Genomic DNA, 57,671 nt, shown 5'->3' with positions numbered 1-57,671 from the left:
AGAAACAGGTTGAAATGACGGGCCTGAATTTCGGCTGATTTGATGGAATCAAAGCTAAGAATCGCTTCGGGTTAATTCCAGATTTTCGGGAAGAAAAGATACTTGGATGACCTGAGCGAAAGCCGTTTCTTTGCGACTGGTTTTTCAATATTCGCCTGAAAACCGAGATGAAATGAAAAACGTCAGAATCTTTACATCGACTAAACACTAACGTTAGATACTATGGCTTACGGCTTACTGAAAGGGAAACGGGGAATCATTTCCGGAGCCTTGGATGAAAATTCCATCGCCTGGAAAACGGCTTTAAAAGCGTACGAAGAAGGAGCCCGTTTTGTACTGACCAATGCTCCCATTGCGATGCGAATGGGAGCCATCAACCAGCTCGCCGAGCAGTGCGAGGCCCAGATCATTCCGGCGGATGCCACCGACGTTGCAGATTTGGAAAAACTCTTTACGCAGTCGCAGGAAATATTGGGCGGTAAAATCGATTTCGTTCTGCATTCCATCGGCATGAGTACCAATATTCGGAAAGGTCGGGAGTACGGCGATCTGAACTACGAATGGTTCCTGAAATCACTGGACGTATCGGCTTTATCCCTGCATAAAATGCTGCAAACGGCCGAGAAGCTGGATGCTATGGCCGAATATGGTTCCGTAGTTGCCCTCAGCTACATTGCGGCCCAGCGTTCCTTTCCCGACTATACGGACATGGCCCAGGCCAAGGCCATGCTCGAAAGCATTGCCCGTAGTTACGGATATCGCTACGGACGCCTGAAAAAAGTGCGGGTGAATACGATTTCGCAATCCCCCACGAAAACGACGGCGGGGACGGGAATCGGCGGTTTCGACGCCTTTTTTGATTACGCCAACAAAATGTCTCCGCTCGGTAACGCCTCCGCCGAAGCCTGTGCGGAATATGCCGTAACGCTGTTTTCAGACCTGACGCGTTCGGTTACCATGCAGAATCTGTACCACGACGGCGGCTTTTCGGCGGTGGGCATTTCTCACGAAATCGTAGATCTGATGACCCCGAAGGAGTAAGGAGAAAAACAGGCTACATACGCAGCTCACCCCGATTGATTTGTAACCGTCATGGAATGATTGGGTTGGTGTGGTTTCGCGTCGCAGACGCTAGACCACACCAACCCGATTATAAATCGGGGTGAGCGTGTTAAACGCAGTTTTGCACAAGCAAGCAGACTAAACGCCAAGTGCCAATGATAACCCCGAAGGGGGTTTAATGTGAATAGCCCCGTCTGTAATATGAGGGACACTCTCAAAACACTAAACTCAAAACCCACAACTCAAAACTCCTCAAATCACTCCCATCTTTTGCATCAGAAACGTCGCACTGCGGTTCTGGCAAATGCCGTCAAGTAACTGGTAGGGGAAGACCAGTTCATCATTGACAATTTCTACTTCAAAGCGTTTGTTGATCAGTTTTTGCGGATACTGTTCGGTAATCTCGCAAACCTCCAGGTCGTGCGTAGCAATCACCCCCCAGGCATTGTACTGGATAATTTTCTTGATCACTTCAATCGTGCCGTTTCGTTTGTCGTCGGAGTTGGTACCCCGGAATAACTCATCCAGCAAAATGAAACAGGGCTTGGTTTGCAGCGTCTGCAAAATGGATTGAAGTCGCTTTACTTCCGCAAAAAAGTATGATTCACTATCGGCCAGCGAGTCGTTCAATCGCATCGATACCAGAATGTCCAGCGGCTGAACCCGGGCTTCGGTGGCACACACGCAGGAACCCACGTTGGTCAGTAACATATTGATGCCCAGTGTCCGCAGAAAAGTACTCTTTCCGGACATATTCGAACCCGTCAGAATCATGAATCGGGGCGAAAAACGTACGTCATTAGTAACGCGTTTGGTACGGTTGAGCAGCGGGTGCCCCAGGCTTTTAAACGCAATTTCGCCCGAATCCGACAACGACGGAAATACAAAATCCGGGTTGTTGTACGAAAGATTAGCAAAGCTGTTAATCGATTCGAACGTACCAATCGTTTCAAGCCAGCTACGTAGCGATGCCGCATACTGAGCTTTCCATTGCAACAACCGGTGCAGGGTATGCACGTGCGAAACGTACAGTCCGTTGGTGAGCACGGCGGCCAGGGCATGGTTGATCCCGTTCATAGCCGCCAGTAAGGACGAAAGTTGGCGTACCTGCGTGCTGGCCAGGGAGCCGTTCGTCCGTAGGCGTTGTTGCAAATCCTGTAATTCTTCCGATTGAAAGGTTTGCGATTCAATGGCGGCGATGAGTGTACTGTACTTTTTAATAATCAGTCCAATGCGTTCCGAATCCACCGTTTCGGCTTTCACCTGCTTCAGATTTCGGGAAAGAATAAACAGGTTAATGAGTCCCATGAAACCAGCGAGGGTGAGAAAATCATCGTCCCAGGTCAAAACAAAACCACCCACACAAAGGGCCAGTAATGCTGGAAAAATAATGGCTAGCGTACGGGTCAAACCCGAAACGGGCGGGCTTTTCCGTTCGCTCCATTCAACCAGAGCGGCGTATTCCTCTGCCGTATCCTGACCCATTGTACCCAGGGCCAGAAATTCCTGCCGCCACTCGGGACGAGTCGCCAATTCCTGAACGGCTCGCTGGCGTGGCGTGATGGCCGCATCTGGCAAACGGTGGAGGAGTTGTTGGGCCAGGGCCGCCTGCCCGATGCTGGTAGCCGTACGGTTCAGGTGCTGATACAGGGATTTTTCACCGAAAATATCGAGGTCATACGAATACGAATGAGCCGTTTGCAGATGTTCCGTACCCGCCTGAAACGGAATGCGACTGCCGTTGAGGTAATCCAGCTCATCCTGGTTGATTTGAATGAGTTGGCGGGTGAGAGTAATCCGGTCGGACAGTCGTTCATGACGATACATCAGGTACCGAAAAAAGCCTGCTGGCAAGAGCAGTAGTAACCAGTACCCGCTTTCGTTGGATCGCTGAGCCAGATAAATCAGTGCTCCGGCCAGGACCACGGTTAGAAAACGTAGGGTACCAATCCAGTTATAGCGACGGCTCAGTTGCTCGGATTCGCCCTGAAACTGAGCCAGACGTTCGGCGTAAAAAGGCATAACTTGAAAAGCAGATAAATACAAACAAAACCTTGGTTGTCAAGGCATTTAGGCTCAGGTATTGGAACCTTCCAAAGGTTTTCTTCTGGAGCGTCCCAATACGTCTTCGTACAGAGTCTGGTAACGTCGGGCGATGACGGGTTCCGCGTATTGCGTCAGTACCTTTTGCCGGGCATTTCGGCGTAAGGATTCATAATCCGACTGATACAGCGTTTGATACAGGGCCCGCATGAGGTCTTCGGAAGAACGGTATTCGGCCAGTGCCCCGTTTACCCCATCGTCAATAAGCTCGGGAATGCCGCCAATGTTGAAACCCACCGAAGGCGTACCGCAGGCCATGGCTTCCATGATGGTATACGGCAGGTTTTCTTCCAGCGAAGGAATCACAAAGACCGAAGCCGCTGAATACGCCAGGGCAATTCGCTCCGGATTTGACAAACGACCCAGATGATGAGCGGGATAGGGAAGTTTGGGTAGCCCTTCGGTTTGTCCGAAAATGACGAGTTCAATCTGCTCTTTCGTTTCGGGATGAGCCGTAGCCAGCCGTTCCAGAGCTTCCTTAAAATACGAAAATCCCTTCATGGGAGCATCCACCCGCATGGCGGCAAACAAAATCAGGTGTTTATGCTGGGGCAGATTGAGCTTCCAGCGGGCTGCTTTTTTTTCGGTCGGCTTGAAAACGTCCGTATCCAGTGGATTGGGAATGCTGACAATCGTATGTTTTTTCAGTAAACTACTTTTCCGGGCCCGATTGGCCAGCCAGTCACTGCACGCTACGGTGGTGAGGTTAGCCGGATCCATGACTTTCTGCTTCCGTTCCCAGATCTGGTTTGACAAATCCACCTCCGAAGGATACCGCAAAAACTTACAGTGGCCACATTTATTGATAAAGTGATCGCATTCGCCGCTGTGGTGGCAGCCCCCCGTAAAAGGCCACATGTCGTGCATGGTCCAGACCAGCGGCTTATCCGTTTCTACCAGTTTCTGAAAGGATTGGGTGGAAAGAAATCCGTGATTGATCCAGTGTAAATGCAGGATCTGGGCTTTTTGTACAAAGGGGTGCTCAGTCACGTCCACGCCCAGTACCGCAGGGTCGAAAGCCCAGTGTTGCTTTTTGGAGGCCTCGTAGGCTTTCAGGTACAGACGTTCACCGGCAAAACGAAACAGTGCTTTCTTTTTACCCAGCCAGGAGTCGTCTAAAGCGGCAATGGCTGGGTTTTGGGTATTTTTTTCCTGTACTAAAATCTGGGAATACAGGGGCGAGTAACGACTCAGAGCCTGCTGCAACCGCACGGCTCCAATGGATGCCCCGCCCATATTATCGGAAGTACTCAGTAGCGTAACGGAAGTTGGCATGGGATTCAAATAGTACTGCGTGCGTTTACACCCCGTACCGAACAAAGTTAATAATCTTCCGTATCCAGCTGAGACGGAAGTGTTTGCGTAATCGCTGGTGAATAACCTCGTCGGGAGAAACGGCCTTGGTCAGTCGACTGAACCGTTCCACCCGCTGGACATCGTAGCGGTGCGTACCCCGACCAAAATTCGTGCCCGAGCCATCCATGCCCGTGCTTTCCAGCTTGGAGGCCCGGGGGTGCAAATTGTACGCCTGATGCTTGTAATGAGCATAGGTCCAACGAATGGCCCAGGAGTTGAGTACACCCACCTGCTGTTTTTTCAGCATCGGTAACAGGTCTTCACCGCCCCGCATGAATTCCCGCCGGGCCGCTTTATTTTTCATAAACTCCGGAAAATCGCGTACCTCCCAGTCAACTTTCGCCCAGCGGTCGGGCCAGGTGCCCCAGCCGTACGAACAGCCCCGGGCCAGTAAGAGGACATCGTGCGGATAGTCCAGCGGAATCTCAATGGGGTAGAGGTAGCCCGAAATAGAAAAAACGCGAATGTCTTTTCGGTAGTATTCCAGGGCCTCATTCATGAAGCGTAAATAATCGCGGGTACAAAGCAAGTCGTCTTCCATCACCACAATTTTATCGTGTTGCTGGAGCACCTGCGTAACCCCCCGAATGATGGAAGCCGCCAGCCCACGGTTTTCTTCGCTGAAATCCAGGTGAATGCTCTCGAACCCGCGAATGGACTGGGCGTATTCACGAACGATGGCTACGTTGGCCTCATCAGCGGCTGTTTTGGGTCCATCGGAAAAAATATATACGGTACTAAACGCAGCTTCTGGACAGCGAAGCAAGCTCTTGACGGTCTTTCGAAAATGTTCCGGGCGGTTATAACAAAATAGAGCAATGGGTGCGTACATGAAAAACGTTGGTTGGAAGGCAGAGTCGGGTGGAGGTTTGAAGTTTGAGCTGGTTTGAGGTTTAAATTAGTTTGAGGAGGTTTAAGGTTGGAGTGGGTTTGGGAGTGATTGTTTCGAGCTAGTATATGGGTAATTCTTACCAAAACCAGTCAGTAGTAAAATGCACTTTAATGCATTACTAATGCTAAGCTCTTCACTTCCTAACTTTCAAACGCACTCAAACCTTAAACTTTTCAAACCTTTTCAAACGAACTTAAACCCTCTCAAACGTCCTCCAACCCCTTCTACCTAAAACTGCTTAATCAAAATACCCTGACCCGTAGGAGAGGTGAAAATGGTGTGTCCGACCTTTTTGGCGAAAGCGTCGTGCCCGTGCTTCTGGGCTTCGCAGGTAGGGAAGCCGTAATCATCGAAAATGACAACGGCCCCGCGTACCAGTTTGGGCCAGAAGTACTCCAGGGCGGCTACTTCGGGTACCACCGCGTTCATATCAATCGACAGAAAACAAATCTGCTCGGTATCGGCCTGGGGAAGGGTATCGGGAATGGCTCCTTTGATAATCCGAACGTTGAAATCTTTGAACGTTTCCTGTACCTGTTCGTACAGATTCCGACTCTGTTCGTAACCCATCGTATGGTTCCGCTGGATTTCGTAATCCGAGCTATACCGCGGGTCCAGCCCCTGAAAGGTGTCCATGAGGTAGTATCGCTTGTCGGTTTTGGCAAAATCAATGTACTGCATGATGGCCCGGTCGCAGAACCCCGAGAAAACGCCACAGGCCACAAAATCACCCGGTAGGTGCCTGACCTGATCGGCTGCCCAGCAGAGCATATAAATCCGCCATTCCATGCCGTTTTTGGGCACCAGCGTACCGCCCAGCTTCGTCACCCAGGCATACGCGGCGGCAAAGCGGGGGTCCTGTTTGAATTCCGTATTGACTTCGGTATAGAGTTTATCCGTCGCGTAATGAAATTTATCTTTTTGCAGCAGGTGAAAATTCCAGGGAGCCCGGATGAATTTCAGGTACGGAATCCAGGGTTCAGGGACAATCTTCGATAAAAATGTAAGAGCCATGCGATGTGTTCAGTCTTCAAATCCAGGTTTCAGGAAAAAGAGACGACGAATCCTTCTTTTTTGATGGAATCAGCCCACGCGTCGGGTACTTTCCTCTTGCATTAAAGACTATCTCTGACAATCAGTGATTTATGAGCGAATCGACGCGTACGATTACGGCTTTTTCCTGAAAACTTCTGTAAAGTAACAGCCAATTTTTCAAATACTTTGGAATGGAGTAGGGTTTGACGTGCGTACCTTCGCCGGCAAAAAGGCTTTTCTATGCCGAAACTTTCGGTTTGTATTCCTGCGTATAAGGAGCCAGCTTTACTCGAAAAAGCCCTTCAGGCACTGGAAACGCAGACTTTTCGCGATTACGAATTGATTCTAACGGACGATACGCCCGATGATTCCGTCCGGCAGCTCGCCGAACAATGGCAGTCCCGTTTGCCCCTGCGATACCAAGCCAATCGGCCCGCGTTAGGTACGCCTGAAAACTGGAATTCGGGCATTCGTCTGGCTCAGGGAGCGTACATCTTAATTCACCATCACGACGACTGGCTGCTACGTCCGGATAGTCTGGCTTTGTTTGTACAGGCTTTGGATGAACAGCCCGACGCGGTTTTCGCCTTTGCCAATACCGATATTCGTCGGCTGAGTACGGACGAACGCATTCGCCTGAATCGTCCTTCGGAAACGCAACTGACTCAGCTCCGAACGGAACCCGAAGTGCTCATTACGGCTGATTTTGTGGGGGTGCCGAGTACGGTCATGTTCCGGAAATCCGCCGGACTTTTCTTCGATTCCCAGCTCAAGTGGCTCGTTGATGTGGACTTTTACGTACGGGCCTTGCGGCAACAGCCCCAGGCGGCGTACATCCCTCAAGCCTTGGTAGGCGTGGCCATTCACGAAAAACAGGTGACGGCTTCGGTAACGAAAAACAAAAATTTACTGCTGTTTGAGTACTTCACGGTGGCCAAGAAATTCAATCTCGATCTCCGGCAGGAACCCTACGCCGGAGCGTACGGCTACTGGTTCTGGCGGCTCAACGTACAGTCAGTGGATGAAATTCGGGCGGCGGGTTTTCGCGGGCCTATTCCCGCGGGTACGGAAGCGTTAATCCGAAACCGTCGTAAATTCGGTATCCGGCACTGGTACATCAAAACGGTCATGTTTGTTAAATATCGCCTCCTGGGCCTCAAACGCAAGGATCTGCATGAATGAGTTGCCGCTTTCGGTGGTCATCTGTACCTACAACCGGGCCGATCTGATTGGGCTGGCTCTGGCGGATTTAACCCGACAAACGCTGGATACCCGTCAGTTTGAAATCATCGTCATTGATAATAATTCCCGCGATACCACACCGGAGGTCGTGCGACCTTTTACGGAACAATATCCGCACATTCGGTACTTTTTCGAAGGAAAGCCAGGACGTAGTATTGCCCGAAATCGGGGTTGGCAGGAAGCACGAGGCGAGTTTGTGGCGTACCTTGACGACGATATTCGCGTCGATCCGCAGTGGGCGACGGCCATGCTCAGGGCTTTGCAGCAAACGCCCCGACCGCTGGCCGTGGGTGGACTGGTAGAACCCTGGTACGCCGAAACACCACCGGCCTGGTTTGTTCGCGACTTTGAACTTCGCAGCTGGGGCGATCAGCCCGGTTACATTCCGGCCCAGCGGGCTCCGTTTGGATTTGCCGGAGGCAATATGGGTATCGCGAAAAAGGTATTGCAGCAGTACGGCGGTTTTCAGGAAGAACTCGGCGGTGGCGGCGAGCATATGCCACGCATGGGTGAAGAAACCGATCTGTTTTTCCGTATTTACAAAGACCATCAGGCGGAAGCAGACCGTATTTTCTGGTTCGAACCAGCGGCCCGGATTCAGCACTGGACGCCCGCCCGCAACTGGCAGATTCCGTACCGCTTGCAACGTAGTCACGCCAGCGGAGCCGCCCGGGCCTGGATGATGCAGGTAAAGCCGTATTCCTGGCAATACTGGCGGGTGTTAGCTTTTGGGGTAAAGTCCACGTTTCGTTTGCTCAAATCGCTGGCAACCACGAAACATCCGATGAAAACCGAGTGGGTGAAGTACCGGCAGACACTGGCCTACCTCAAAGGTTTTTCGGACGAAAGCCGAACGTTGAAGTAAGAAATAAGGGCCTTGAGCCACCCCCATACAGAAAATAAACCATTACAAACCCTTGGGAATTGTCATTCGTCAAAGCCTGAAAGCTAGTGCCGTTACGTATGCCGGTGTGGCCGTTGGAACGGTCAATCAGCTTTTTGTCGCTACGCATTTTCTGAGCGAAAGTCAGCTGGGCCTTACGCGTTCGCTGCTTACGTTCAGTCTGTTGTTTTACGCCATTTTTACCTTCGGTGGTCCTTCCATTGCGGACCGCTATTTCAGTCGATTTCGTAACGATGAAGAGAAACACCACGGGTTCCTGACCTTTTTGCTCGGGTATGCCGCGGTGTATTTCCTGCTCTTTGTAGTCGTATACCTGGGCGGTCACCGCTGGTTTATCCATTTTTTTCAGGAAAAGTCGCCGGAGCTGGTTCGCTATTATCAGCTACTGATCTGGTTGACGGGCTTTAATCTATTGCAGGGCATCCTGGAAGCGTACTGCCGCAATTTGCAACGGATTGCGGTTCCGGCTTTGTTCCGGGAAGTAGGACTGAAGCTGGCCAATATGGTGGTGATCCTGCTGTACGGTTTTAAAGTGATTGATTTTGAGGTCTTTATTCGTTTGTACGTCTGGTCGTACGGACTGATTAGTCTGGGACTACTGGTGTACCTGCGGCTGATGGGCAAACTTTATCTCCACCGTATCTCCTGGGATCTGGTACGCCCCGTACTGAGTGAAATGATGCGGTTTGGCTCGATTGCGGCCCTGGGAGCCATCGGAACGACGATTTGTAATTACATCGATCAGGCTATGATCAGCCATTACCTGGGGCAGGACTACGCCGGGGTATTTGCCATTGCCGTACTAATCGCCTCGCTCATCGAGATTCCCAAAAAAGCCCTTACGCAAATTGCCATCCCATTGGTGGCCCAGTCCATTCGGCAGCAGGATTACGTAACCACCGAAAACATGCACCAGAAAGTGGCTCTGCACCAGCTACTGGCGGGGATGTTTCTGTTCGTGGGCATCTGGACGAACCTAGATGATCTGTTCGGAATCATGCCCAAGGGAGCCGTTTTCGCTCAGGGGACAAACGTCGTTTTTCTGTTTCTGATGACCCGACTGCTGGATATGGCGGGTGGCATGAGTGGTGAAATCATGGGATATTCGCAGTACTACCGCGTATCAACGGCCTTTGTACTGGTGCTGGGCGTACTGACGATTCTCACCAACCAATGGCTGGTGCCGAAGTACGGAATCGACGGATCAGCGATGGCGACTACGATCACGATTTTGTTTTACAGTGCCTTACGGGCCGGATTTGTATACTGGAAATTTAAGATTCTGCCCTTTACGCAGCAAACCCTCGGAGCCATCGGAATTGGACTTGTGGCGTACTTAATCACCCTGGCCATTCCTGATTTTGGAACTACAGTTGGCACCCGGATTGTGAATATGGTGCTGCGGGGCATTGTAACAACGGTTGTTTTTACTTCGATGGTGGTGGGTTTACGCATTTCACCCGAAATCAACGGCCTGATCGATTCACTGGTCAAGCAGGGGAAAGGCTTCATTAAAAAATGACAATAAAATTAATGGCTGTCCTTGTTTTTAATTAATCTAAATAGCTATAGATTTGTGGCGAGTTTTTTCTCCCAAACAAATCATATCTGTGAGATCGCTATACACGTTCTTTTTTCTTCTTCTTGGTTTTTACGGATTTGCCCAGACGGGTCGGATTACGGGTCAGGTGCTGACTGCCGATGGCAAACCCGTTGAAAACGTTGCTATTAAACTGAAAGGCCGCCAGGTTGGAGCCGTAACGGACGAAAATGGTCAGTATACGCTTCAAAAAGTAAAAGTGGGTACGTATACCTTAGTAGCCAGTTTTATTGGACTTCAAACACAGGAAGCCGAGGTACAGGTTTCTGAAAATCAAACGACCACGGCTTCGTTTACGTTACGCGAAACGCTGAATCAGCTAAAGGAAGTAGTGGTTTCAGGTAACGCCAACCGATTTGCGAAACGCGAAAGCGACTTTGTAGCTAAGTTACCGTTGAGCAAAATGGAAAACCCGCAGGTGTATTCCACGATTTCCAAGGAATTGCTGGCTGAACAATTGGTGTTTTCAGTCGATGATGCCACCAGAAATGCTCCGGGTTTACAGAAAATGTGGGATGCTACGGGCCGCGGAGGGGATGGCGGATCGTATTACAACCTGCGTGGATTTGTGGTACAAAGCCAACTGCGAAACGGCGTAGCCGGAAATATCACTTCTCGCATTGATGCTGCCAACCTGGAGAGCATTGAAGTAATCAAAGGTCCTTCTGCTACGCTTTTTGGGAGTACGCTCACTTCGTACGGCGGATTGATCAATCGGGTTACTAAAAAACCGTATGACAAGTTTGGCGGTGAGATTACGTATTCCACGGGTAGTTATCGCTTCAACCGGATCAGTGCGGACGTTAATACGCCACTCGATGCGGACAAGAAAGTACTTTTCCGTCTCAATACCGCTTATAATTACGAGGGATCGTTTCAGGATAATGGTTTTTCCCGCAACATCGTCGTAGCTCCGAGTCTGTCGTATCAGGTGAATGATCGACTATCATTTACGTTCGACGCCGAGATTTCCAGCGGCGAGGGTACGTCGAAGCCCTTCATCTTCTTCTATTTCCCCGTATCTCAGTTAGGTGCTTCGCGGGCTGATCAGTTAGGAATTGATTACAATCGGTCTTACTCCAGCAACGATTTGACGCAAACGTCCCGAAACAGTAATTTCTTCGCTCAGATGAATTACAAACTTTCGGATCAATGGACTTCTCAGACGTTCTTCACCAGTACGCGTAGTTTCTCTAACGGGCATAACCCTTATTACTACGTGCTGCCAAATGCCGTAGCCTTGAATAATCCTACGCTTCAGGGTGCCGATTATCTGGTTCGGGCGGATCAGTCAACGGCCAATAGCGTCGCACAGGTAGCGGAAATTCAGCAGAATTTCATTGGCGATTTCAGAATCGGTAACGTCAGAAACCGCTTTGTGGGTGGTCTGGATTATTTCACCCAGAACTCCAACCAGCTCTTCTATTATACCGAGTTTGATACAACGCGTAAAAACGGTACGATTCCCCAGTACAGCCAGTTCAATAAAACCAGGCTGGAGGCTTTGTATGCCCGCAAGAATTATTCAGAATTCCCGTATCGATACATCACGCAGACCTATAGTGCCTATGCTTCTGACGTTGTGAATATTACGGATCGACTGATGGTGATGCTGGCTCTGCGGGTTGATCACTTTAACAACAAAGGAGATTTTGATCAATCGACGGGAACGTACAACGGTGCCTACGAACAAACGGCCCTGTCGCCCAAGTTTGGCTTGGTCTATCAGCCTTTCAAGGATCGCTTCTCCGTTTTTGCGAACTATCAAAGTGGATTCGCGAACAAAACGGGTACCGATTTTGAAGGAAAATCATTTAAACCTGAATACGCCAGTCAGGCCGAAGGAGGAATTAAACTCGATGCGTTTGGCGGTCGACTGAACGGTACCCTGAGTTACTACTACATTACGGTTGAAAACCTGGTGCGGCCTAACCCCACTACGCCTAATTTCTCTATCCAGGATGGTACACAACGCAGTCAGGGACTGGAAGCGGAACTGATTGCGAATCCTTTCCAGGGATTGAACGTAGTCGCTGGTTTTGCTTACAATGATTCAAAGTATACGAAATCAGCCAGCGATGTGGAAGGTCGTCGTCCGGCCACGGCCATGTCACCTTACTCGGCTAACCTCTGGTTGAGCTATAAAATTTCCAAAGGAGCCGCTCAGGGTCTTGGATTTGGTTTCGGTGGCAATTACGCCAGTGATAATAAAATCGTAAACAGTGTGGCGATGGGTGAATTCATCCTGCCTGCTTATACGGTACTGAACGCCACGGCTTTCTACGAGTACTCTAAATTCCGCTTAGGTTTCAAAGTGGATAACCTGACTAATCAGCAATACTGGACGGGATATACCACCATGAATCCCCAGCGTCCGAGAAGCGTTACGGGTAGTATCTCATTTAAGTTTTAGTGAACAAGTTTCGGAAAACGGCCTGATCCCTGATCAGGCCGTTTTTGTTTGGCGAAATTGCTCATTTCCATTTCAAGCCTGTATCTCAACCCCGGAGGGGTTCAATATCCATAGCCTCGTATGCAATGCGGGGAATACCAGCCGCCTCTTTTACCGTAGATTCCAACTCCGGAGGGATTCATTAAGAATAGCTCTGCATGAAATGCGGGGTGCGAATGAGGTTTCAACACCAAACCCAAAACTCAAAACCCCCAACGGTAAACTGAAAACTCTTCCGTACATTAGACCAGATTTTCACATTAAATCATTCCTTCATCATGTTTCTCACGAGTAAAAAATCTGGTTTGCTGGCGGCGGCCTTCCTGACCTCTTTTGCTGCTTTGAGCCAGGAAGTGCAGAACCTGCCCGTACCCCTGGAAATTCAGAAAGCCTACGAAAACGGCACGCGGAGCACGGATGGCAAGCCGGGTGCGAAATACTGGCAAAATCATTCAGACTATAAAATTCAGGTAGACCTGAATCCGGCGACGCGTCGACTGAGCGGTACGGAACAGGTTGTTTATACCAACAACAGTACGACCCGTCTGCAAAATCTCGTGGTTCGGCTGTATCCGGACATTTTTAAGAAAGACGCCAACCGCGATGAACGTGAAATCGACCCTTCGGATATTAATGAAAGCGGCGTTGATGTAGAAAGCATCAGCATCAATGGTACGGAAGCCAAAATTCAGCGGAACGGTACCAATATGTTCGTGAGCGTTCGGGGAGGTCTGGCTCCTGGTGAAAAACTTACTCTGGATGTGAAGTGGAATTATCTGATTCCCGCCAAAACGCACATCCGCGAAGGAATCTATTTCAATACTTCGTACATGGTGGCCTACTGGTATCCGCAGATCGCCGTTTACGACGACATCGATGGCTGGGATCGCCAGGATTATACGGGTCAGAAGGAATTCTACAACGACTTTAATACCTATGATGTCAACATCACGGTTCCGGCCAGTCACCTGGTTTGGGCAACGGGGGAGTGGCAAAATCCGGATAAGATTCTTGCTACGGAATATCTGAATCGGTACAAAAACTCGCGTACATCCAGCGAAGTCGTGAAAATCGTTTCGTCCACGGATCGCGAAAAAGGTGGAATTACCCTGGCCAAAACGGGCACGCACACCTACCACTTCAAGGCCGAGCACGTACCTGACTTCGTATTCGCCGCTTCGGATACCTATCTCTGGGATGCAGCCAGTGCCGTAGCCGATCCAAAAACGGGCCGTCGGACGGGCGTTGCCGCGGTATATCACCCTTCCAGCAAAGATTTTTACGACGTATGCCGGTATGCCAAGCAGTGCGTGGAGTACTTCTCGACCTACCTGCCTGGCGTACCCTTCCCTTATCCCAATGAAACCGTATTCAACGGGTCGGGTGGGATGGAATTCCCGATGTTCGTAAACGATGGTTCGTATCCTCCGGCTTTTGCGGCCGAAGTGACGGCCCACGAAATCGCTCACACGTACTTCCCCTTTTACATGGGAATCAACGAACGTAAGTACGCCTGGATGGACGAAGGCTGGGCTCAAACCCTGCCGAACTGGCTGGAATTCGACATCGCGGGCATGCCCAAGAAGTTCATGCCGCAGCAAACCAACGCCGCTTACTTTGACCAGTTTGCTGGAAAAGAGCAGGAGCAACCCATGATGGTACCGACCAACCTGCTCAACGGATCGGCGTATACGTTCGCTACCTATATGAGGCCTTCGCAGGCGTATACCTTCCTGCGGGATATGCTGGGTCATGATAAATTTAAAGCGACCCTGCAGGAGTACATGGCTCGCTGGAATGGAAAGCACCCCATGCCGTACGACTTCTTCTTCTCATTTAATGATTACCTGAAAGAAGATTTGTCGTGGTACTGGAAGCCCTGGTTCTTTGAAAAAGGCTATCCCGATCTGGCTCTGACCGATGTCAGTGACAAGAAAGGAAAGACAAAGATTGTCGTAACCCGTAAAGGTTCATTGCCCGTACCGATTCGGCTGATCGTATTGTTCAACGATGATTCGACCGAGGAGATCAACGAAACGGCCCGGTACTGGAAAGATGGAGCGAAGACTTTTGAAGTAGATAAGAAATTCGGTAAACCCATCAAGAAAATTACCCTTAGCGGTCTAATGATTCCGGACGTAAACCGTAAGGATAACGTCTGGGAACCCGCAGCGAAACAATAGATTTTCCAACGGATACAAAAAATGGTCGGCTATCGGGCCGACCATTTTTTGTATCCAAACTTTAATAATTAAAAGATTAGTTATAAAACTGTAAATTCAGTTGTATAATTGAAAAATAAGTTAAACCTTTGACTGAGTTAAAAAAATAAAAGCCCATGGAAGAACTTACCCGCACTGAAGAACGTGTCATGCAGGCCATCTGGGAGTTGGATACGCCTTTCTTCATCAAAGACTTGGTAGAGCGGATGCCGGGCAAACCACCTTATAATACCATCTTATCCGTCGTGCGAATACTGGAATCGAAAGGTTTTCTGGGGTACAAGGCCTACGGTCGTACGTACGAATACTTCGCCAAAATTCCCAAGGAAGATTACCGGAAAAGTGGGTTTCGCAAATTGCTCAGCGATTACTTCGATGGTTCTACCACGAGCTTACTTTCTTTCATGGCCAGGGAAGAACAGATCACGTCGGAGCAATTGGATGAATTACGTAAATTCATTGACGAGCAATGATGTATCTGCTGCATTCATCGCTGATACTGGCAGTTTTTTACGTTGTCTATCGTTTGGTTCTTCAGAAACTGACCTTTCATACGCTCAATCGGGCGTATTTGCTGGCGAGCCTTGTGTTGAGCATTCTGATTCCCCTCGTACCGCTCCAACCCGCTGACTGGACCAAACAGCAACGCGAGCCTACGGAAGTTTTAGCGAAGTCAGTTACGGCTCATCGTTCAAGCACATCAGTTTCCGGGAAAAATGACCCGTTGAATTTTGTTGCTCTTACGCAGTGGGTATATGGGTCAGTTGTGGTCGTACTGCTCGGGCGATTGTTAAGGAAGCTGATCCTGCTAGGGCTACAAATCCGTCGATCCAGGGTTGAACGCTGGCGGGGCTTGCACCTCATTTCTACGGAACACGCCACGGCTTCCTTCTTCCACTGGGTTTTTCTGAACGATAAAGCATTGAATCCGAAGGAAAGGCAGATGGTACGGGCTCATGAGTACAGCCATTTTCGTCGGGGACATTCCATAGATGTGATGGTAGTCGAGATCTTCCGCTGCATCTGGTGGTTTCATCCGGTTAGCTATTGGTTACAAAAATCGCTGACTCAGCTCCATGAATACGAGGTGGATGCCGAAGTCGTTCAGCAGTACAGTACCAAAGCGTACGCTCAGTTAATTCTGAAACTGGCTGTACCGCAATCGGTCGGTATCACGACTCCCTTTGCCCGGCAATCCATCAAAAATCGCATCCATTTCCTCTTTACCCCATCCTCGATTTCTATGAAAAAACTACTTTTTGGGGTACTCATACCCCTGATGGCTGGAGCAGTAATCCTGTTTGCTCCGCCTCGCACGTTCCCACCTGCAACGATGGTTCAGACAAGCCAGGGGTCGATTCATCGGGTCACCTACGTAGACTACGAGGCCTTCCTGTCGGACATGCGTCGTAACCCTTCACTTTCCAGGCAAAAATTCGCAACGCTATTTCCGAATGATTGGCGTGAAGCGTATCAGAAAAACCGCCGTTCCAAAGACCAGGGCGTTACGGGCGTAAGCTGGGATCAGGCCATGCAGTACTGTACGTGGAAGACAAACGTTTCAAAAAATCATTATCTGCCCATCACGTATCGCCTGCCAACTGAGCAGGAGTTTCAAGACCTGTTCGCCAGGGGAGAGGCAGGGAAACCGACGGGTTTCTATTGCCTGGCCATCTGTCCATAAAGTCCGGTGTTCTCCGGCAGGCCAGGGATGGCTACGATTCTACTCCACTGAAGTATTAACCCACCTACGTTGATTCCTCAAGATGACTTACCTCCTGCATGCTTCGCTCATTTTATCCAGCTTCTACGCCGTCTACTGGTTCGGTCTTCGCAAGCTGACCTTTCACACGCTCAAGCGGTTTTACCTGTTGGGAACGCTGGTGTGTAGTTTGCTCATTCCCGTGCTGCCGATCTTGCCGGCTGAAGTAGTACGGGAAGAATCCATCTGGGAAACGACACCCGTCGTCAGCCCATCAGAGCCAGGAGCCCAACCGATAGCCGAGTCTAAGCCGAACACGGAGACATCGGCCATCGACTGGAACTTCATCGGCTTTAGCGTATATGCGGGCGTGGCTGGTACGCTCAGTTTACTGTTAATCGCCCGAGTATTCGTCATTATTCATCAGATTCAGCGAAAGCCCCGGACCACCTGGCATTGCTTACGGATTATACCTACGGAGCAAACCACGGCTTCTTTTTTCCGGTGGGTATTCCTGAATGAAGCGGACCTTACGGATTCGGAACGCGAAATGGTTCTAATTCACGAGTACGTGCATTATCGGCGGCTGCATTCACTGGATCTTTTACTCGTTGAATTACTTGGGTGCGTCTGGTGGTTTAATCCCGCCCTGTACTGGCTGAAAAAATCTCTGGTACAAACGCACGAGTACGAGGTAGACGCCGAACTCGCCACGCGTTACGGTGCAAAACCTTACGCTCAGCTTTTATTGAAATTAGCCATACCTGGCGTAAAGAGCCTCAGGCACACGTTTGCCCGACAACCCATTAAAAGTCGAATCAAAATGTTGTTCACTCCCTCTTCTGCTGCGATGAAAAAAATCCTCTTTGTACTCGTGCTGCCACTCATGGCTGTTTCTGTTGTTCTATTTGCTCAACGCATACCTGCTCAGGAAGTAAGACCAGACCCGGTTGGATCTGAACGGACGAGCCTTCCGGTTGCCTCTGCTCAGGCCACGGGTTCCGTGAAGTTGGCTCCGGTTGCCCCGGGAAAACCGCTTTCCCGGCAACGAAAGATTAAAAAGGAACGGCCTATACAGTTGCCGCCTCGGACCCTTACTGACGGGTATCAGCTGGGAAAAAATCCGATTGTCTTTATCAATGGAAAACGGTATGATGCCTCCATACTCGAGCGGATTGATCCGGAAAAACTGCGGACGGCGGCATTGACGCCCAAAGGTAAAACCATCAAATTTGAAGGAAAAGAAGTAAAAGACGGCAAAATTGAACTGACGGTACACGATGATTTTGAGCTGACCGATACCCGGAAAATCAGGATCGCTGCTACAAATGCCAGGGATACGTACAGAGCCTTAACAAACGCCTCGCCGAATCGATCCATTGTGCGGGTTCGGCAAACGAGCTATGAGGAAAATCCTTATGAAGTCGTGTATTACCTAAGTCCGCGTGGGGCAAGTGCAGCGGTTTCCCTGAAACCGGGAGAACGGGTGGAGTTTTATCTGGATGGCGTAAAACGCACGGAAGAGCAGATGAATGCCGCCGGAAGACAAGGTACATCCCGAACCGCAATAGAGCCCCAAAATGGCGTTGCAAGGATTGAAATAAATAATAAAAACTAGATCTGGAGCTAAAGCAGTATAGATCTGATTGCTACTCAATGAACTCTTGTGAAAAGGCGTATCGTTTAAATAAAAAAGGCCCGTTCTCTTCAAAACGGGCCTTTTTATTATTGGTAAGCTATCAACTATACACCTGCTACCGTCCGTTTGATGAACTCCGTCAGGCTTGGGCCACTCAATAACCCTTGTGACAACAGGGCCAGATCAATGAGTTGCTTGGCCAGATTCGAATCCGCGGCATCTTTTACACGTAAAATGGCCGGGTGGTTCGCGTTGATGATCAGATTGTACGTCATGGGCATCGAACCAAAGAAGGCCGGCTGACCGCCCATTTTAGACATATCATTCATCCGACGCATGAACTCATTCTGGGTTAATACTACCGGAAGCTCGTCCGAACTTAGCGGTTGTACATCTACTGAATACCCCGCTCCGGCTACGCCTTCAAACAGGGATTTCAGGGACGTTTTCTCGTCTTCACTCAGTACGCTTTCAACCGTAACGCCTTTGTCGATTAGGCGATCCAGACTGTCGGCATCCACGCGTTTAAAGGACGTTTTCTCCAGTTTCTGCTCCATCTTGCCGATGAAGTGCGGGTCAATCGCACCTTCCAGTTTCAGGACATCATAGCCCCGGGTCAGAGCCGTTTGAATATACGCATCCTGTTTACCAGCATCGGTGGTGTAAAGCCATACCAGCGAATCGTCTTTATCTTTCTGCGTCGCTTCGGTTTTGGCTTTGTACTCTTCCAGCGTATAGTACTTCTCATCCGCACTTTGCAGCAGGACGAAATCCTTGGCTTTGTCGTAAAACTTATCGTCCGACACCATCCCGTACTTGATGAAGAGGCCGATATCGCTGAACTTTTCTTCGTAACCCGGACGGTCATTCTTGAACAGTTCGTTCAGCTTATCCGCTACTTTACGGGTGATGTACCCGTTAATTTTCTTCACGTTCGCATCGGCCTGCAGGAAGCTACGACTTACGTTCAGCGGAATATCCGGTGAGTCGATCACCCCGTGCAGCAGCATCAGGAAATCGGGGACGACGTCTTTCACTTCATCCGTAATGAAGACCTGACGGCTGTACAACTGAATCTTCTCACGGCTCAGTTGCAGTTCGTTCTTGATTTTGGGGAAGTAGAGAATACCCGTCAGGTTGAAGGGATAATCTACATTGAGGTGAATCCAGAACAGCGGCTTTTCCGAGAACGGGTACAAAGTTTCGTAGAACTTCAGGTAGTCCTCATCCGTCAGGTCGTTCGGATTTTTCGTCCAGATAGGTTCGGTTTCGTTGATCACCTTACCGTCGAATTCGACGGGGATGGGTAGGAATTTGCCGTATTTCTCCAGAATCGTATTCAGACGATACTGTTCCAGAAATTCTTCTGAATCCGGAGCTACGTGCAGAATGATGTCCGTACCACGTTCGGTTTTGTCAGCCGCCGAAATCTCAAATTCCGTGGAACCGTCGCAAATCCAGCGGGCTGCCGGAGCATCCTGATACGACTTGGTAACGATTTCTACCTGCGAGGCCACCATAAAAGCCGAGTAGAAGCCCAGTCCAAACTGACCAATAATCGCTCCCCGCTCTACACCCTGATCTTTGTATTTTTCTACGAATTCCAGAGCACCGGAAAAAGCAATCTGATTGATATACTTTTTGATTTCGTCGGCAGTCATGCCCAAACCTTTATCGCTAATGGTAATGGTCCTGGCCTCTTTATCGACGGAAACTTTAATCGTCAAATCCCCTAACTCTCCGCCATATTCGCCCAAAGACGCTAATCGCTTGATTTTCTGCGTGGCATCAACGGCGTTGGATACTAGTTCGCGAAGAAAAATCTCATGGTCGGAATACAGAAATTTCTTAATGATGGGGAAAATATTCTCCGTGTGAATCGAAATATTCCCCTTTTCATGAAAAGTGGTTGTATCCATTGGTTTGTAATAAGTTGGAATGATGGTGAATCAGTTAGCAACGTAGCAAAGTTCATTCCCAATCGAATAAAATGTCATATTGACAGGCAAAGGCAATATCGTATCAATTGTAGTGAAAAAAAGGCAAGATGACTAGTATAAAAATAAGTTAAAATTGCATATTAATTGCTTATCCTGCTTTACCTCGAACAAGTCGCATCAATAAACCTATTTACAGACGGCCTATATGTGCCGTCTGTTTTGTTTTTTTCCAGGCTTTGGGAACGATCCTTTCTGAAAATTTTTCCGGTACGCTTCACTACCCATTCAGCTAATTGCGTAAAGCTTTACTTAAGCACACCCGCAAAAGCCTACTGTTTACCAAGGTATTGAAAATATTTTTTTGTTAATAAATGGAGAAGTCTTGAAAAGCGTAAGCTCCATTGCAAAGAAATAAGTAAGTATTTTTAACTAGTAAAGTTACCTTGTATGAGTATTTTTGCCGGTATAACGCCTTGAAAACGGAATAGGATAACAAGAAGCTGAAAACACTTTAGCGAAAAATTACGTTAGTATCGGTACCTACAGAGCGGCGGGCGACTTTGAAATGTAAATTTTTAAATTGTACTTTTGCAATAGTAATCCTTGAGTGACCTAAAGCTCTTCAGCCTTAAAATAACGATACCCAATTATGAAATCACCTGTTTCCTCCAAATCCATTAGTCCAACGGACTATCTCATTGCAGCAGTTCTTTTTTTAGGTTTATTGTTGACCGTCTTTTCGTTCAGTCAGATTCACTAAGAATCGTTGACTGTGTGGTAGCAAACTAGAATTTTAAGCGTATTCGTATACTCCCCTCTGGCAGAACCGTGCATAAACGATTCTGCCAGAGGTTTTTTTTGCTGGTACTCGATTAAGTGCTGGTAAATTTGCCGACACGGGCAAAAGCCCTTTTATTCGCCTCTGCTTAACTAAACATTTCAAGTAGTGAATCATCTTTGGGGTATAGATTTGGGAGGCACTAAAATTGAGTGTGCCGTATTGAACGCCGATAACATCAAAGAGGTCCGGGTTCGCCGCCGGATTCCCACCGAAGCCGATCAGGGGTACGAACATATTCTTAACCAGATAGAAAAACTGGTTACTCAGGTTATTGAAGAGTTGGGAGAGCGGCCGGAGAAAATCGGATTTGCTACCCCCGGTACGCTCGATCCGGTTACGCAAACGATGCGGGGTTGTAATACCGTAGTAATGAATGATCAGCCCATGCAGAAAGATCTGGAAGCACGGCTGGGCGTACCTTGTCTGATTGCCAATGATGCCAACTGTTTTGCTTTAGCCGAGGCCCTTTTGGGTGCTGCACCCGAAGTACATCCGAAGGCTCAGGTTGTATTCGGTATCATCATGGGTACGGGCGTCGGTGGGGGCGTAGTAATCAACGGAAAAGTATGGGGCGGTCGTCAGGGAATTGGCGGTGAATGGGGGCATATCTTTCTGGATGAATCCGGTGGACCCTGCTACTGCGGAAATGTAGGTTGCGTCGAAACCGTATTATCAGGACCTTCGCTTCAACGTTTTTACACCCAGGAAGCTGGTGAAAAACGTAGTATGCCTGACATTTTGGCCCGCCATCAGGCCGGTACGGATCCGGCCGCAACGGCTACCGTTGAACGTATGCTGAATCAGTTTGGTAAGGCGTTGTCGATCATTACCAATTTGCTTGATCCGGACGTGATTGTAATTGGGGGTGGCGTCTCTAACATTGATCTGCTGTATACCGAAGGCGTACAGCGGGCTCAAAAGCACATCTTTACGCCTAAGCCTGACGTGTTAGTAGTGAAAAACGTGTTAGGCGATAGTGCGGGCGTTTTCGGAGCAGCTCTTTTGTAATAAATATCGCTCATTTATTCAAAATTAAACCTCGTACAGCCATGCAACTTTCAGCAGACCGGACGGCTCTCGTCCTGATTGAGTTTCAGAATGATTTTACGACGGAAGGAGGTGTTTTGCACGACGGCGTAAAGGCCGTTATGGATTCGACCCAGATGCTCCCGCATACCATCGAACTGGTTCGTCAGGCTCGGGAAGCGGGTGTACAGATTGTACACGTACCGATTTCTTTCACGGAAGATTACCATGAATTGAATCCGACGCCGTACGGAATTCTGAAAGGGGTGAAAGACGCCGGAGCTTTCAAGAAAGGAACCTGGGGTGCTGAAATTATTTCGGATCTGCATCCGCATCCCGAAGATATTATCATCGAAGGCAAACGGGGATTGTGTGGTTTTGCCAGTACGAACCTCGATTTTATCCTGCGAAGCCGAGGATTACAGAACATCGCTCTGGCGGGTTTTCTCACCAATTGCTGCGTGGAATCGACCATGCGGACGGCCTACGAAAAAGGTTATTACGTCATGACTCTGACCAATTGTTGTGCAACACTAAGTCAGGAGGAACACGACAACGCCCTGACGAAGGATTTCCCCATGTTCAGTCAGCCCATGACGCATCAGGAGTTTCTAAGCTCCGTAGGTACGGAAGTAGAGCTGGTAGGGAAAGGCTACGAATAGATAAAAACGCGACTCAGCAGTACTGAGTCGCGTTTTTTATTCTTACGGGAATGGAAAGCGGCAGTATTTATCCGCAGTAAAGCGAAGAATACGTAACGAATGAATCCTTTTGATACATTAAAAGATCTTTCCTGAACGCTTTGTACCCATGAAACGGTACTGCTTAGGAAATCATAGGATTGCAAAGCTGATAGATCGGCTTGGAGCATCACATGCGACTACCAGCATGTAAATTTTTGCCCTTAACACCGCTTACACCTAATGATTAAAAGCCATATTTGAACGAAAAAGCTCTTCTTCAAAAAATTATCCGTGCAATGAAACGCCTATTTACCGCCTGTCTTTTGCTGGGAACGATCCAAGCGGGTCTGTCCCAAACGAACTTCAAATATCGGCCATCCGCCCATTCGCACAACGATTACGAACAAAGTAAACCCCTCGAAAACGCCTATGCTTTGGGCTTTGGCTCCATCGAAGCAGACGTGTACGTGCAAAACGGGGAATTGATGGTTGCTCACGAACGCAGCGAAATCAAGCCCGAGCGTACCTTTCGGCAACTGTATCTGACGCCCTTGCTCAAATTAGTACGGCAACACGAAGGTTATCCGTATCCGGGCCATCATCCCTTACAATTGATGGTTGATCTGAAGGATGCGGAAGCATTACCCTTGCTGGAACATTTGCTTAAATCGCATCAATTTGAACTCAAACAGGTTCGCTTTGTCGTGAGCGGTAGTATGCCTCGGCCCGAAGAATTCAAAAACTACGATGAGATTATTAGTTTCGATGGACGTCGGTCTCAGAACTATGGAGCTGATGTGAAGGCACGCGTACCCTTGATTAGTGCCGATTTTAAAGAATTTAGCACGCAGGCCTGGGATGGGGCTACGCCGCTTTCGACGGATGTTGAAACGAAGTTGAAGGCTTTCGTTGCTCAGGCTCACGCCAATGGGCAGAAAACCCGCGTATGGGGAACTCCGAACACGGCTCTGGCCTACCAGACCCTTCAGAAAATCGGACTCGATTACATTGGCTCGGACCAACTCGACAAATTGGCGGCTACTCTCAACTAGTACGGTCGATTTGCGGCCTGGTGTAATCTTTTAGTAAACGGAATGGTTACTTCTCTAGCCGTTCGTACCGGATGGTGCGAACGGTTTTTTCTATCGAAATTGACTGGGTATGAAGCTCATTAAATTAGCCGCAGCGTAGTGAATACCATTCCGCTGGACTGGAATGGCAATCTTCAAAATATTCTTTCCTGTATTGAGGAAGCCCGTAATCAGGAGGTTACGCTGTTATGTTTACCCGAACTAAGCTTGAGTGGATACGGTTGCGAAGATATGTTCTACGCACCTTACGTAGCGGAAACGGCCCTGAGTCAGTTGCAGGAGATTGTTCCGTATACTTCCGATCTGGCCGTCTCCGTAGGTTTGCCTTTAATGCTGAACAATAAGCTGTACAACGCTTCCTGTTTCATCGTTAATCGACAGATTCGGGGCTTTGCACTGAAGAAAAATCTGGCTAATAACGGAATCCATTACGAAACCCGCTGGTTTCACGCGTGGTCAGCCGGGGATCGAACCAACGTAAAAATCAACGGCATTGACTATCCGGCGGGCGATCTGCTCTTCGAAGTAGCGGGAGCCAAGATCGGTTTTGAAATCTGCGAAGACGCCTGGATTGCCAACCGTCCCGGTCGCGAGTTATACGCTCGTGGGGTAGATATTATTCTGAATCCTTCGGCCAGCCACTTTAGCTTTTTCAAAAGCCAGACCCGCGAACGATTTGTCCAGGATGGGAGTCGCTCTTTCGGCTGCGTGTACGTGTATTCGAACCTGTTGGGCAACGAAGCGGGCCGGGCCATCTACGACGCGATGCCATGATTGCCCAGTCGGGAGAGATGCTGGCTTCGGGTACGCGTTTCAGCTATACCGATCATTACATGGTCACGGCAACGGTCGATCTGGAAAAAGGTCGCCTGGAGCAAACGCAGAACCGGGCGGTATTCAGTAAAACTGCCGAGGCATTGACGGTTTCCGTACCTTTCCAGTGGCCCGAAATTCGTCCGGCCCGCAACCAGTACGTATTGGAAGACTGGGAAGCCAAAGGTTACCAAAAAGAAGAGGAATTTGCCCGGGCCGTATCACTGGCCTTGTTTGACTACCTGCGGAAAAGTCGTTCGCAGGGCTTTGTCGTATCGCTCTCGGGGGGTGCTGACTCGTCGGCCTGTGCCGCTCTGGTCTATCTGATGGTAGAACTGGGCATAGAAAGTATTGGAATCGAACGATTCAAACAACGACTCAGCTATATTGAAAAAATTCAGCAGGCGACTTCGACCAAGGAAATCGTGCATGAACTGCTGTACTGCATCTGGCAGGGAACGGAAAATTCTTCGGCAGAGACGAAGTTTTCGGCAACCTCACTGGCCGAGGATCTGAACGCCCGTTTCTACGACGTCAACATCAATGGCCTCGTTGAAACCTACAAAGAACTCATCGAGTCGGGACTGGATCGTAAACTGAGCTGGGATACCGATGACATTGCCTTGCAAAACATACAGGCTCGGGTACGGGCTCCGAGTGCCTGGTTGCTGACTAATATTTACAACTGCTTGTTACTGTCTACCTCCAATCGTTCGGAAGCGTCCGTAGGGTATGCAACCATGGATGGCGACACGGCGGGCAGTATCTCACCGCTGGCAGGTATCGATAAAACGTTTCTTCGGAAATGGCTCCTGTGGCTGGAAGAAGTAGGGCTGGGGGGTACCCTGAAAGTGAAAGGCCTGAATGCCATGAACAACCTGCAACCCACGGCCGAGTTACGCCCCGCAGATCGGAAGCAAACGGATGAAGCCGATTTGATGCCCTACGAAGTGCTCAATGCGATTGAAACCTACGGCTTCCGTGATAAACAGCCGCCGAAGGAAGTTTTGAAAAAGCTGGAACTGGATTTCGAAGGCATCTATACGCGGGAAGAGCTGGTTGCCTGGACGGAACGGTTCTTCCGTCTCTGGAGTCGGAATCAGTGGAAACGCGAACGATATGCTCCCAGCTTCCACATCGACGATCGGAACCTTGATCCCCGTACCTGGCTTCGTTTCCCCATTCTGTCGGGCGGTTTCGAAAAAGAACTGGCCGAACTGCGGGAAGAGGCGAATACTCCTTTGGGTCGCCGTCGGATTGGATTTGGAAATTAAAATAGCTCGGCTGGGTTTGCTGCCGTTGTGGAACGAGTAGGGTGGCATGATGATTATAATCGGGGTGAGCCTACTGAATTATTAAACGCAAAACGGCTCGGATGTTTGAACACATCCGGGCCGTTTTGTATCTATCAAATTACGAACAACCCCGGAGGGGTTTAATAACAATAGCCCCGTATGCAATACGTGGAATAAGCCCCGATTTAAAACCGTCTTGGAATGATCGGGATGGTATGGTCAAGCGTCTTCGACGCGTACCCCTAACCCTTCAAAAACGATCACAAATGACGATGGTCGCCCAATCGCTCTAAGCGTTAAAACTTCCCCTGCAACGCCTCCAACGCTATCGCCAGATACACCAGCGGAGCATTCCAGTTGATCGCAATTTCATTGGAAGCGTACGAGCAGACATCATCCGTAAACGAAACATCGGGTAACTTTGAAGGATACGTTGTACACTTATCCTGCTGCCCCGGATTGGGGCCGCCCGAAATCATACCGGGTACGGGGTCTACGACGCCATCCGCTTCCGACAGGCGATGGTGGGGATGCATCACCCGCTTACTGCCAAATCCCGTCAGGAGGCAGTAGCCCGTCGCATTTTGTCCGAGTAAATAATTCAGATTCGACAAGGCTCCCGCTAAATACTCTTTCCGTGGACTCAGTCGGTACGCGTGCAATAAAGCAATCCCCTGATTCGCCGCAACCGAACTGCTTCCCCAGATGAAATCTTTCGCTGTCTGACCCATTACGGTGGCGTTAGCACTGGCCGCATAGTCAGCCACCAACGCATCAGCTTCCTTCAGTAACAAAGCCCGCAGACCCGCCACTTCGCCCTGAGCTGCTTCGGGTAATTGCTTTTGCAAGCGGGTGAGGGTGTAGTAACCCAGCGTCCGAACCTGATTCCAGGAGGGCAGGGGAGCTTTCGGGTCGGGTAGCCAGGCCAGCCGGTACTGTTTATCTTTCGTCAGGGCATACAACTCGGCGGCGGCCCAGATCCACTCATCGCTCACGTCGCGGTCGCCGTACGTGCCTGTGCTGATGTCGGGGTCGAAGGCCTTGTTAATGGCATCCTGATCGTACAAAACTTTGGGGTTTTCCTTGGCCCAGTTCCAGGCCTGTACCGCCATGACCCGGCAGGAGTCCGACAGACCCGGCAAGGCTTTGGAGAAAGGCTTGAACACCCGTGCTGCCTGAGCCATCACTGCCGCAAAATCGAGCGTGGCGGCGGTACTTTTCTGAACGACGTACCGTACGGTATGAGCATTCTGCGGCATAATCATCCCATCGAATTTGGCGTTGGTGAGCTTATGATACACGCCGCCGTCGTTGGGGTCCTGCATGGTGAGCATCCAGCGAAGATTGACGAGTACTTCATCCAGCAGATCCGGAAGAGCATTCGTTTTCTCAGGAATGTCCAGCGAAAGTTTCTGAACAAAGGCAGGGTGATCTTCGTACAGCGAAAGCAACGTTCCAACCGTAATACCCGAGTTGACAATGTACTTGTTGTAGTCACCCGCATCGTACCAGCCGCCTGGCGAAGACAGTATGGTCCCCGCCGGACGCTCCTTCGAGGCCGCCGAAGGGTGTACCACCACCTTCGTATCCGAATGGCCCACGGGGCGGGTCCATTTGCCCGCGTAGGCTTTTGGTAGCGGTTCCGAAACCCGGTTGTAGTAAAACATCTTGATACTGGCCTGAGCGACGCTTCGGTGAATATTATTCTGGATTTTGAACGGATACGAAGTGCCGATTTCCGGGATGACTAGCTGATAGGTACCGGGTTTTTGAAAAGCCGTAAAATCAGCTACGCGGGTCTGCCGGGAGGCGTACGAATTGGTTCGTACTTCGCTCAGCGTACCCCTGAATACGGTATCCCGTCCGGCTACCACTGCAAAGGTCCGACCGATTTCGGGTACAATGGCCTGTTTCGGTGCGTTCGGATAAAAACCAACCTGATTGAGCTGAATGGATTCGGTGGGGGTTTGAGCAGCTAATGTACCGCTCGTGAGTAACAGGGAAAAAAGAAACCGGATACGCATACAAATGCTGGGTTTAGAGAAAGAATATACGCAAGATAAGGCGAGGCTTCAGGTACAGCAATCGCAAAGGTTCGGGAATCGACGAAATGTCGCTAAACGACTGTAGCTTTGTTCAGTTATTGCCGATCCGGCAACCGCTTCAACATTTAGATCACTGCATGTTTCTCGCCATCGACGTCGGTAATACCGACATTGTTTTTGGAATTCATCAGGGTTCGAGCTGGCTGTGCCAGTTTCGCATTCCTACGCATTATAGCACACGTTCAGCGGATTATGAGGTACGCGTACGCACGCTTTTTCTGGAAAATGATCTGAAAATCAGTGACATCACCCGGGTGGGTATTAGTAGTGTAGTGCCGGGGGAAACGGGTTTGATCCGTAGCCTGGTCACGGAATTATTTCTGCTTGAACCGTTTGTCGTAGGTCCCGAAATCTATCCAATGCTCGGCCTGGGCATCGCCAGCCCCCGCGAGATCGGGACCGATCTGGTGTGTAATGCCGTTTACGCCTGGGAGACGTATCGACAAAATAGTGTCGTCGTGGATTTTGGTACGGCTCTCACGTTTACCGTCGTCAGCGAGGCCCGGATTGTGGGGGTGAATATCGTACCGGGGATCAAAACGGCCCTGCGATCCCTCTTTGCCAATACCGCCCAGTTGCCGGAAGTGCCGCTGGAAATGCCCGCGTCAGCCATTGGCAAGAACACCGTACACGCCATTCAGGCCGGAATCCTGTGGGGTTACGTAGGTTTAGTGAAGGAACAATTATTTCAGATCCAGAACGAAGTAGGGCCGTGTAAGGTACTGGCTACGGGTGGTCTTTCCTCTGTTCTGAAACCTTTACACGAATTGTTTGAAGAAGTAGATATCAACCTAACGCTTAACGGTCTGAAAATCATTGGCGATACATTGTATAATTGAACTTTAAAAACAAATTCTATAATTGAACGTTTATTTTAAACGATTGTTTAAATTTTATTTGGAAGAAGCTATTCTTCTGGTTTTTATTTGCATCACTGTATGACGACCAACCAAAACGATACCGAGGAAAAGATTAAGGAAGCGGCTCAACGCATCTTCCTGGAGAAAGGTTATGAGGGTACAACGATTCGGGATATTGCCGAAGCGGCCCAGATCAATACGGCTTTGACGAATTACTATTTTCGAAGTAAGGAGAAGCTGTTCTGGCTGGTGTACGAATCCTTGTTGAAAGAGGCGATACAGAGTGTTCAGGCAATTCTGGACAAGCCCATTCCGATGGAAGAAAAGTTAATGGGATTGATCGATCACATGTTTGAAACGCAGGCGGCTAATCCTAATCTGTCCATGTTCCTGATGAACGAATGCCGTCGGGATCCGAAGAGTTTCGCGGAGAAGACGGGCGTCGGTTGTCACTTGCTGGAAGGCGGTTTCATCCAACAGTTTCAGGAAGAAGTAGAAAAGGGTACCGTCACGAATGTATCAGCGGAGCACATGCTACCGCTAATATTCGGGCTTATTCAGCAGATTTTTGTCGGACGGGAACTCCACATGCATTTATTTCAGGTCGACGAATCCGAATTCCTAACCTTTGCCCGCGAACAAAAGCGGATCATTAAAGACATGCTCTGTACGTATTTGTTCAAGAAATAGATTAGTCTTTTTTCCCCTGTTCAAGCCCCGGTTTACGTGGGGCTTTTCTTTTAACCCTGATTTAAACAAACGTTTAAATTATTTATTTTAATCAAATAATACAATGTTACGCCTTCCCCTGATTGTTTGCCTATTCCTGCTCAGTTCGGGCGTTTGGGCTCAGAAACTGACGCTGGCCGACCTAACCGACAGAGCTCTGACGCACAATCTGGACGTCCGGTCTATTCAGCTCGAACGCGAGATTACGGACGCTCGGATCAAAGAAGTCCGTTCGTCCGCCCTACCGCAGGTGAATTTTGCGGGTGACTATAAGTATTACCTCAAAATTCCGGCTCAGGTCATTCCTTTATCGGCTTTTGGCGGACCGGAAGGATCGTATTCGGCGGCGGCGTTTGGACTGCCCTGGAACCTGGGGAGTACGGTACAAGCCAATCAGATTCTGTATAACCCTTCGCTGATGATTGGTCTGAAAGCCGCAAAAGTGGGTCGGGAAGTCGCTGATTTACAGATTCGCCGGACCAGAGAAGACATCGCCTATAACGTCGGAGCTACGTATTTCAACGCTCAGACCGTTGCCCAACAGGTTCAGTTTCTCGAAGGAAACATCAAGGCCCTGGACCGTTCCATTCAGATCACGGATTTGCAGTTTCAGCAACAGATGGCCAAGGGCATCGACGTAGATCGGCTGCGGCTGAATAAGGTTTCCATGCAAACGCAGATTGAATCGCTGAAAGCCGATCACGCTCGCATGTTGAATATGCTCAAGTTTCTGGCCGGTATTCCACAGACCGAAACGATCGAAATCGAACAACGAATCGAGGAAACGGCGATTGTCGTACCGACGGCCGAAGAAAGTGGCCTGAACCGTACCGAACTACTGTTGCTGGATCGCCAGCAGGTGGCTAATACGCTGGAGCAACGTAACATCAAAGCGGGATTCCTGCCAACGGTTTCCGCGTACGGTGTAGCCAATCACAGCGTATTTGCCATTGGTGGCAATGAATCCTACATCAAAGGTATTCCCGCGTACTGGCTGGGCTTACAGGTGAACTGGAGCATTTTCGATGGATTCACCCGCCGCAACAAGCTGGCTCAGAAACAACTGGAAGGGCAACAGTTATCGCTCGATCTTCAGAAGACGAAGGAATCCATCAGTATGGACATTTCGAATGCTCGTACACAGATGACCGTTCAGCAGCAAAACTTGAAAACGTCCGATGAACAGGTGCGACTGGCTCAGAAAGTATACGAGCAAACGCAGCTGCAATTCAAGGAAGGTACCATCGATATAAGTAACCTCATCCAGACGGAAAACTCTCTGCGGGAAGCTCAAAATAACTACCTGAGTTCATTGGTCAAACTCCGTACGGCCGAACTCGACTGGCGGAAAGCAACCGGAAATCTCATCACTAAATAGATCAAAACACTCCTATGAAACGAATAATTGTAGCCATTGCTCTCGTGTCTACACTGGGACTGACGGCCTGGAAACTGCTGGACAACAAGGAAAAAGTTGCCGAAAAAGTATACAAACCCAATCCAAACCTGAAAGTGGGCGTGCGTACGGCCAAGGCCGAAGTACGCGACCTATCCCTCGAATCGCAGTTTTTAGGTTCGTTTGAGGCGAATCGGGAAATTGAAATTCGTCCGCAAGCCGGGGGTGAAATTGTCCAGTTACCCATCGTGGAAGGACAGGCCGTAGGAGCCGGAAAGCTCGTGGCCAAGCTCGACGACGATCAGCTTCGCTACCAGATTGAAGCTTTGGAAGTACAGATTGAAGGATACAAAAATGACCTGAAACGCTACGAAGCGTTGGTGAAAGGGGATGCAACGCCCGCGGTCAACATCGAGAAAACGCAGCTCAACATCCGGGCTACGCAGGCTCAGGTAAAGCAGTTACAGAAACAACTGGCAAACACGACAGTTACGGCTCCTTTTTCGGGTATCGTAACGTCCAAAATGGTAGAAAAAGGATCAGTCGTTTCACCAGGTACGCCATTGGCGAAAGTAACGGATATTTCTACGCTGAAACTGGTCGTACAGGTCCCGGAAAAAGCCATCAACCAATTCCGGATGGGCCAAAGTATCGCCGTGAAAACGGAAGTATATCCTGATACTGAGTTCAAAGGCCGCGTGTCATTAATCGGTGCTCAGGGCGATGCAGCTCATAATTATCCCATCGAAATTTCGGTAGCCAATTCCGGGGCTCATGCCTTACGGGCGGGTATGTACGGCACGATTGCCAATACCAGCGAACTGAAAGGTCAGAGTCTGTCCGTACCGCGTCAGGCGATCATCGGTTCGACCAAACAGCCGCAATTGTACGTGGTTGAAAACGGAACAGCCATCCTGCGTGACGTACAAATTGGAGCCACGACGAACGATTACTACGAGATTACGAAAGGCTTGCAGGCGGGCGAACAGGTCGTCGTTAGTGGACAAATCAACCTCCAGAACGGTACCCCGGTGGTTGCTCAATAGGTAGTTTGAATAGTTTAAGAAGGTTTGAAAAAAGTTAAGGGGTTGGAAAGAAGGTGAACTGAAATGGTTTGACTGGGAGAACAGAAGAAGCCATTCAGCGGAGCCAATACAGAAAAGTGATTCCAGACCTCATACTCTTAAACGAATCAAACCTTCTTTAACCATTCTAACAACTTCCAACCACTCGTCAAACCTTTCCAGTACAACTAGCACAGGATATGAATTTTATAGAAACCATCATCAAGCGGCCTTCCATGATTATCGTATTGTTTGCGATACTCACGCTCGGAGGGTTGGCTTCGTATCGGCTACTCAGCTACGAGCTGATGCCCGAGTTTTCCATTCCGGTCGTAACCATTACCACGGTGTATCCGGGAGCGGCTCCGTCCGAAGTAGAATCGGAAGTAAGTAAGAAAATCGAGGATGCCGTATCGGGTCTCGACAACATCGATAACATTACCACCAAGTCGCTGGAAAGTGCTTCGCTGGTGATTGTGGAATTCAAAGCGGGTACGGACATTGACAATGCCCTGGATGAAACCCAGCGGAAGATCAACAATATGGTGAGCGACCTTCCAGACGACGCCGAAACGCCTTCGCTGTCCAAAATCTCACCCAGCGATCAGCCGATTATGCAGTTACTGGCTACGTCCAGTCTGCCTAATGAAGTGTTCTACCAGCAGGTAGAGGACCGATACCTGCCTCTGATGCAACAGGTACCCGGTGTCGCTGAAATCACGATGGTAGGGGGCGATAAACGCGAAGTGCGGGTGAACGTCAATGACGATAAACTCAACTATTACGGACTCTCGCTGCTCCAGATAACCCAGGCCATCAATCAGGCCAACATGGAATTCCCGACGGGGAAAGTCAAAAGCTCGTCCGAGCAGATTACGCTGAAGCTGGCCGGTAAGTTTTCCTCCATGGATGACATTCGGAATCTGGTGGTGGCAACGCCCCCCAACGGAAGTCCGATTCGCGTAAAAGACGTGGCTACGGTTACGGATGGACTGGCCGATACGGAAAGCATCAGCCGTTTCAACGGACAAAACGGGATTGGGATGTTCATCAAGAAACAATCCGATGCCAACGCGGTGGAAATCAGTCGTTTGATTCAGGAGCGACTGGCCACCATTGAAAAAGAGAACGCGAAAGACAACGTACATTTTACGATTGCCTATGACAGCAGCACGTTCACGCTGGAGTCCGTGGAGGCCGTTACGCACGATTTGATTCTGGCCGTTGTCCTGGTGGCGGTCGTGATGCTGCTCTTCCTGCACAGTATCCGGAACGCCATTATCGTCATGATTTCCGTACCGGCTTCGCTGGTTTCGGCCTTTCTTTTCATGTACGTCATGGGCTATTCGCTCAACCTGATGACCCTGCTGGCCCTTTCGCTGGTGATTGGTATTCTGGTCGATGACTCGATTGTAGTACTGGAAAATATTCAACGGCACCTGGAGATGGGTAAAAATCGCTGGCAGGCGACGCTCGATGGGGTGAAGGAAATTGGCTTTGCGGCCGTAGCTCTGACGCTGGTGATTGTGGTGGTATTCGTACCCATTACCATGGTTAGCTCGATCATTGCCGACTTGTTACGCCAGTTCTCGTTGACGGTAGCGTTTTCGACGATGGTCAGTTTGCTGGTCAGTTTTACGCTGACGCCGTACCTGACGTCCCGAATTGCTCGGCTGGAACACCTGAATCCGAAGAATCCTTTCCACGCTTTTCTGTTGTGGTTTGAACGCGGACTGACGGGTTTGTCCAACTGGTACCAGCGTACGCTCGTTTGGGTGATTGGTCACAAAATTGCCTTTACCGGAATCCTGATTGCCATTTTCGTGGCAACGGGCTGGGTGATGGGTCTGGGCATCATCGGACAGGAATTCGTAGCTCAGGGCGATCAGGGCAAGTTTCTGCTGACGATGAAGCTGGACAAAAGTGCTTCCCTTCAGCAAAACAACCTGACGGCCCGGAGTATTGAAGATTATCTGCGGAAGAAACCCGAAGTAGAAACCATTTTCGCCAACGTGGCGGGTGCCAGTACGGGCATGTCGAGTACGGGTCAGGGCGAAACCAACCGGACGGAGTTAACCATTGAGCTGGCTCCGGCGGAAGAGCGACCGAACCAGTTGCCGACGGAAAAGTACATGATTGAAACGCGTAAGGAGCTGTCGGAGCGTTTCCCGGGTATTGAATTTACCTCTTCCGTAATCGGGATGGTCAACTCCGGAGGTTCACCGATTGAAATGATTCTGAGCGGGGATAACCTCGACGAGTTAATGAAAACCGCAGGGCAGGTAGCCGATCGCCTGAAGAAGACGCCGGGTGCCAACGATGTGAAGGTTTCAGTAGAAGCCGGAAATCCCGAAGTACAGGTGAACATCGACCGGGAGAAGATGGCAAAACTGGGCCTGAACATTCAGACCGTAGGTGGCTTGCTGCAAAACGCCTTTGCTGGTAACGATGATTCGAAATACCGCGAGGGGAGTGAAGATTACGACATCCGGATTATGTTGGATGCCTTTGACCGGAAAGATCCCGAAGCGGTGAAGAACATTACGTTCTTCAGCCCGGTCGCGAATCGTCCGGTACGGCTGGCCGAGTTTGCCGACGTGCGTCTGGGTAGCGGGCCTTCGTTGCTCGAACGCAAAAACCGCCGTACCTCCGTTACGATTACGGGGAATACGCTTGGCGTAGGCTCCGGTACACTGATCAATACGATCAACGAAGATCTGGCGAAAAATCCGCTTCCGGCCAACGTAACCCTGAGCTGGGGTGGGGATGCCAAGAGTCAGAGTGAAGGATTCGGCTCGTTAGGTCTGGCCATGGTGGCCGCTCTGATGCTGGTGTACTTCATCATGGTCTTGCTGTACGATAGCTTTATTTATCCGCTGGTTGTATTGTTCTCCATCCCCGTGGCCATCATTGGAGCGATGATTGCTCTGGCTCTGTCCTCCTCCAACATGAGCATCTTCGCGATGCTGGGTATGCTGATGTTGATGGGTCTGGTTATGAAGAATGCCATCTTGATTGTCGATTTTGCCAACCAACTGAAAGCCCAGGGCATGCATTACAAAGAGGCTATTATTCACGCCGGAGAAGAACGCCTGCGACCCATTCTGATGACCACCATCGCCATGGTGATCGGGATGTTGCCCATCGCATTGGCGGCCGGGGCTGGTTCGGAGTGGAAAAACTCCCTGGCCTGGGTGTTGATTGGTGGATTAACCAGTTCGATGATTTTGACCATATTCCTGGTACCCATGATTTATTATCTGGTTGATCGGGTTCGGGAAAAGTGGGGGAGTAAGCAAAAGAAAAAAGTAGAAGAATTAGAGTCAGTACCTGTTTAAGCCGTGAAAACAAGGGTGTCTTTCGAAAGGAGGGCACCCTTTTATTTGGGTAAGAGCGGGTTAAAAAGAGTGAACCGAATTTCAACCCGACCCAAGTCTTCAAAAATGAAACGTCAGCTGCCGCCCATCCCATTCATCTGCCCGCTCCAGGTTCGACAGCGTGACTCCCATAAGCCGAATCCCCATGCGGAGGGGGAAAATCCCCTCGAACAGCTCCCGTACCATGCGTTCGTAAAACGCCTGTTCGGTAATGGGTTGCAGGCTGGTTCGACTGCGAGTAATCTGTTCAAAATCACCGAACTTCACTTTCAGCGTTACCGTTTTTCCGTACGCCTGAGCCCGCTCGGCTCGTCGCCAGACTTCCTCCGTAATGGGCCAGAGTTCATTTAGTAACAATTCCACGTCTTCCAGATCCGTCGAAAAGGTTTCTTCCGCTCCGATGGACTTCCGAATCCGATCGGGATTGACCAGCCGATCATCCTGCCCCCGGGCAATCTGGTAGTACCAGCGTCCCACTTTTCCGAAATGTTTCACCAGTACCTCCAGCGACTGGGCCTTCAGATCGGCTCCGGTAAAAATGCCCATCTTGTGCATTTTGTCGGCGGTAACCTTGCCAATGCCGTGAAAATCCTTGACGTGTAAGCCCGCCACAAACGCTTCCGCCTGTTTGGGTTTAATGATGAAAAGACCATCCGGCTTGTTATAGTCGGAAGCGATTTTAGCCAGAAATTTGTTAAAGGATACCCCCGCTGAAGCCGTCAGTCCGGTTTCCGCCCGAATCTGGTTTTTGATCTCCTGAGCAATCTGCGTAGCCGTCTCAATCCCTTTCAGGTTTTCGGTAACGTCGAGGTAGGCTTCATCCAGCGAAAGCGGTTCAATCATAGGCGTATAGCGGGCGAAAATTTCGCGAATTTGAACCGAAACTGCCTTGTATACGTCAAATCGCGGCCGGACAAAAAGCAGGTGTGGACACTTTCGCAATGCCGTTACCGAGGCCATTGCCGAGCGAACGCCGTACTTACGGGCTTCGTAACTAGCTGCCGCCACCACACCCCGTTCACGGCTACCCCCCACCGCCAGCGGTTTCCCCCGCAGCTCCGGATTATCCCGCTGTTCGACGCTGGCGTAGAAAGCGTCCATGTCAATATGTATGATTTTCCTAAATGTTGCCAAAATTCAGTGTGTACCTTTGGGATGTTTTCAGTTTGCTGTTTTCCGTTTTCAATTTCTGGGTACGTACCTGACAGAAATTGATTCATAACTGAAAACTAAAAACCGTAAACTGAAAACTAAAATGTTACCCGATCTATACCCCGAACTCCAATTTCAGACCAGTCGTTCCTCCGGACCGGGTGGTCAGAATGTAAATAAGGTTGAAAGCAAAGTGGAAGTTCGTCTCAATATTCAAACTTCCCAAATTCTAACGGATGAGCAAAAACAGAAGTTATTCCAACGGTTAGCTTCCCAACTCAGTACCCAGGGTGAACTCATTATAACGGCTCAACAGTCGCGTAGTCAGCTTACGAATAAAGAGCAGGCCGTCAAGAAGTTATACGCGGTTTTGGAAAAAGCTTTTCGCGAACCTCGCGTACGCAAAGCCACTAAACCCACCAAAGCCTCCACGCAGGAAAGGCTCCAGTCCAAACGGCTGGCTTCGGAGCGGAAAGCGTCCCGTAGTCGCAAAAACTGGGAAGAGTAAACGCCTTATTATTAATTTTGTTACAAACGATTTCCACATGCATTCTTTCAAACTTAGTTTTCTATTGCTGCTAAGTCCGCTGTTGTTAGTGGCACAAACCAAGAAAAGCGTACAGCGAACCATGCCTGACCGTCCCAAACTGGTGGTAGGGATTGTGGTCGATCAGATGCGATATGACTTTCTGTTCCGGTATTCAGAAAAATACGGAAAAGGCGGTTTCAAGCGGCTCTTAGGCGAAGGCTTCAACTGTGCGTACACGCATTATAACTACATGCCGACGATCACGGCACCCGGACATACTTCCATTTATACGGGCTCCGTTCCGGCTATTCACGGGATTGCAGGAAATGACTGGTTCGACCGTAGTTTAGGTCGGGAAGTATACTGTACGGAAGATACGTCGGTCGTTACGGCGGGAGGGAACCCTTCACCAGCCGGTCGGATGTCACCCCGCAATGTACTCGCCAGTACGATTACCGATCAGCTGAAAATCGCGACCAACTTTAAATCAAAAGTCATTGGCGTTTCACAGAAAGATCGGGGAGCCATCATTCCGGCGGGACATACGGCTGATGGAGCCTACTGGTTCGATTCCCGCGACGGAAGTTTTATCACCAGTACGTTTTACATGAAAGACGTTCCGCAGTGGGTAAAAAACTTTAATGCGAAAAAACTGGCGAATAAATACCTGGAAAAACCCTGGACGACGCTGTTACCCATCGAGCAGTATACTGAAAGTACGGCCGATGATATGCCGTACGAACAGCCGATTCCGGGCGAAAAGAAACCCGTATTCCCGCACGAAGTAGGCGGTACGTTCCAGGGCTTCTACGAGAATTTCCGGAAAACGCCTTTTGGCAACAGTATCACGAAAGACTTTGCTCTGGAGGCTCTCAAAAACGAGAAGCTGGGCAAAGGCAGTGTAACGGATTTTCTGGCCGTCAGTTTCTCCTCGACGGATTACGTAGGTCACAGTTTCGGTCCTAACTCGATTGAAACGGAAGATACCTACCTGCGGCTGGATAAGGATATTGAAGAATTACTAACCTTCCTCGATAGCTGGGTGGGTAAAGATAACGTACTCGTTTTCCTTTCGGCGGATCACGGCGTAGCGGACGTATGGGGCTTCTCGAACGAACACCACATTGCTGCCGGTTCGCTGGATAAAGTAACGGTAAAGGCCCGGAACGTACTGAACAAAGCCTACGGTGAAGCCGACTGGATTCAGTACTACGGCAACTACCAGTTATACCTGAATCCGGAAGTCATGAAAGCGAAAAAGCTGACGTATTCGGATGTATATCCCATGCTGCGTGATTCCATCGTGCAAATGAAAGGGGTCGCTAACTTCATCAATCTGCATTCGCTGGAAGCCGTTTCCATGAACGATAATCAGGCGTACTTCGTGAAGAATGGCTATCACCCGCGTCGGGGTGGTGACTTTATGCTCGTCTCCGAACCCGGCTGGCAGGATGGCTATACCAAAGCAGGTACGGGCCACGGAACGCTCTACAACTACGATTCACACGTACCCTGCCTGTTCTACGGCTGGAAAATTCCGCACGGTCGTACGGGAGCTTCCACGTACGTAGCCGACATTGCCGCCACCGTATCCTATCTACTCGACATCCTCGAACCCAGTGGCTGCGTAGGCAAACCGGTACTGGACATGGTGGGGCAAATTAAGTAGTTTTCAATTTACGGTTTTCTGTTTTTAGTTAATGAAAAGGCCTGTCTTTGAGGAGTATACTCAAAGACAGGCCTTTCTTTGTGAAACATTGTGTCTTGGTGCCTTCGTGGCAAAGCATCCTTTCTAACACTGATCTATACTGAAAACAGAAAACCGTAAACTGAAAACGGATCAAAGTTTAAGATTCTCCTTTTTCCCCGATTTCACCGCTGCATAGATCGCGTCGATAATCTTCAAATCTTTTACGCCTTCTTCACCATCGACAGGTACCATGGGTTGTTTACCCTGAAGAATAATCGCCGCCATTTCGTCCATCTGTACGGTCTGGTGCGTCACGATGGGCTGATTCAGTTCCCCTTTGTGGGTCCGGCCTTTGATGGGACCGTATCCTGTCGCGGGAAACAATTCAGCGAAACCATTATCACCCGTCAGGAAGAAACGATCCAGGTTGTTGATGTTGTAACTCGACAGACAGGACGCTACGGCTCCGCCGGGAAAGCCCAGCTGGAACGTGATCGTTTCATCGACGCCTTCCTTGAATTTCTGCGGATCGGTTTTTGTCTCCTGAGCCGTCACCCAGATAGGTTCTTCACCCACCATATAGCGGGAACCGTTGATGGCGTAAATCCCAATGTCCATCATGGCACCACCGCCCGCGAGTTGCTTGTTCATTCGCCACTGACTGGGGTCGCCGATTTTAAAGCCAGAAAGTCCCTGGAAGAAGGTAATTTTTCCGAGTTCACCCGCTTTTCGCATCCGCACGATTTCCAGCGTATGTGGCTCGAAGTGCATCCGATAACCTACCAGTAGCTTGACGTTGGCTTTCTTACAGGCTTCTACCATTTCCTGGCCTTCCTTCGCATTGATAGCCATTGGTTTTTCACAGATCACGTGTTTACCGGCTTTGGCTACACGAATGACCTGATTATGGTGCAAGGCGTTGGGTGTGATGACGTAAACGGCATCGATGTCTGCATTATTCTTGATCTGGTCGAAGTTCTCGTAGTTATAACAGTTCTTTTCGGGAATCTTGTATTTCGACTGCCAGTCTTTAATCTTCGATGGCGTACCGCTGATAACGCCCACCAGTTTCGCCATTTTACTGGATTGCATGGCCTCTGCCACGCGGCTACCGTAACCACCCAGACCCATAATGGCCACGCGTAAAACCGGACCATCGTAGGGCTTGCTGTAAAATTCTTCCAATGAAGTAGAATTGGGTAAAAAGGGTAAGGTAATGGCCGAAGCCGTCAGCTTTTGTAGAAAGTCGCGACGTGAATGCATAGAGAAATGTTTTAGCTTGAGGTTAAACAGGCGAGTCGGCGGACCGACGGATACGCACTCAAAAATGAGTTTTTCTTATTGAAACCTCAACACCTTTGGCGAAAATCCTGTACCAGCAATGAGTCTAAAACAATCGGTCTCCCAAAGACGTATCAATTTCCGCAGCAGCAGCGGTCAGAGCCAGGGGACTACTTTAAAAACTTTAACGTCAACAGGTTGGTCAGTGAAGAAAAGAGTAGGGCTACACTATACGCCACCCATAGAGACGAATGCGGTAGTAACAAGCCCACGCCGTACAGAAAAGTCGCAAAACCAAAGCCGGAGCTAACCATTCCCCGCAGAATACGGGCACACTGGGCAGGACCCTGCTGGATGTGCGTAAATACGGCCAGACAGGTCGTCATGATCGGAAAAGGAGTAAGCAGCCCACTCCAGACCGGGCCCGTCCAGGCCGCCAGTTGCGTAATTCCCGCGACAAAAACCGTGGCAACCAGCATCCGCAAAGGCAGATCAAAACGGGGTGGAGGCGGAATATGCGTTGGAACAGCAGGCCGCGGAAACTTCCAGTAAACCAGTGCAATGAACACTAACAAAGCCACGAATAAAACGTGTATACTGCCCGAGTAAAACTGGCCCAGATACAACGAAATGAAAATCATGGCGTAACAGCCCATCAACAGGGGAAACCAGTGCAAGCGTGCGGCTCCTTTCGCGTAGAGCCAGGCAAAAGCATAGGTGGAAAAGCAGCCGAGAAGAGAACCCGCCGCCGACTGAGCCGCAAAACCCTTACTCTGTTCCAGAGCCAGAAAAATTGAAATAGGACCCGCAATCCAGGGAAAACCACCCAGCCATCCGCCCACCACATTTCCCCAGCGACGGGCGGCCAGCGTAACGCCACCAATCAGCGAGGGCATGAGAATCAGTTTAAGGAGAAGGGTGGTCATGGCAGGTAAGAAAGGCGTTTGATCGAGTTTGAGTTAGTTGGATGGGTTTCAAAAGTTTAACGTATTAAAACCCTCAAACCCCGAAGGGGTTCAATCGAATTAGCCAGGGGTACAACCCCTGGTCCTGTCACGGTAATGGGCAACCTGATACGTTCATCTTTTTACGTTGGTTAACCACACTACTCCTGGTTTTGCTAAAAACAGGTGCAAGTTCTGGATCTCATACCAAGAAAAACCCCAAGCATACCAACAAAAAGCCACGAGACAACGTCGTATCCCGTGGCTTTATGACAACGCTGTATTCTGACTTATACCGCAACCGGAGCCTTGATGGCTGGCCAGGGATCGTAGTTTTCCAGCTTGAAATCTTCGTATTTAAATTCAAATAAGTCGGTCACGTCCGGATTGAGTCGCATCGTAGGCAGGGGTCGTGGTTCGCGACTCAATTGTAGCTCCACCTGTTCGAGGTGATTGAGGTACAGGTGCGTATCGCCACCCGTCCAGATGAAATCGCCGAGTTCGAGGTTCGTGACCTGAGCAATCATCATTGTCAGCAACGCGTAGCTGGCAATGTTGAATGGTACGCCCAGGAACACATCCGCACTGCGTTGGTACAACTGGCAGGAAAGTTTGTTATCAGCTACGTAAAACTGAAACAGGGCATGGCAGGGTTGCAAGGCCATCTGTCCAAGGTCCGCAGGGTTCCAGGCTGAAACCAGGATACGACGGGAATCGGGTGATTTGCGGAGCAGATCCACGGCCTGGGTAATCTGGTCAATAATCTGACCGTCGGGCCCTTCCCAGCTCCGCCACTGTTTGCCGTATACGGGACCGAGGTTTCCTTCGGCGTCGGCCCATTCATCCCAGATGCTTACGCCGTTTTCTTTCAGGTATTGAATATTGGTTTCGCCTTTCAGGAACCACAAAAGTTCATGAATGATCGATTTGGTATGGACCTTCTTCGTCGTAACCAGGGGAAATCCCTCGGCCAGATTGAATCGCATCTGGTAGCCAAATACGGAAATGGTGCCCGTGCCGGTACGATCCGTTTTTCGGGTACCGTGGTCAAGAATATGCTGAAGTAGATCCTGGTATTGTTTCATTGATACTGGTGCTGAACGTCGGTTGACTCCTTCTGGAAGTCTGGGTTCAGGCGGCAAAGGTAACACTTCTTAAACTTTACTCAGCCAGACTATCCGCCTGAATTTCCTGAGGACTCAGCCCTTCGATACTCACCGAATGAGTGATTTCCGCAGACTGAGCAAACTGAGCCGTAGCCGAGCAGTATTTTTCCATGGAAAGTTTGATGGCCCGTTCGGCTTTTTCCTCACTAACGTTGCCTTTAATGGAAAAATGCACATTAATCTTCCGGAAGGGACTCATCTCCGTGCCTTCAATTTTTTCCCGTTCTCCCGAAACACTCACCTTCACATCGTCAATTTGCAGACGCTGTTTTTTCAGAATAAGAATGACATCAATAGCCGAGCAACCGCCCAGCCCCATCAGCAGAAGTTCCATGGGTCGAACACCGGCATTATGACCGCCCACGGCTTCTGAAGCATCTATGGAAACTTTGGCCTCCGAAGAGCCGGAAGCCTGAAAATGAAAAGCGTCATCAACGCGAACTAATTCAACTTGCATGAGAGGAGGGATTTTACCGTTTTGGGTAGACCTGTTTCAACATTGCATTAACAACGTTCCTGCAAAAGTAGTTTGCTTGTCCTGTTAATTGGTGAGGTAGGGTTACTTCTGGAAGGAATCTTGCCTTGGGGATGCTCGGGTACTACGACCTTTCCACGGGGCTTATCGATAATGAGAGGACTTCATAATTTAGTTCGATAAGTAATGCAGCGAAACGGGTGCTAAGTCCCAGGAATAATTTTGCCTTTCATAAACTCCTTAAATTCGAAGGCTTTCAGTACGGTTGAATCAGGAGTTAAGGCAAGGTGGTGGTACAAGTCCATCAATAGATTAAAAAGAATCCGCAATTCCAGTGGCTCTTTATCGTACCCATACACATGAACTTCTGTGGATTGATCCGCATACGTAATACGAAGTCCCCATTGCTGATCATCCGTCCAATTGGCTGCATAATACGGTTTCAACGTACGCAAATCGAGCTGCTGTAACTTGTTATTAAGTAGGCTCACGAATGGCAATGGGAGCTGTCCTCGATGCAGACCGGTCGGATTCGTATCCTCTTTTCCATGAAATAGAAAATGCCCCAAACTATCAATTTCCAGGTACATCCAGGGGCAACTGCCGAAACAGCCCGTACTGTAAAACCCAATCTTGCGAAAACGAATCTGATTCTTGGTCGTTAGTTTCCGTAGTTTTAAAACCCGTCCTGGCCGAAGATTATATCTCTTAAGAATGGCTTGGGTTGCTGCATTGGCGGGTTGGAGTTGAAGCCGATCGGCCTGTAGTTTTCGAATGGAGAAAGCAGAGTTTGAAGCCTCCTGTTTGGTTCCATGGAAATGGTTACCCAAGAGAGGGTGTACCGTTTTGATCAGGAGTGTATCGTTTTGAAGGCTATACTTCGAATACCCCAGCGAGGCAAAAAGGTACGAACAAAGAGAGTCTTCGAACGAAAACGTTATTGGCTGATCACTTAACGAGTTACGTACCAGGGCATTGGTGGTTACCCAATCGCCCTGTAAAAGGGAAAGATCCTGGGGCTTTCGAGTACAACCCCAGGCCAGAAACGCCAGTAAGAAGAGAAGTTTTTGCATAAGGCAAGTTTTACCTGAATTTTCAGACCTCTCCGATACAAAACTGTTAACAGCCTGAAACCTCCCGATTCTTAAATCTCAAAAATCTAAATTGCGGCTGGCCTACACTCAAAACAATACGCCTCCTTACACTGGACACTCCGTACTCCCCCGATTCTTCGACTTTCGCGGCGACTTCAACGATTTCCCTTTCGGATACGTGTATTCACGCGGCTGCCGTGGGACGGGTTCGGGTTTCGGCGGTTCGGGTATGGACTGAAAATCGAAGAAAGTCTGAAACTCCAGGGGTTTACCCGCGTCGGCCTTGATGGGAAAGCGGGGTTGCCCTTCAAACTCGTAGGTGTTGTATTGATAATCAAATAAATAAACGGTAATGTAGCCGTCTTTGCTGTACTTGCGGGCAATGGCGTTGGGTGAAATAAACGATTCCGCTCGCAGGTACTTACCCCGCGTAGTCAGTGAATCCGGATAATCGCTTCGGTAGAGTTTAGCCCGATTGTAAAGGAAAGAAAAATTGGTGGAATCGAGTTGCAGAGCTGTGGTGATGTAGTAATACGAGTAGCGTTTCTGCTTGGTTCCCGCGTACAAAACGCCCAGATTATTGATAGCCGTTTTGCTCAGATAGCCATTGTAATTGGCTACAGCCTTATCGTTCTGATTAAGAATGCGGTACACGTTACCGATATTATTCCGGTAATAGCCCCCCGCCGTATCGATGGACATCGCCCGCTGAAAATCAGCCAGCGATTTTTTGTAAGATGCCAGAGCCTCCGTTTCTTTCTTTTCAAATTCCAGTTGCAGCCCCCGGTACGACTGCGTTATCCCCCGGTTGTTATACAGCATCGGCTGTCGGGGATTTTTCAGTAGTAAACTATCGTAACGTACCAACGCTTCGGGAATACGGTCGCTTTGTAAGTCAGTGATGGCTACGCCGTTATGAGCATTGATATTGCCGGGATCGAGCTGAATGGCCCGTTTATAATCGTCAGAAGCGTCATTAAATTGCTCAATGTTCAACTGAAAATTTCCCCGGTTGGTGAGGAGTCCGGCGTGATTGGGCTCGCGTTTCAAAGCCTCATTCACGTTTCGATGGGCCAGTTGAAAATCGCCCAGTCCCCGGTAGGCTTCACTCAATCCGGCATACACGGCCGTTTCGTTAGGTTTAGATTTCTGGGCATTTTCAAATTCCGTTAGAGCGTTACGGTACTTTTTCAGGCGAATCAGCGTAAAGCCCCGGCAGAGGTAAAAATCCGCGTAGTCCGGATTATCCGGATTAATGATGTGAGCACTCGCCGCGAAATCTTTCCAGGCTTCAGCGTAGCGTCCCAGTCGGTAATAGGCCATCGCCCGACCCAATCGACCCGGAGCATACGTTGAATCATAGCTGAGGGCCCGCTGATACTGGGCCAAAGCCTTTCCGTCCAGATGCTGGCCAATCAGGATATGGCCCATGCCCGTAGCCGCTTCGGCGGAGTTGGGGCGGATGCGTAATACCCGTTGAAAGGCGGCTCCGGCGGCAGCGTAATCGCCCTTCCGGTAATGCGTATAGGCCATGCCCAGGTGAGCCAGATACCCTTCCCGGCCACCCGCATCCAGGTATTCCTGAAAAATCTGTAGGGCTTCTTCGGGCTGATTTAGGGCCAGATGGGCGTGGCCGAGGCGTAAGAGTACCTGCGTGTCGGCTCCGTCCTGACGAGCCTGCTGAAAGCTTCGTACGGCTTCATCCCAGCGGTTTTGAGCCGCCATCAACTGGCCTAATGCAAGCCGGGATTTAGGATCGGTACTCACCGATTGTTGCAAGTAGCGTTCAATGTGCGGGTACACATCCGCTTTTTCCGGAGCGGATCGCCACAGGGCAATAGCCTGATTGTAGAACAGAGCATCCGAATTTTCGGGTGTAGCCGGCGTGGTTCGGAAATAAGTCAGGGCTTCCGAAAAACGACCCTGCTGACCGGCAATGAGCCCTTTCTGTAAGCCTACATTGGCAAAGGGCAGGGATGTAGTCAGCCACTGTTTCGCCTGGTCGGGGTGGCCCTGAGCTAGTTCGACCAAAGCCATGTTGTAGCGAAGTGTATCCCTTGCTTCGACCTGCAACGCTCCTTTAAGCAGGGGAGCGGCCCGGTCGTAGCGACCGCGTTTGGCGAGTTCGGCGGCTAGATTATTCAGTTTACGTAGTGAATCCGTACGGGTTTGGGCCGTACCGACATGCACCACAAAAAGTAAACCAAAGACTAGCCAGCGAAGCATTCGTACTAACAAATTTCGGGATCGGAATCAGGCGTGAAATCCGCAGGAATGAGAAAAAAGGAATTTATAAATTAACGATATTTTACGATTCTTGGTCTTTCCGAGGAGCTGGCGGCGTCAATTCTTTTACGGGTTGAAAGCCCAGAGCAGCTCCGGCTTCGAGCATAAACGGATACGCATGAGCCCAGTCGTTGGGTAATGTACCCTCCAGGATAGCCTCCCGAATGGTATTTTTTAACTGACCGACTTCTTTAGACGGCCCCAGCCCAAAGACGTCCATGATCATTTCGCCGGTGATGATGGGCTGGAATTGGCGAAGCTGGTCGCGTTCTTCCACTTCCTTCATCAGGGCTTCCACTTTATCAAAATTAGCAAGGTACCGTTTCACCCGGTTGCCGTCTTTGGACGTAATGTCCGCCCGGCATAACCGCATCAGATCGTCGAGATCGTCCCCGGCTTCCACCATCACCCGGCGAAGGGCCGAATCGGTAATCCCGTCTTTAGCCAGGGCAATGGGCCGCAGGTGCAAACGAACGAGCTTCTGTACCTTCCGCATTTCTTCGCCCAATGGCAAACGGAATTTCCGGAAAATAGTAGGTACCATGCGGGCTCCCATCTCTTCGTGTCCGTGGAAAGTCCAGCCGATTTTGGGGTGAAAACGTTTCGTTGCCGGTTTTGCAATGTCGTGCAGAACCGCCGCCCAGCGAACCCACAGATCATCGCTGGTTCGGCACACGTTGTCGAGTACCTGTAACGTATGATAAAAATTGTCCTTATGCCCTTTGCCGTCAATTTGCTCAGCTCCTTTCAAGGCCACAAAGTCGGGGAAAATCAGATTCAGTAGTCCAGCAATTTCCAGCAGTTTAAAACCGTAGGAAGGCGTCGGCGTACGTAAAATCTTATTCAGCTCATCAGTAATCCGCTCCTGCGAAATGATTTCGATGCGGGGGGCGGTCTGCTCCAGGCCCGTAAAGGTATCCGGGTCAATATCGAAGTTCAGCTGCGTAGCGAATCGAATGGCCCGTAACATCCGCAGGGGATCATCCGAAAACGTAATAGCCGGATCCAGTGGCGTACGGATGATTTTCCGTCGTAAATCTGCCTGTCCGTCGAAGGGGTCAATCAGCGTACCAAAATCGTTCGGATTCAGCGAAAGAGCCAGGGCATTGATGGTAAAATCCCGCCGATTCTGGTCGTCTTCCAGCGTGCCATCTTCCACAACGGGCTTGCGGGAATCGGAACGATACGACTCTTTCCGGGCTCCGACAAATTCCACTTCCCAGCCGTCGAACTTGACCTGGGCAGTACCAAAATTTTTATAGACGGCCAGCGAAACGTGTTCGCGACCAGCGTTTTTCGCGACCTGTTCAGCGAGAGCAATACCGCTACCTACGCAAACAATGTCAATATCTTTCGAAGGACGGTTCAATAATAAATCCCGTACGTAGCCTCCAATGACGTAGGCAGGAACGTTGAGTTCCGCCGCCGAACGGGCAATAATCGGAAATACGGGATGATTTTTAAGGTGTTCAGTCATGTGAACCGGGTAATTGAGAATCCGGAAGGGCGTTGGCATCCTCCGGAATTCCAGTATTCAATCAAACTATTTACGGATAAATTCAAATTCACCGCCTACGCCCAGACGTACGATGCGGGAAGGTTTGGTCGGTTGCCAGCCTGCCGGGGCAGGTATCGTTTCCTGTACAGCCAGACGGATGTTTTCGGGAATGTCCGCCAGCGTACGGGGTGAGGGCTGTCCTGCTACCGTAGCTATTGTAGACACCAAGGGACGGCCAAAAGCCTGTACCAGATCCAGAATCGGGGATTTCTTTAATACTCGAATGGCCAGACTGCCGTCGGGACCCAGTACATTTTCGGCTACGTTTTTTCCCTTGGGAAAGATAACCGTAAGCGGATCTTCGGCGTATTCGATGAGGTCATACGCCAGTTCGGGTACGCGTACTACGTAGCGATCCAGTACGGAGGTATCCCATAAAAGTACAATTAATCCCTGGGTGGTGGGAATCTGACAGGTATCCCGGAGCAAGGCTACCGTTTCCGCACGGGTGGCGTCGCCACTTAGCCCCCAAACGGTGTCGGTGGGTTGCAGCAATAAACCCCCGTTGCGTACTACCTGCAGTGATGTTTTAAGATTCATCCGACAAAAATACAGCCCGTTTACCGTTTTCGGTTATACTGGCGGGAGTCTTTCCCGGCAAAGTCATCCAGAAAGGCTCTGGTACAGAAAAAGCTATTCTTCGACTATTCGCGGATGTTCGAGTCTGTACACGAAAAAAGCCTCACGGGTGGGTTGCTGACCCGTAGCCGAAAGTTTCCGGTAGCCCCAGCTCAGAAAATACGGGCCGTACCACGAAGCCAGTGAAGGATACGTATCACGATCCATGTTCTTCTTGAGTTCTTCGGAAAATAACTCGTACTCCTGCGGTTTACCCAGCGTCTTGCTGCCCTGTATCTGCACGGCCCGTACTTTGTTTTCGTGCGAATACGTGAGCCGCAGGGTATCGCCTTCCGAGCTGAGTTGTACCTGTGGTCCGAGTACGTCCGTCGTCAAATCTTTCAAATCCATCGAATTATCCCAGACGAAGCGACCCGAGGCATCCAGTCCGCACACCAACGCGTGGGTATATCGGTACGAATCGTAGCTACTGCGTCGGGGACGACTGACGACGAAAGGAGTCGTGGAAGCGGTGGTTTTCGCTTGCGGGAAATAGGCTTCGGCGACCAGCAAATATCCATCATCAGTGGGAACCGGATCGTGAATCTGGAGCAGGTAGTGAAACTTGGGGTCTTTACCGCGTTTCTGCTGTTCGGCAATCCGGTTTTTTAGCCGTTCCTGCCGACTGGGTTTGAGGTAGTTGAAGAAATTCTGTAGTTCATGAAAAGGCACGTACCGAATCGCATCCGGTTCGGAGCCGTTGAGTTTAGTCAGGTACAGACCCTGCGAATAATCCGAACAATTCAGCGAATAATTCCCAACCAGCAGGGATTCTCCGGTCTTCAGGCGAACAATTTTGGCAGTAATCAGGCTTTTACCGGACTCGTCACTCAGCATGGTTTTGTGCAGGAGCCGACCGTCGTAATCGTACGATTGCAGCTGAAGCTGACATTTACCTTTGCGGGTTAGTCGGCTAAAAACGTGGATTTGGTTGCTGCGTTCGTCTACATCCAGTTCATTGATCGACAGGTGAGAATCGTATAGTTCGGGCAGAGCCTTTGAACTTTTGTCGAAGAAACTAAAGGCCACTACGACCGGACGATCGTTGTACGTGCCCGCCAGAAAGGCTTTGTTTCCCAATACTTTAAACTTGGAAACTTCGTCAATGGCCAGTACTTCGCCATCAATCATTTCCGTATCACCCGTTTCCAGGTTGATTTTCCATACTTGAATCTTTTCAGAATGTGGATCGCCGCAGAGCCAGTACAATTGCTCGTTGGTGTGGTAGGAGAGCAAACCTTCGAAGGGATACTTGAGTTTGAATTCCGCTTCCCAGCGAAGTGCCAGCGTAGAATCGTACCGGCTGAAATGGTATAAATGGGCGATACCCCGAAAGGGATCGTCTACGGTTTTAGTGATCAGTACGCCCTGTTTGCCGAGTGGCAGCACTTCAAAATCTTCCGATTTTTTTTCATCCCGCATAATTTCCAGTCGTCTGGAGGGCATCATTTGTGCTTCCAGCGTGCCCGCCAGGAGCCAGAAGCAGAAGAGTAAAAAACGAGTCATAGTCTTTGTCGCATCGTGGTACTGGAAGTGGTTAAGCGAATGTAAGCAGGATGGTCAGCTTTGACAATAGCAGGTAACAAAAGAATCAGCCCACCCGTGGTTTGGCTCCGACGAGTGGGCTGATCGACTGAAAATCAGTAGTTAGAAGATTTCTTCTTCCTCCGCTGGAAGGGGAATGCCCAGGTCGGTCATCCAGTCCTTCCAGGGAACATATTCCTTGAACGTCATCACCCCAACAAACAAAGCAAAGAAAGCGGCTACCAGTACCGCCCCGGCGGCCAGGTCCTTAATTTCCCCAGCAATTTTCCGGTACTCAGGCGACACCATATCCACAATCTTCTCGATGGCGGTATTAATGGCTTCGGTAATCCAGACCAGCACGATACACAGCACCAGATTAACCCAGTCGCGTTTGGTGATGTGGAGGTAAAAGCCCAGAAAAATGACGACTGCTGTAGCCAGAAAGTGAATACGGGCGTTGTTTTCCGAATAGACCATTACGCGTAGCCCTTTGCTGGCGTACCGGACACTTCGGAAAAACTTGGGAATATCAATGGGCATGGCTCTGGGCTATACAGGTTTGCGAATGGACCAAGGGTCAGTAGGATCGCTCATTCTCCATCAAACTTAAAAGCATCAGGTACGAAATTCCAAGAAGTACCGAAAATTCAAGGGTCATCAGCATCGCCTGTTTACTGACCAGACTTTCCATAATCTGCCGCACGAGTAAGGTCGGGTGGGTAAACGGGTGCCAGCTGTTGAGGCGTTTCACCCGACCCAGATAAATACCGAAACTACTGAGGGGCAGGGCGGCCAACATCAGATAATCAGCCCAGCGGGGGATGATTCGCAGCAGATTTTTTCGCATCCAGTGAAAGGAAAGCAATCCGCAGAGCAAACTCACAAAGGCATAACTGAAAATCATCACCGCATCGTGCCAGACCGGAATGCCCATCGTGTTCTGAATGTGAATCAGATCCGTAATCACGTAGGGAGCATTCGGAAAAAACAGGAGCCAAAGCGTCCCGACGGCTACGAGTTTGAGTCGGGAAGGTTGATGCGTCAGTTTTTCGAACCAGAGCGAAAAGACGAGCGGAAGCCAGGCCAGAAACAGATTCCAGTTGATCATAACGTACCAGCCACTCCGCAGCAGTCCGAAACGAATAACCAGAAAACTGGCGGAAAGCAGCGAGAGAGCCGTGAGGCTGGCGAGTTGAAATGTACGGGATTTCATGGGTATGAAGTGGGAATGGATGAGTTACTTGGAAAGGGGATGGGTTTCGATGTACTGATTAATTTTCCAGTCGGCGTAATTCCAGGATTGCCAGGTGTGTGGGTTTTGCTTGTATTGCTTCTGAAAGGTTTGAGCCGATTTAAGCAAGTCAGCTTTCAGCTCTAGGGACTCTGAGTAGACGTAAACAGATTCCTGCAGTTGAGGCAGATTATAGGGCAGAAACTCCTTGAGATACTCAAGGTCTAAGATTTGAGCCCTTGAAAGATTATAGGTTGTAATGATGCTTGTCCAGGGCACTGCAGTGAATACAATAAGCGTGAAATAGCAGACCCAGCTATTGATTCTAAAAAGGAAAGCGATTGATTTTTTATAGTGAATTTTATAGAGCGTAGTGAATAAACCACACCCCGTTTGGAAAAGCCAGAAATAAACCCCGATGCGTTTGAAGGTAAGTCCATTATTTTCAATGTAAAGCATATTGGTATAGGTCGTAACACCCAGCAAAAGCAGATTCAGAAAAATCCAGGTGTAGGCCAATCGAATCAGAGTTCGATTTTTAGGAAAGAAGTTGAGGTTCTTGCGGAAGTAGAATAGCATTAACGTGATCGCTAACAGGATACTGAAAATAAGCACATTGACGCTATCATGTACAGATTGGGAAAAATCATAAGCGGTTTGTTGTTGCTGACCTTTACTAAACATTAAACCTTCGAAAACCAAAAAAACGAGTAACAGTAGGTTTAGCATACCCAGCATCACAATGCCTTGCCGATATTCCCATTTCAGACCCAGTACCTGTCCCTTATAACGACCCCGGATACGACTGAGCGTGTTGGCAAGCTTCAAATCTGCCTCGGCAAAGACTTTAGCCGAATATGGGAATACCAGGGACGGAAGCCAGATGAATCCCACCATAGTTAAAAAGATATAATCGGTGTCCAGTACATACGAACGATCAAATAGACTGAAATCAGGGTTTGCCCAGTAGTAGAGTCCGTAAAAAACTAGCGTGACAAGGAATGGGAGCAGCAGCATCCGGAACTGTCGAAACAATTGCCGATGCGTAGACCTATTGCTGGATGACGTCAGCCACTGTGAACTGGCCTGAAAAGAGGCAAGACCCAAGCTACTAAGAATGCCGTTAAAGGCTGATACATAGGGGGAAAGCTGGGTAACGGAGCTATAGCCTATCAGTAAGAAAACGGATACAACGTAAAGAATCAGCGTGTGGGAATGGCCATAATAAACGGCGGTAAATCCGGTTAGAAGAAAGCCTGCTGTAGTTAACTGCATGTTTCGTTCGCGAAACAAACCAGACTTTCGCCAGAGCACAAGAGCTAAAAGAAAAAGAGCAAACGCAAAATAATTAAGACCGGAGCCCTGCTCATAAAACAAATAATTTTTCAACAGAACCGCAGTGACTAACAGATAGAAGGCCCGTGACATAAGGTAGATTTTTAAAAAGTACTTTGAAGTACAAAGTTGAAGTACAAAAAAAATTAAGACTTGTTCGGTACGGATTTTAAAAGCATTTCCAGAGCATCCAGGTGTTCCTGAAAGGCTTGACGACCGCTGAGGGTAGCCTGAAAGGACGTATTGGGTTTACGGCCAATGAAGCCTTTGCGTACGGCTACGTACTGTACCTTTTCGAGGGCCGTCAGGTGGCTGGCCAGGTTCCCATCGGTTTGCTGCAGGGTTTCTTTGAGCGTGTTGAATTCCACCCAGTCGTTCACCATCAGCACCGACATGATGCCGAGCCGAACCCGGTTCTCAAACGCTTTATTTAACTGCTCAATTACATTTTTCATACCACCAATCAGACCCGCTTGAGTCCGCTTAAGCTCCGTATTTCCGGTACAGAATAATGCCGTACAGAATGTGGAGTACTCCAAAACCCAGGGCCCAAAATAACAGGCTGGTGCCCGTTGCCGCAAACCAGCCGCAGATAATACCCAATAAAAGCTCGCAAAGCCCCAGATTTCGTACATCGCTGTGGGTATACTTACTGGCATTAATCAGAGCAAGGCCGTAAAAAATCAGTGTACTGGCGGCAATGAGTTCAGGGGCTCTGAACAAAAGAAAATAACAGAAAATCCCTCCCGTAGCTAAAGGAATGGCCAGATTAACGAACAGCCGTTTCGACGTAGCATCCCAGAGTTTCCAGCCTTTAATCCGGGCCCGACGGTTCGTAAAATAAAAACCGCCAATGAGCGATAACAGCAGTACGCCGCCGAAGTTGACGATGAAAAACTGATAGAACCCATAGGGCCGATCGGCGAACGGCGTGGTGACCAGGGAAGGCGTACCTTCCAGAAATTTCCAGGCGGCTCCGGCTCCTACTAAGGCCACACTTCCCGCAAATATGCCGGATAATCCGCTTAAAGACAGGAAACGCGAGGACCGTTCCATCATCTGACGAATCTCAGACAAGTCGCGTAGAGGATCTTCTTGAATCATTTGCTGAAGTACTTTGTATTGCAAAGTAAACGGAAGAAAGTTTTACAAGTCAAGCGTATCGGCAAAAGTTTTTTGCAGGCCGTGAAAATGACACCTTACTTTTTCTGACCCATCCACAAGCCAACCAGTACCAGCACCGTGCCCAGCCCCGTGTACCAGCTAAACGGTTCGCCGAGTAAAAAGGTCGCATAAGCGAAGCCAAATACGGGGCAGAGGAAAAGAAATAAGGAGGCTCGTACGGCATCGGTATGCAGCAGTTTCAACCATAACTGTACCGCCAGTACAGATACGAAGATGGTGAGCCAGACTTCCGAAGCCCAGAAACGTGTGTCGAAAAGATTAGGTTTTTCGTGGAATACAAACACCAGCGGTAGACAGATCAAACCCGCCATCAGCGTTTGCCAGCCATTGATACTGCTCCGTGAAAGTTTCCAGTCAATGCCCGAAAAGTAGATCGTAGCGACGGAGTAGGAAAGCATACTCAGAAAAAGTAGCAGGAGTCCCTGCGGGGTCGCGAAACTATTTTGCAGCAAAGGATACGTAGCCAGAGCAACCCCAGCCATTCCCAGGGCAATGGCCGTCCATTGTTTGGAAGCTACTTTTTGTCCGGTCCAAAACGCGGATAAAACACTGATCAGCAGGGGATTTAAGGCAATGGCTAAACTGCCGATACCCGCCGCCACCTGTTTCATGGCAAACACAAACAGACTGAGATACACTACGGTATTCAGTAAACCAAACGTCGCGATCTGTACCCATTCTTTGCCTTGGGGCAGGCGTTGTTTTTCAATGCCCAGGGCGTAGGCCAGGAGAAGGATGCCCGCCCCAAAATAGCGAATGTCAAACAACAGCATCGGTTCTGCCGATTGCAGACCGAATTTGGCGGCAACGGATGCCGAAGACCACAGGGCGGCGAACAGCAGGCCCGTACCCCAAAATGAATTTTTCACAGGAAGAAAAAGAAAGGCGGAACCTTGATTCCGCCTTCATCAATACTTATTCGTCAATAAATCGTTTCGTAATGGGCTGGTAGGAATCAATCCGGCGGTCGCGGAAGTACGGCCAGGTCGTACGAATGCGGTCGGCTGCTTCCAGGTCCAGTTCCTGCACGTGTACCGTCTCTGCTTCGTGCGGAGCCAGATATAGCAAACCACCGTGGGGTTTGGCAATGAAACTACCGCCCCAGAATTGCTGATCGGCTTCCCGACCCACGCGGTTCACCGACACAACGTAGACGCCGTTCGCTACCGCGTGACTCCGCTGAATGGTCTGCCAGGCGTCGTACTGCTCCTGATTCACCTGAGCGTCCGTTTCGTTCACGTCCCAGCCGATGGCCGTGGGGTAGAAGAGAATTTCGGCACCCATCAGAGCCGTAATCCGGGAAGCTTCGGGATACCACTGGTCCCAGCAGATCAGGATGCCAATTTTGGCAAACTTGGTATCGAAAACCTTGTAACCCAAGTCGCCGGGCGTAAAGTAAAATTTCTCGTAATAGCCCGGATCATCGGGAATGTGCATTTTCCGGTATTTGCCCAGATACGTACCGTCGGCATCGAGCACGGCAGTGGTATTGTGGTACAGTCCGGCGGCTCGTTTTTCGAACAGCGAAGCCACAATGACGACGCCCAGTTCAGCGGCGAGCTTGCTCATACGATCGGTCGTAGGACCGGGAATGGATTCAGCCAGCGAAAAATTGTGGTGATCTTCTACATCGCAGAAGTACAGCGACGTAAACAATTCCTGCAAACAGACAATCTGAGCCCCCTTAGCGGCGGCTTCGCGGATGCCCGCTTCGGCTTTCTGAATATTGGCTTCAACGTCCGCGACATTGGACATCTGAACCAGACCTACGTTAACTTTTTTATTCATTTCGTTGATAAAAGAATTCCGACTTTGAGTTGATTACCCGAAAAACGCTTCTTTACAAACGTGAGCGTAGCGTTTTGGTTCCGAAAAACCGGATGGCTTTTAACCAATTTTCCGCTGGGCAAGATACGCCTCCATTTCCGATTGAGTCAGTGTATTAAACGTCATTTGTCGGGTGAGTCCTCCCTTGCGGGCTACGGCCACGCCGTAATGCATATCCTGATAGCCTTCGATGTGGTGAGCGTCGGGATTGATGGAAATACGCACGCCTTTTTCCAGGGCATACGGAATCCACCGCCAGTCGGCATCGAGCCGGTAGGGGCTGGCATTGAGTTCCAGTACCACGCCATTGGCTGCACAGGCGTCGATGAGTTTCTGCTCATCCACGGGGTAGCCGGGGCGGGAGAGGAGTAACCGGCCCGTCGGGTGACCGATAATCGTCGTATACGGGTTTTCAACGGCCCGAATCAGGCGTTGCATCGCTCTCTCCTCGGTCATTTTCAGGTTTGAATGCACGGAGGCCACGACAAAATCAAAGGATTTCAGAATTTCGGTGTCGTAGTCCAGCGAGCCATCGCCGAGAATATCCGATTCGATTCCTTTAAAGATATGGAAATCCAAACCTTCCGTCCGAAAGCGTTCGTTGAGCTGATCTATTTCCTGGTGTTGCTGGTAGATCCGTTCCTCATTCAGGCCGTTGGCGTAGGTAGCCGATTTGGAGTGGTCGGCAATGCCGAGGTATTGCAAACCTAGGTCCGCCGCCGCCCGGGCCATTTGTTCGAGCGTATGTTTTCCATCGGACCAGGTCGAGTGGTTGTGAACGGTACCTTTCAACGCTTCCCAGGTAATCAGGTCGGGGAGGCGTTGCAGCGACTCCGGCGAAAGTTCGTCGGTACCGTTTCGCAGTTCGGGCGAAAGATAGGGCAGTCCCAGTTCCGCGTAGATGGCTTCCTCCGTATCGTGGGGTTCCTTCAATGCCGTTTTCAGCAACGTCGAATGAGCGACGGGCTGCGTCAAGTGTTCCGGACTGGAAGAACGAATAAACACCTGATTGATAAAAGCCTGCGGACGACTGATGCGTACTTCCACCGGAATGTTTCGATCCAGAAATTTCCCCCGCCAAATGAAGGGTGTCGACGCTTTTTCGTCCTGCTGTACAAATTCCAGCGTGTTCAGAAACTTCTGTACTTCCGCTGGATATTCGGCGGCGGTAACCAGTTGAATCAAATCTACGATTTCTGCTTTTTGACGTACCTCGCCCGTAATCTGGGTTGGAAACTGCTTTTCCAATGCTTCACAAAGTACTTCAGCCAGTACCTGAGCCACATCCATGCGAAGTTTGGAAGAATTCGATTGCAGAAAGAGCAGATTGGTGTGAATCGTTTCCTGGGTCTTTTCGCCAAAGCCCTTAAGCTTCGCAATTTCGCCGTTTTCGCAAGCCAGCAGCAGTTGTTGCGTATCTGTAATGTCAAGTTCTTTCCAGATGACCCGTATTTTCTTCGGACCAATTCCTTTAATGCGGAACATGTCCAGAATACCTTCCGGGGTTTGGGCCAGAAGGTCATTGAGGTCTTTTAGCGTACCTGTACGGCGAATTTCGTCAATTTTGCTGGCCATACTTTTGCCTACGCCGGGCAGTAGCGAAAGCTCAGCGAGGGGCACGGCGTTCAGGTCAGCCGTCGTTTTATCCAGGTTAAAGGCTGCATTCTGAAAACTCCGGATTTTGAAATCATTTTCACCGTGAAGTTCCAGCAGCTTGGTAGTCAGTTCGAGTAGTTCGACAATCGCTTCGTTCGTCACAAGGCTTCTGTTTTTAGTGGGCAAGATAAAGCCAGATTTTAGTTTTTGCGTAGACCTCTGCTCATTTCAGTCCTACCGACGTATAGTAGTGATTGATTAAATACCGATTCCGGAATTTCGATACATCTAAACGAACTATAAACTTATCAAAAGGACCCGTTGTACCCTTCGCCGATCCGCTTTACGTAAGGTCATAAGAACAACGGTATAGTAGGAATAGCTGAGATGCACTGACGACTTAGGAATTCATAGTCAGCAGTTTATTTTGAAGAATCTGAAAAAGAAAATCTTTCGTAGATATTAGAATTTTACAAAAAACAAATGGTTACTTCAATGGTTATACCTCCAGAAAAATCAAAGAGAAGCTTGGGGAAATCTATTGAAATTTGATAATTTCAATGTTAAATTGAATCCTTTGAATAATTAATCAACCGTCAACTCAAATTGTGAACAGAAACTCAGGCTTTATCGGAAAAAATATATTTTTGTGGCAGGCATTTTAAAATCCAATCGCCGCCAAAAGCCATTAAACTGTTCAACGAACTGTCCACACTATGAAATTAGCCGTTGTAGGCACCGGATATGT

General features: G+C 49.6%; 45 protein-coding genes. 21 read left to right on the top strand and 24 right to left on the bottom strand.

The window, feature by feature from the left end:
- The first annotated feature begins 222 nt into the window (after positions 1-222).
- On the top strand, positions 223-1,041 hold the full coding sequence (locus tag BWI93_RS06065) for an enoyl-ACP reductase (protein ID WP_094809249.1): 819 nt from the start codon (positions 223-225) through the stop codon (positions 1,039-1,041).
- Between the two features lie 273 nt (positions 1,042-1,314).
- On the opposite strand, the gene BWI93_RS06060 is transcribed toward BWI93_RS06065, so the two are convergent.
- The 4 genes from BWI93_RS06060 to BWI93_RS06045 all read right to left on the bottom strand — a co-directional run bounded on the left by BWI93_RS06060 (position 1,315) and on the right by BWI93_RS06045 (position 6,427).
- Positions 1,315-3,084 (bottom strand): hypothetical protein, encoded by a 1,770-nt coding sequence (locus BWI93_RS06060; protein WP_094809248.1) that lies wholly within the window; start codon positions 3,082-3,084, stop codon positions 1,315-1,317.
- A 54-nt stretch (positions 3,085-3,138) separates the two neighbouring features.
- Positions 3,139-4,440, bottom strand: a complete 1,302-nt coding sequence (locus tag BWI93_RS06055) for a glycosyltransferase family 4 protein (RefSeq protein WP_094809247.1) — start codon at positions 4,438-4,440, stop codon at positions 3,139-3,141.
- Between the two features lie 25 nt (positions 4,441-4,465).
- On the bottom strand, positions 4,466-5,353 hold the full coding sequence (locus BWI93_RS06050) for a glycosyltransferase (RefSeq protein WP_094809246.1): 888 nt from the start codon (positions 5,351-5,353) through the stop codon (positions 4,466-4,468).
- Between the two features lie 288 nt (positions 5,354-5,641).
- Positions 5,642-6,427 carry a TylF/MycF/NovP-related O-methyltransferase gene (locus BWI93_RS06045; RefSeq protein ID WP_094809245.1) on the bottom strand — a complete coding sequence of 262 codons (786 nt, stop codon included), beginning with the start codon at positions 6,425-6,427 and terminating at the stop codon, positions 5,642-5,644.
- Positions 6,428-6,688: 261 nt separating this feature from the next.
- Between BWI93_RS06045 and BWI93_RS06040 the strand changes: the two genes are divergently transcribed.
- From BWI93_RS06040 to BWI93_RS06005, 8 genes are all read left to right on the top strand, one after another.
- Complete coding sequence (locus BWI93_RS06040; RefSeq protein ID WP_094809244.1) at positions 6,689-7,630, top strand: glycosyltransferase family 2 protein; 942 nt, start codon at positions 6,689-6,691, stop codon at positions 7,628-7,630.
- Entirely contained in the window at positions 7,623-8,555 is a 933-nt protein-coding gene (locus BWI93_RS06035; protein ID WP_094809243.1) for a glycosyltransferase, read from the top strand. Before BWI93_RS06040 ends, BWI93_RS06035 begins: the two co-directional genes overlap by 8 nt.
- 52 nt (positions 8,556-8,607) lie before the next feature.
- Positions 8,608-10,116 (top strand): oligosaccharide flippase family protein, encoded by a 1,509-nt coding sequence (locus BWI93_RS06030; RefSeq protein WP_094809242.1) that lies wholly within the window; start codon positions 8,608-8,610, stop codon positions 10,114-10,116.
- An 88-nt stretch (positions 10,117-10,204) separates the two neighbouring features.
- On the top strand, positions 10,205-12,607 hold the full coding sequence (locus tag BWI93_RS06025; RefSeq protein WP_217902236.1) for a TonB-dependent receptor: 2,403 nt from the start codon (positions 10,205-10,207) through the stop codon (positions 12,605-12,607).
- A 317-nt stretch (positions 12,608-12,924) separates the two neighbouring features.
- Complete coding sequence (locus BWI93_RS06020) at positions 12,925-14,829, top strand: M1 family metallopeptidase (RefSeq protein ID WP_094809241.1); 1,905 nt, start codon at positions 12,925-12,927, stop codon at positions 14,827-14,829.
- Positions 14,830-14,984: 155 nt separating this feature from the next.
- On the top strand, positions 14,985-15,341 hold the full coding sequence (locus tag BWI93_RS06015) for a BlaI/MecI/CopY family transcriptional regulator (RefSeq protein ID WP_094809240.1): 357 nt from the start codon (positions 14,985-14,987) through the stop codon (positions 15,339-15,341).
- Positions 15,342-15,394: 53 nt separating this feature from the next.
- Positions 15,395-16,552, top strand: a complete 1,158-nt coding sequence (locus BWI93_RS06010) for a M56 family metallopeptidase (RefSeq protein WP_176454145.1) — start codon at positions 15,395-15,397, stop codon at positions 16,550-16,552.
- Positions 16,553-16,634: 82 nt separating this feature from the next.
- Complete coding sequence (locus tag BWI93_RS06005; RefSeq protein WP_094809238.1) at positions 16,635-18,188, top strand: M56 family metallopeptidase; 1,554 nt, start codon at positions 16,635-16,637, stop codon at positions 18,186-18,188.
- A 125-nt stretch (positions 18,189-18,313) separates the two neighbouring features.
- On the opposite strand, the gene htpG is transcribed toward BWI93_RS06005, so the two are convergent.
- Positions 18,314-20,128, bottom strand: coding sequence for a molecular chaperone HtpG (htpG, locus tag BWI93_RS06000; protein WP_094809237.1), 1,815 nt, complete (start codon positions 20,126-20,128; stop codon positions 18,314-18,316).
- Positions 20,129-21,095: 967 nt separating this feature from the next.
- Between htpG and BWI93_RS05995 the strand changes: the two genes are divergently transcribed.
- From BWI93_RS05995 to nadE, 5 genes are all read left to right on the top strand, one after another.
- Positions 21,096-21,998 (top strand): ROK family protein, encoded by a 903-nt coding sequence (locus tag BWI93_RS05995; RefSeq protein ID WP_094809236.1) that lies wholly within the window; start codon positions 21,096-21,098, stop codon positions 21,996-21,998.
- Positions 21,999-22,039: 41 nt separating this feature from the next.
- Positions 22,040-22,678 (top strand): cysteine hydrolase, encoded by a 639-nt coding sequence (locus tag BWI93_RS05990; protein ID WP_094809235.1) that lies wholly within the window; start codon positions 22,040-22,042, stop codon positions 22,676-22,678.
- Positions 22,679-22,995: 317 nt separating this feature from the next.
- On the top strand, positions 22,996-23,751 hold the full coding sequence (locus BWI93_RS05980; RefSeq protein ID WP_141217369.1) for a hypothetical protein: 756 nt from the start codon (positions 22,996-22,998) through the stop codon (positions 23,749-23,751).
- Between the two features lie 138 nt (positions 23,752-23,889).
- Positions 23,890-24,564, top strand: a complete 675-nt coding sequence (locus tag BWI93_RS29435; RefSeq protein WP_369679105.1) for a nitrilase-related carbon-nitrogen hydrolase — start codon at positions 23,890-23,892, stop codon at positions 24,562-24,564.
- Positions 24,561-25,877: an NAD(+) synthase gene (gene nadE, locus BWI93_RS05975; protein ID WP_369679104.1), complete on the top strand. Its 1,317-nt coding sequence runs from the start codon at positions 24,561-24,563 to the stop codon at positions 25,875-25,877. Before BWI93_RS29435 ends, nadE begins: the two co-directional genes overlap by 4 nt.
- A 317-nt stretch (positions 25,878-26,194) precedes the next feature.
- Here the strand turns inward: nadE and BWI93_RS05970 are convergent, their stop codons facing one another.
- Positions 26,195-27,922 carry a glycoside hydrolase family 9 protein gene (locus BWI93_RS05970; RefSeq protein ID WP_094809232.1) on the bottom strand — a complete coding sequence of 576 codons (1,728 nt, stop codon included), beginning with the start codon at positions 27,920-27,922 and terminating at the stop codon, positions 26,195-26,197.
- 158 nt (positions 27,923-28,080) lie between these two features.
- On the opposite strand from BWI93_RS05970, the gene BWI93_RS05965 reads away from it, so the two are divergent.
- The 5 genes from BWI93_RS05965 to BWI93_RS05945 all read left to right on the top strand — a co-directional run bounded on the left by BWI93_RS05965 (position 28,081) and on the right by BWI93_RS05945 (position 35,390).
- On the top strand, positions 28,081-28,842 hold the full coding sequence (locus BWI93_RS05965) for a type III pantothenate kinase (protein ID WP_094809231.1): 762 nt from the start codon (positions 28,081-28,083) through the stop codon (positions 28,840-28,842).
- Between the two features lie 99 nt (positions 28,843-28,941).
- A complete protein-coding gene (locus BWI93_RS05960) occupies positions 28,942-29,553 on the top strand; it encodes a TetR/AcrR family transcriptional regulator (RefSeq protein WP_094809230.1) in 612 nt (203 codons plus the stop codon).
- A 103-nt stretch (positions 29,554-29,656) separates the two neighbouring features.
- Entirely contained in the window at positions 29,657-30,970 is a 1,314-nt protein-coding gene (locus BWI93_RS05955; RefSeq protein ID WP_094809229.1) for a TolC family protein, read from the top strand.
- Positions 30,971-30,984: 14 nt separating this feature from the next.
- The gene (locus BWI93_RS05950) at positions 30,985-32,034 is read left to right on the top strand and encodes an efflux RND transporter periplasmic adaptor subunit (RefSeq protein ID WP_094809228.1); all 1,050 of its coding nucleotides are present in this window, start codon (positions 30,985-30,987) and stop codon (positions 32,032-32,034) included.
- Between the two features lie 218 nt (positions 32,035-32,252).
- Complete coding sequence (locus BWI93_RS05945) at positions 32,253-35,390, top strand: efflux RND transporter permease subunit (protein WP_094809227.1); 3,138 nt, start codon at positions 32,253-32,255, stop codon at positions 35,388-35,390.
- Between the two features lie 99 nt (positions 35,391-35,489).
- Here the strand turns inward: BWI93_RS05945 and dinB are convergent, their stop codons facing one another.
- Positions 35,490-36,566: a DNA polymerase IV gene (gene dinB, locus BWI93_RS05940; protein WP_255157740.1), complete on the bottom strand. Its 1,077-nt coding sequence runs from the start codon at positions 36,564-36,566 to the stop codon at positions 35,490-35,492.
- A 118-nt stretch (positions 36,567-36,684) separates the two neighbouring features.
- On the opposite strand from dinB, the gene arfB reads away from it, so the two are divergent.
- Together arfB and pafA are read left to right on the top strand one after the other, a co-directional pair.
- A complete protein-coding gene (arfB, locus tag BWI93_RS05935; RefSeq protein ID WP_094809225.1) occupies positions 36,685-37,089 on the top strand; it encodes an alternative ribosome rescue aminoacyl-tRNA hydrolase ArfB in 405 nt (134 codons plus the stop codon).
- Positions 37,090-37,126: 37 nt separating this feature from the next.
- The gene (pafA, locus tag BWI93_RS05930) at positions 37,127-38,779 is read left to right on the top strand and encodes an alkaline phosphatase PafA (RefSeq protein WP_094809224.1); all 1,653 of its coding nucleotides are present in this window, start codon (positions 37,127-37,129) and stop codon (positions 38,777-38,779) included.
- A gap of 171 nt (positions 38,780-38,950) precedes the next feature.
- Here pafA and BWI93_RS05925 read toward each other — a convergent pair whose 3' ends face one another.
- From BWI93_RS05925 to polX, 17 genes are all read right to left on the bottom strand, one after another.
- Positions 38,951-40,063 carry a Gfo/Idh/MocA family protein gene (locus BWI93_RS05925; protein WP_094809223.1) on the bottom strand — a complete coding sequence of 371 codons (1,113 nt, stop codon included), beginning with the start codon at positions 40,061-40,063 and terminating at the stop codon, positions 38,951-38,953.
- 188 nt (positions 40,064-40,251) lie between these two features.
- Positions 40,252-41,007, bottom strand: coding sequence for a hypothetical protein (locus BWI93_RS05920; protein WP_094809222.1), 756 nt, complete (start codon positions 41,005-41,007; stop codon positions 40,252-40,254).
- A 308-nt stretch (positions 41,008-41,315) separates the two neighbouring features.
- The gene (locus BWI93_RS05915; protein WP_094809221.1) at positions 41,316-42,110 is read right to left on the bottom strand and encodes a thymidylate synthase; all 795 of its coding nucleotides are present in this window, start codon (positions 42,108-42,110) and stop codon (positions 41,316-41,318) included.
- A gap of 76 nt (positions 42,111-42,186) precedes the next feature.
- Positions 42,187-42,648, bottom strand: a complete 462-nt coding sequence (locus tag BWI93_RS05910) for an OsmC family protein (RefSeq protein WP_094809220.1) — start codon at positions 42,646-42,648, stop codon at positions 42,187-42,189.
- A 221-nt stretch (positions 42,649-42,869) separates the two neighbouring features.
- Positions 42,870-43,739, bottom strand: coding sequence for a DUF6438 domain-containing protein (locus tag BWI93_RS05905; RefSeq protein WP_094809219.1), 870 nt, complete (start codon positions 43,737-43,739; stop codon positions 42,870-42,872).
- Positions 43,740-43,865: 126 nt separating this feature from the next.
- Positions 43,866-45,986 carry a tetratricopeptide repeat protein gene (locus tag BWI93_RS05900; protein WP_094809218.1) on the bottom strand — a complete coding sequence of 707 codons (2,121 nt, stop codon included), beginning with the start codon at positions 45,984-45,986 and terminating at the stop codon, positions 43,866-43,868.
- A gap of 82 nt (positions 45,987-46,068) precedes the next feature.
- Complete coding sequence (locus BWI93_RS05895; RefSeq protein ID WP_255157739.1) at positions 46,069-47,523, bottom strand: CCA tRNA nucleotidyltransferase; 1,455 nt, start codon at positions 47,521-47,523, stop codon at positions 46,069-46,071.
- 66 nt (positions 47,524-47,589) lie between these two features.
- Positions 47,590-48,144 carry an L-threonylcarbamoyladenylate synthase gene (locus BWI93_RS05890; protein ID WP_094809216.1) on the bottom strand — a complete coding sequence of 185 codons (555 nt, stop codon included), beginning with the start codon at positions 48,142-48,144 and terminating at the stop codon, positions 47,590-47,592.
- Between the two features lie 93 nt (positions 48,145-48,237).
- A complete protein-coding gene (locus tag BWI93_RS05885; RefSeq protein WP_094809215.1) occupies positions 48,238-49,728 on the bottom strand; it encodes a hypothetical protein in 1,491 nt (496 codons plus the stop codon).
- Positions 49,729-49,869: 141 nt separating this feature from the next.
- A complete protein-coding gene (locus BWI93_RS05880; RefSeq protein WP_094809214.1) occupies positions 49,870-50,289 on the bottom strand; it encodes a diacylglycerol kinase family protein in 420 nt (139 codons plus the stop codon).
- A 37-nt stretch (positions 50,290-50,326) separates the two neighbouring features.
- Positions 50,327-50,962 (bottom strand): DUF1361 domain-containing protein, encoded by a 636-nt coding sequence (locus BWI93_RS05875; protein WP_094809213.1) that lies wholly within the window; start codon positions 50,960-50,962, stop codon positions 50,327-50,329.
- Positions 50,963-50,986: 24 nt separating this feature from the next.
- Positions 50,987-52,408 carry a DUF4173 domain-containing protein gene (locus BWI93_RS05870; protein ID WP_094809212.1) on the bottom strand — a complete coding sequence of 474 codons (1,422 nt, stop codon included), beginning with the start codon at positions 52,406-52,408 and terminating at the stop codon, positions 50,987-50,989.
- 53 nt (positions 52,409-52,461) lie between these two features.
- On the bottom strand, positions 52,462-52,770 hold the full coding sequence (locus BWI93_RS05865) for a transcriptional regulator (protein WP_094809211.1): 309 nt from the start codon (positions 52,768-52,770) through the stop codon (positions 52,462-52,464).
- Between the two features lie 28 nt (positions 52,771-52,798).
- On the bottom strand, positions 52,799-53,419 hold the full coding sequence (locus BWI93_RS05860; RefSeq protein WP_094809256.1) for a hypothetical protein: 621 nt from the start codon (positions 53,417-53,419) through the stop codon (positions 52,799-52,801).
- A gap of 95 nt (positions 53,420-53,514) precedes the next feature.
- On the bottom strand, positions 53,515-54,369 hold the full coding sequence (locus BWI93_RS05855; RefSeq protein WP_094809210.1) for a DMT family transporter: 855 nt from the start codon (positions 54,367-54,369) through the stop codon (positions 53,515-53,517).
- Positions 54,370-54,415: 46 nt separating this feature from the next.
- Positions 54,416-55,288: a carbon-nitrogen hydrolase gene (locus BWI93_RS05850; protein ID WP_094809209.1), complete on the bottom strand. Its 873-nt coding sequence runs from the start codon at positions 55,286-55,288 to the stop codon at positions 54,416-54,418.
- 99 nt (positions 55,289-55,387) lie between these two features.
- Positions 55,388-57,085, bottom strand: a complete 1,698-nt coding sequence (gene polX, locus BWI93_RS05845; RefSeq protein WP_094809208.1) for a DNA polymerase/3'-5' exonuclease PolX — start codon at positions 57,083-57,085, stop codon at positions 55,388-55,390.
- Positions 57,086-57,671: the final 586 nt, after the last annotated feature.

This window comes from Siphonobacter sp. BAB-5385 (genome assembly GCF_002261125.1).
GTDB lineage: Bacteria > Bacteroidota > Bacteroidia > Cytophagales > Spirosomataceae > Siphonobacter.
The sequence above is the reverse complement of the archived record's forward strand: the minus strand, read 5'-3'. Positions and strand labels throughout refer to the sequence as shown.

What these genes read in the sequence shown, in the direction of transcription:
- BWI93_RS06065 (WP_094809249.1), top strand. Translation starts at nt 223, where the DNA reads ATGGCTTACGGCTTACTGAAAGGGAAACGGGGAATCATTTCCGGAGCC.
- BWI93_RS06060 (WP_094809248.1), bottom strand. Translation starts at nt 3,084, where the DNA reads ATGCCTTTTTACGCCGAACGTCTGGCTCAGTTTCAGGGCGAATCCGAG.
- BWI93_RS06055 (WP_094809247.1), bottom strand. Translation starts at nt 4,440, where the DNA reads ATGCCAACTTCCGTTACGCTACTGAGTACTTCCGATAATATGGGCGGG.
- BWI93_RS06050 (WP_094809246.1), bottom strand. Translation starts at nt 5,353, where the DNA reads ATGTACGCACCCATTGCTCTATTTTGTTATAACCGCCCGGAACATTTT.
- BWI93_RS06045 (WP_094809245.1), bottom strand. Translation starts at nt 6,427, where the DNA reads ATGGCTCTTACATTTTTATCGAAGATTGTCCCTGAACCCTGGATTCCG.
- BWI93_RS06040 (WP_094809244.1), top strand. Translation starts at nt 6,689, where the DNA reads ATGCCGAAACTTTCGGTTTGTATTCCTGCGTATAAGGAGCCAGCTTTA.
- BWI93_RS06035 (WP_094809243.1), top strand. Translation starts at nt 7,623, where the DNA reads ATGAATGAGTTGCCGCTTTCGGTGGTCATCTGTACCTACAACCGGGCC.
- BWI93_RS06020 (WP_094809241.1), top strand. Translation starts at nt 12,925, where the DNA reads ATGTTTCTCACGAGTAAAAAATCTGGTTTGCTGGCGGCGGCCTTCCTG.
- BWI93_RS06015 (WP_094809240.1), top strand. Translation starts at nt 14,985, where the DNA reads ATGGAAGAACTTACCCGCACTGAAGAACGTGTCATGCAGGCCATCTGG.
- BWI93_RS06005 (WP_094809238.1), top strand. Translation starts at nt 16,635, where the DNA reads ATGACTTACCTCCTGCATGCTTCGCTCATTTTATCCAGCTTCTACGCC.
- htpG (WP_094809237.1), bottom strand. Translation starts at nt 20,128, where the DNA reads ATGGATACAACCACTTTTCATGAAAAGGGGAATATTTCGATTCACACG.
- BWI93_RS05990 (WP_094809235.1), top strand. Translation starts at nt 22,040, where the DNA reads ATGCAACTTTCAGCAGACCGGACGGCTCTCGTCCTGATTGAGTTTCAG.
- BWI93_RS05980 (WP_141217369.1), top strand. Translation starts at nt 22,996, where the DNA reads ATGAAACGCCTATTTACCGCCTGTCTTTTGCTGGGAACGATCCAAGCG.
- nadE (WP_369679104.1), top strand. Translation starts at nt 24,561, where the DNA reads ATGATTGCCCAGTCGGGAGAGATGCTGGCTTCGGGTACGCGTTTCAGC.
- BWI93_RS05970 (WP_094809232.1), bottom strand. Translation starts at nt 27,922, where the DNA reads ATGCGTATCCGGTTTCTTTTTTCCCTGTTACTCACGAGCGGTACATTA.
- BWI93_RS05965 (WP_094809231.1), top strand. Translation starts at nt 28,081, where the DNA reads ATGTTTCTCGCCATCGACGTCGGTAATACCGACATTGTTTTTGGAATT.
- BWI93_RS05960 (WP_094809230.1), top strand. Translation starts at nt 28,942, where the DNA reads ATGACGACCAACCAAAACGATACCGAGGAAAAGATTAAGGAAGCGGCT.
- BWI93_RS05955 (WP_094809229.1), top strand. Translation starts at nt 29,657, where the DNA reads ATGTTACGCCTTCCCCTGATTGTTTGCCTATTCCTGCTCAGTTCGGGC.
- BWI93_RS05950 (WP_094809228.1), top strand. Translation starts at nt 30,985, where the DNA reads ATGAAACGAATAATTGTAGCCATTGCTCTCGTGTCTACACTGGGACTG.
- BWI93_RS05945 (WP_094809227.1), top strand. Translation starts at nt 32,253, where the DNA reads ATGAATTTTATAGAAACCATCATCAAGCGGCCTTCCATGATTATCGTA.
- arfB (WP_094809225.1), top strand. Translation starts at nt 36,685, where the DNA reads ATGTTACCCGATCTATACCCCGAACTCCAATTTCAGACCAGTCGTTCC.
- pafA (WP_094809224.1), top strand. Translation starts at nt 37,127, where the DNA reads ATGCATTCTTTCAAACTTAGTTTTCTATTGCTGCTAAGTCCGCTGTTG.
- BWI93_RS05925 (WP_094809223.1), bottom strand. Translation starts at nt 40,063, where the DNA reads ATGCATTCACGTCGCGACTTTCTACAAAAGCTGACGGCTTCGGCCATT.
- BWI93_RS05920 (WP_094809222.1), bottom strand. Translation starts at nt 41,007, where the DNA reads ATGACCACCCTTCTCCTTAAACTGATTCTCATGCCCTCGCTGATTGGT.
- BWI93_RS05915 (WP_094809221.1), bottom strand. Translation starts at nt 42,110, where the DNA reads ATGAAACAATACCAGGATCTACTTCAGCATATTCTTGACCACGGTACC.
- BWI93_RS05910 (WP_094809220.1), bottom strand. Translation starts at nt 42,648, where the DNA reads ATGCAAGTTGAATTAGTTCGCGTTGATGACGCTTTTCATTTTCAGGCT.
- BWI93_RS05905 (WP_094809219.1), bottom strand. Translation starts at nt 43,739, where the DNA reads ATGCAAAAACTTCTCTTCTTACTGGCGTTTCTGGCCTGGGGTTGTACT.
- BWI93_RS05900 (WP_094809218.1), bottom strand. Translation starts at nt 45,986, where the DNA reads ATGCTTCGCTGGCTAGTCTTTGGTTTACTTTTTGTGGTGCATGTCGGT.
- BWI93_RS05895 (WP_255157739.1), bottom strand. Translation starts at nt 47,523, where the DNA reads ATGACTGAACACCTTAAAAATCATCCCGTATTTCCGATTATTGCCCGT.
- BWI93_RS05890 (WP_094809216.1), bottom strand. Translation starts at nt 48,144, where the DNA reads ATGAATCTTAAAACATCACTGCAGGTAGTACGCAACGGGGGTTTATTG.
- BWI93_RS05885 (WP_094809215.1), bottom strand. Translation starts at nt 49,728, where the DNA reads ATGACTCGTTTTTTACTCTTCTGCTTCTGGCTCCTGGCGGGCACGCTG.
- BWI93_RS05880 (WP_094809214.1), bottom strand. Translation starts at nt 50,289, where the DNA reads ATGCCCATTGATATTCCCAAGTTTTTCCGAAGTGTCCGGTACGCCAGC.
- BWI93_RS05875 (WP_094809213.1), bottom strand. Translation starts at nt 50,962, where the DNA reads ATGAAATCCCGTACATTTCAACTCGCCAGCCTCACGGCTCTCTCGCTG.
- BWI93_RS05870 (WP_094809212.1), bottom strand. Translation starts at nt 52,408, where the DNA reads ATGTCACGGGCCTTCTATCTGTTAGTCACTGCGGTTCTGTTGAAAAAT.
- BWI93_RS05865 (WP_094809211.1), bottom strand. Translation starts at nt 52,770, where the DNA reads ATGAAAAATGTAATTGAGCAGTTAAATAAAGCGTTTGAGAACCGGGTT.
- BWI93_RS05860 (WP_094809256.1), bottom strand. Translation starts at nt 53,419, where the DNA reads ATGATTCAAGAAGATCCTCTACGCGACTTGTCTGAGATTCGTCAGATG.
- BWI93_RS05850 (WP_094809209.1), bottom strand. Translation starts at nt 55,288, where the DNA reads ATGAATAAAAAAGTTAACGTAGGTCTGGTTCAGATGTCCAATGTCGCG.